Raw genomic sequence first — 57,671 nt, 5'->3', positions numbered from 1 at the left:
TTTTGCTGAAAAGCTCACCTTATAAGGTTCGAATTCTATGTTTTCAAGTATTTTTGAGATTATAAAAAAATGAAATTCTTTTTTAGATTTAAAAGGATCGTTTTTTCGATAGAATTCTTCATCCCTAAACAAGTAGTTGTATTTTGAGCTAATAAACTTATCAACTTCAATTTGGATATGATAAATTAACTTTTTTTCAAGAGTATTTAGGTTAGTGTAGCCATATTTCTGATTTTCTAAAAAGATGAAAAAATCATCTTCTTTAAAAACAGTCTCTTTAAAACTAGAATTGACTAGAATTAATAAGATTTTATTAAACTTGTCTTTATATTTGTGATAATAAGACAACTTTCTTGGGCCCTCTTCAGGAATGAAAAAATCCTTATTTATCGATTTGTTTAAAGGTTTTTTTAAATATTCATAAAATTTAAAATAGAACTCTTCATCTATCTCCCTTTTCATTCTCATTGTTTCAAACTTTATCCCAAGTATTATCCATTTCCTGCCTCTTAAAATCTTCTGCAATTTTTACATAACGCCTAAAACTTTCTTCCTTTTTATGACCGGTAATATTTCTAACTACCATCTCTTTCATTCCTAGTATTAAAGAGTTGGTCACAAATGTTTTACGAGCTGTATGTGATGTAATTAACTCGTATTTCGGTAAGGTTATTTCAATTCTTTTTTGCCCAACATACCTAGTTTTAGTTATAAGCGAATCTATTTCTACTATTTTACAACACTCTTTGATGTACTTATTAAATTTCTGATCAGAAATAATAGGTAAAGGTTCATGGATGGTATCTTTATATCTTTCTAAAATTTCTCTAGAAAACTTGTTTAAGGGTATTTTGGTGTTAATTACTTTCGTTTTTTGAATCGTAACTAATAAATATTCCTTTCTCACATTTGAAGGCTTTAGAGCCTTGTAATCTGATATTCTTAATCCTGTTACAGAATTAAAAACGTACATGTCTCTTACTTGATTTAATCGGTCAGATTCAAAATTATGATTATATAACCTCATTAACTCCTCCATCGTCAAGTAGATAATTTCGGTCTCATCTTCTTTAGCTTTGAATTTTTTATACTTCAAATTACTGTGATATTCTTTATCTAAAGACCAATTCATAAAAGTTTTCAAAACCTTTATAATAAAAGCGAAGTAGCTATTTTTGTTTTTTCTTTCTATAAAAGTATAATCCTGTAATTTTTCAAAAAAAGTGCTATCTATAGAGTCAAATAACAATCTTGTTCCAGAATAGGATTCAAAATCTTTAAGAAAATTTATAGTTGTAACATAAGACTTAATAGTTCTCGGTGTCTTTGTTGATTTACTTGAATCTTTAAATTCTTCAAATGTTGGAAAAAACTCATGAGTAAGATTTACTTTATCTAATCCGTTTTCAAGCTTCTCTAAAATATAGTCTTTAGTAGGATTGATGTTATTTAGTAAAATGTATCTAAACAATTTCTTTATTTCCTCTTCTTTTTCATCAATCAACTTATTGTATTCAATGTGATAATTATAATCCTCACTTTTTAAGAATGGTTTAATTCTCTGTTCTCTAACCTTCCAATGTTTAGGCAGAGACTTTACACCTTTTATGGTTTTCCGTATCCTAACACTATTGAAACTAATAGTCATTAAAACTGGCATTAAACCATTTTTATCAACCTTTTCTTTCCTTAAACTAAATGAAACTTGCATATAATTTCAAATATATAAAAATACGTTTAAAGGGTGTCAAAAAAGGTGGCGAAAAACTAATATATTTTAATATAAATTGACTTTAACAGATAAAATTCCCTGCCATTTAATCAATATAAATAAAGAACAAAGCGTTTAAGAAGGTTTAAAAATATAGGTACTCCCATCTTGAGTACTATAAACCCTTTAAAAACAAAGTTTTTAAAGGGTTTTTTAATAAGATAAAAAAGTTTCTTGTACTCTATCTATTTTGCAAAATAAATATAAATAGCAAGTACAATTACGCACACTAAACCACCAACAAGTTTCAAATATTTCCAAGGGGTTATATCTACAGCCTTGGAATTAAATTGTACGTAAGCTTCTTTTCTTGGATAGAGCTTACCAATAACTAGCATAATTATAGTATTGAGTACAAACAAAATTGCCATGACATGTAAAAAATGAGGATAAGTGTTACCAATAACGGTTGGTACACCATCTATATTTTCAATAATATCAAAAATAGGTTTGATTAAAAACTGACTTATACTATACAGAATAACTCCAGAAAACAACCCAACTTTAGCAGCTATAGCTGGTACATATTTGGTTAAGTACCCCACAACAACAATGGTTAAAATAGGTATAGAATAGGTTCCGTTAATTTCTTGTAAATAAGCAAAAACACTACCTGCATTAGCTATAAAAGGTGCTACAATCATAGATAATATTGCTAAGAAAACCCCAAAAGTTTTACCCGCTTTAACCACTTGTTTTTCTGTAGCTTCTTTTTTAATATATTCTTGATAAATATCTATACCAAATAATGTTACACAACTGTTTAATGCCGAATTAAATGAACTTAAAATAGCACCAAACAATACCGCTGCAAAAAAACCAACCAGTGGTTTTGGCAATACTTCAGCCACCAAAGAGGCGTATGCTAAATCTGGTTTTTCTAAGTTTCCTTCAAAAATATGAAATGCAATAATACCTGGTAAGACTAAGATTAAAGGGCCTAAAATTTTTAAAAAGGCTCCATAAACCAATCCTTTTTGACCTTCTACCAAGTTTTTTGCTCCTAAAGCGCGTTGGATAATAGCTTGATTGGTACCCCAATAAAATAAATTTACCAACAACATTCCTGTAAATAGAGTAGAAAAAGGTACGTATGAATCTTCTGCACCTGTAGCATCAAATTTATCTGGATGATTGGTTATTAAAACATCTATACCTGCTGTTAGGCTTCCATCTCCAATTAATGACAACCCAAAATAAGGTATTAACAATCCTCCAATAATCAAACCTACTGCATTTATAGTATCTGAAACTGCAACCGCTTTTAATCCGCCAAAAACAGCATAAATAGAACCTATGATTCCAATTCCGAAAACGGTTAACCATAGGGCTGTGTTTTCAGAAATTCCGAAAGTTGTAGAAACATCAAACATTGTGTTTATTGCAGAAGCACCCGTATACAATACCACAGGTAAAAATATGGTTACATAACCAGATAAAAACAAGCCAGAAACAATGGCTTTTGTGGTCTTATCATATCTTCTTTCTAAAAATTGAGGAATGGTTGCAATACCACCTTTTAAATATCTTGGAAGTAAAAAAACAGCTATAACTACCATAGTAATTGCTGCTAAAGTTTCCCAAGCCATTACTAAAATACCTTGTTCGTATGCTTGCCCATTTAAACCCACAATTTGCTCTGTAGATAAATTTGTGAGTAACAAAGATCCTGCAATTACTATTCCGGTTAAACTTCTTCCTCCTAAAAAATAACCATCTTTTGAGGTTTCATTAGAAGATTTTGTTGAGATATAAGAAATAATAGCAACTAGTACTGTAAAACCTAAAAATGTAATGAATTGCATGATCTGTGATTTTCTATTTAATTGTTACACCTAAATTCCAACTTATAACATGAGTTTCTTTTGGCTCTAATACCTCCAACCCTATTTTATTATTAAAACTATCTGATACACCAGTCATGGGTTCTATAGCTATTAGCGGAAAACCATTTGGAGTATAGAGTTGCAAGAAATTCTTTAAAGCGTTACTCGTAATTTTTAAATTGTATTTTGGAGTAGAAAAAGCCACTAAGTTATCTGCTAAGAAATAACAATCATCTAACTTTTTGTCTTCAATTTTAAAGTTTTCTTTATCTGGATTCTCTACAATTTTGTCTGTAATTAAAGCCTCGTCAAATTGTACTTTTTTATCACTTTTAAAATTTAAAACGCAATCTGATAACTTATCACTGTAAAAATAAGGGTGCCATCCTAAGGTAAATGGAAAAGGTTTATTGTCCATATTTTTTACAGTAACTCTTAGTTGTAATTTATCTTCAAACAACGTATACGTTAATGATATAAAATATTGATAAGGAAAAGCAGCGTGTCTCTCTTTTTCGTAATAATTAAACGTAGCAGAACAATTATCTTGATGTTCTTCTGGCTCAAAAAGTTCAAATGTTTTATCAAACACCAAACCATGTAATGCATTACTATTATTTTCGTTTTTTTCAAATTGATAATCCTCTCCTAAAAACGTATATTTTCCTTCTTTAATTCTATTGGCAAAAGGAAATAAAACTGATGATGCATAAGAATTTGCATAAGCAAAATCTTCTATTTCTTTGATTATAAATACATTATTTACTTTTAACTCAGAAAGCCTTCCTCCTTCTTCTACCGCAATTTTTGCTGAAGTTGTTTTAGCGGCATTTTCTAAAATAACATATGATTTATGATTTTCAATTGTACTTTGAATACGAAACATTTTATATAGATTTTCTTAAAATTAATTTACTTGTATTGGCTATAGACTCTTTACGGTTGGTTGTAATCATTTCTGCTAACTGTTTACCCATTAATTTAAAATCGGTTGAAATGGTGGTAATGCCATCTGCTACAACCTCTTTTAAAAGGGTGTCATTATAAGAAATGATTCCTATATTTTTTGACAATTCTAAGTTTGTCTCTTTTATTTTTTTGATAATTTTTATCAAATTTTTATCTTCAAAAACAATATATATTTCTCCTTCTTTTGGAACTCTATCTTTTATAGAAGCAATAATTTCGTAATTGATTTTGAAATCTACACAAAATTTTTTAAAACCTTCCAATAATTGAATGGGTTGTTTTTGGGGAGAAAATAATAGTACTATTTTTTTATATTTTTGAATTGATGTAAATCCTGACTGTAATCCTTTTTGAATATCGTTTTTAAAATCTTGATATATTGCAGGGTATTTTTCTAGTTCTTTAGGTACTTGGTCTAGTATATACACTCTATCTTCTGGTAGTTCTTTGATAATGTTTTTAACCCCTGTTAAATTTGCTGGCATAATAACATAGTAGGTATAATTTCCTAAACTATGATTGATTAATTTTTGTAAAACCTCTTGATTAAAGTGATGAAAAAAGATGTCTACTTGAAAGGTTTCATCTAAATTTTCTAGAAAAGAATTGTACAAATCTTCTTTAAAAGAATTGAACTCATCAAACAATAAGAATACTTTTTGTTTTACAACAATATCTTCTGTAGAAACGTAATATCCTTTACCTACTACAGAGTGAATAATGCCTCTATTTTTAAGTTCTTTAAAAGCAGCTAACACTGTATCTCTAGATACTTTGTGCTTGTTTTTAACTACATTTAAAGATGGTAATTGATCTCCTTTTTTTAAAACACCATTTACAATTGCATTTTCTATTGAAGTAACAATTTGCTTGTACTTAGGTTGATCAGATTTTTTTGTAATTGAGACAATTGCCATAAGACAAATGTAAACAATGTTTTTAAATTACCTACCAGTTCAAACCAGTTGTACTTTATTTTAATACTTTATTGTAAAATAGTTAACAAGTCTAAGGGGGTTTGTAAAATATGTACTGCTCCAGAATTTAAAAGTTCTTCTTGGTCTCTAAACCCCCAAGAAACCCCAACAGGAAGCATATTTGCGTTTTTAGCAACTAAAATGTCTACATCAGAATCTCCAACATAAATAGTTTCTTCTGGGGTAACCTCTAAATTTTTACATATTTGTAAAGCAACTGTTGGATTTGGTTTTTTTAATACCTCTTCTTTGAGTCCTAAAACTGGGGTAATGTAGTTTGGCAATAAAGCATTAGCTACTTTTTTAGTTAAAGAATCTTCTTTATTTGAAAGAATACTTACTTTTAGTTGCTTTTTTTTGAGCACATCTAACAACTCTAAAATGCCATTATAAGGGATAGTTTTGTGAGTACAATTTTTGCTGTAAACTTGCATCATAGCGTTTAAACATGCTGTAACCTCTTGTGTATTTGGGTTTTGCTCTGTAAGCGCCTTAAGTACCAAACTTTTTATACCACTACCTACAAAAGTTGTATAAGTAGCATAATCATATGTTGGGTAATTTTTTTGCTCTAAAACTGTATTCATAGCATCTGCAATATCTTTTATAGAGTTTACAAGTGTACCATCTAAATCAAAAATTACTGCTTTGTATTTCATCTTTATTTTTTTGATAAAACTACTAATTAAATATGGTTGTAAAAACTAAATCTTTAGATTGATTTTGCAGTAATAGTGGTGTAAAAAAAAATCCCTCAAAAGAGGGATTTAGATAATGATAAACAATTGATTAACACTAAAAATCAATCATGTTTATCAATATTGACATTAGAGGTTTTTATTTTCCTGTTAAAAATTTAGGCTTAATAACTAACATTGCCCACGCCCAATTTTGAGTGTCTTTTGCAGCTGCCTCAGAAACACCTTTTAATTCGTACAATCCGTCAGAAGCAAACATTTGAGAGTACCCTACTTTTAAAGCATATCCTTTAAACTTCTTTGAAAAAACTACATCTATTTCTGTACCCAAAGATTTCTCTCCACTTGCTAATGCTTGCTCTCCACTAAAATTTAACGCTTTTACCATTAAACTAGAAGTTGCTCCTAATTTAAAGTTAGCGCTTGCATGAATATCTACTAAACCAATTGTGTTTACATGGTTTGCTACGTAGAAATAATCCATAAATCCGTTAAACTTGTGGTTGGTTCCAAAAGTTGGCAAAAATGCCTCTGTTTTATCTGTAGTAGCTGTATCATTACCACTTATAACTTCTATACCTGCCCCTAAGCCAACCTTAGCTGAAGCTTTATAACTAGCATCTAAACTTAAAAGATATGCACCACCTACATCTGTGCTTCCGTTAAAAAATGTACCGGTTTGTAAAAATGCATTACCTGCTAAACCAAATTTACCTTTCTTATAGTTTAAATGCGTACCAGCTGTAAATAAACTATTTACGCCATCAGCAACAGGGGTAGCTCCAGTTGTATCAAAGTTTTGATGACTATAGTTAACTAACAACAAACTTGCATTAAAACCTCCCCATGTTTCCTTTGCATATAAATACTGCATTGCTTTGTATTGAAATGGGTTGCTAGCTGGATAAGCAGTACCCACATTTTGGAAACCAAATAATGGCCCTCCATTATTATCAAAATCTTGATTAAACGCTAAACCAAAATCTAACATAAAACTTCCTGAGCGATACTGATACATTGCTAAATCATGATTTCTACCTTGTTGTGCCCAGTCTAATCCACCAAAGAAACGTTGGTCATCATAAGACAATACTTGACGACCTATTTTAAGTCCAGAATTGTCTGTAAGTTTTAAACTTGCCCAAGCTTCAAAAACAGCAAAAGAATTATTTGCATCTACTGGTATAATCTGAGGGTTTTCTCCCCATACTAACAAATCTTGTATACTTAAATAAACTTTAAACAAATCTGTTTGATAACCAGCATTTAAACGAACTCTGGTATTTATGGCAAAACCTGCATCTGCTCCTTCTGGAATTAAGCTTTGGTATCCGTTTCTATACTCTGTTCTTGGTCTAAACTGACCATCTAACGTAAACTGTGCATTTACAAATTGAAAACACACTAACATTAGTCCTAAAATTGCGTATTGTTTTTTCATTTTTTTTACTTTTAAATTCTGTGGTTTGTTTTGATTAATCTTAATTTTTGGTTGTTAACTCTCTAGAAATATAAAATTGTAGTTATTTATATTTCTTATGTATATATGTAATTTGGTTTGGTTAGTTTTTAATCTTAATGCTCTAAAAAGTCAATTAAGTGTTTTCTATATTTATAATAATCATCGTGCTCTAAAACCGATTTTCTAGTTCTAGGTCTTTTAAAATCAATCTCTAATATATCTCCTATTTTTGCTCTTGGTCCGCTTGTCATCATTACTACTCTGTCTGCTAAAAAGATAGCTTCATCAACATCATGAGTAATCATAACAGCTGTAATTTTTTCTTTATTCCAGATTTCAATTAAAATATCTTGCAACTCTCCTCTTGTTAAAGAATCTAACATTCCAAAAGGTTCATCTAATAATAAAACTTTAGGTTTAATGGCAAATGCCCTTGCAATACCTACTCTTTGCTGCATCCCTTGCGATAATTCTGCTGCTTTTTTATGAAAAGAATCTTCTAAACCTACTTTTTGTAAATAATATTTTGCAATGTCTGTTCTTTGAGATTTTGTTCCATGAGGAAAAACTTGATTTACACCTAGCATTACGTTTTCTAAAGAAGTCATCCAAGGCATTAAACTTGGTGCCTGAAAAATAACTCCTCTATCTGGTCCTGGACCTTTTATATGTTTACCTAATACGGCTATATTTCCTCCAGAAATAGGGTTTAATCCTGCAATCATAGATAACATTGTGGTTTTTCCACATCCAGAATGACCTATTATTGTTACAAACTCTTCTTTACGAATTTGAAGATTTAGATCTTCTAGTACTACATAATCTCCTTTTGGAGTGGGATATACTTTTTTTAGATCTTTTAAGTCTAACATTACTTCATTTGAAGGAAACGTTTTTGCTAAAACCTCTTTAGTAATCGTATTTTCTGTTATTATGCTCATCTTTTCTACTATCTAAATTGATTAACAAAATCTTTTGGTGCTAAATCTGGAAGCACATACGCTTCTCTTGCCTCAGATTTACGTTCATTTCCTATATCCATTAAATACTCGATAATCGCATTTCTGGTTTGTTTAAAATTTTCATTGTCATTCATTTCCGTTTTATCTCTTGGACGATCAATATCAATCTTAAACTCGGGTCCTAAAGTTGCTTTGGGTCCTGGTCGTAAAGGAATAATTCTGTCTGCCATATAAATACCTTCATCTACGTCGTTCGTAATTAATAAAGCAGTACGCTTATCTTGCCCCCAGATATTTAAAATTTCATCTTGTAAATTACCACGCGTTAACGCATCTAAAGCGCCCAAAGGTTCATCCATAATAATCATCTCTGGTTTCATAGCTAAAGCTCTAGCTACGGCAACTCTTTGGCGCATACCACCAGACAATTCTTTTGGTCTTTTGTTAATGGCAGGTGTTAAACTTACCATTTCTACATAAGACGCTACTAAGGCGTTTAATTCTGATTTGCTTTTTTTAGGAAAAGCTTCTTTAACCGCCATAAATACATTTTGACCAACGGTTAACCATGGTAACAAAGAATAGTTTTGAAAGATAACTCCGCGTTCATGACTAGTGCCTAAAACAGGCTGTCCTTTAAACAAAACTTCTCCGCTAGTTGGCTGTATCAAACCATTTATTAAATTTACTAACGTTGTTTTTCCGCTTCCTGTAAAACCAACAATGGCAACAAACTCTCCTTCTTCTATTTTTAGATTGATGTTAGACAATACTTCTGTCTCATTGTCTCCCTGTCCGTAGGTTTTGTAAATATTATTAAGCTCTAAATATGCCATATCTCTATTTTTTTGGGCGTTCCCTAAAAGGGCGGGCTTTAGTTACAATCTTTTTTATTTGTTCTCTATACGTTTTGTTCATTCTTCACAAAATACTCGAACTGACATAAAAAAGGATTTCCACTGCAATCCCTAACGCGAATCCGTTATTGGTTTTTAAATTGCGTCTTGTTTATCAAAAGACACCCAGTTTTGTATGGTTAACATTAATCTATCTAATAAGAACCCAATGATACCAATAACAAACATGGCAACAATTATTTTTGCATTAGAGTCGTTTGCTCCATTTTGGAATTCTTCCCAAACAAACAAGCCTAAACCTGGGCTTTGTGCCAAAAGTTCTATCGCAATTAAAACCATCCAAGCCACTGATAAAGTAATCTTTAACCCTGTAAAAATCAACGGTAAAGAAGAGGGTAACACCACTTTAAATATTTTTTGAAAAGTCCCTAATTTTAAAACTTTAGCAACATTAATATAATCTTTATCTACAGATGAAACGCCCATTGCAGTGTTTACTAATGTTGCCCACATAGAACATAAACCAACACTAATAAATGAAATGGTAAAAGAGCTATCATTTGAAGAGCCAATTAATACTGTTTTTACAATCATAAAAACTAATAAATACCAAACTACAGGAGATACAGGTTTAAATATTTGAATAAACCAGTTAAATGCACTTTTTAAGGTAGGACTTAGTCCTATAAATATTCCTAAAGGAACAGCAATCAAAAATGCTAAAAAGAACCCAGCAAATACGGTTTGCAAACTTCTAAAAATTTGATCTACAAAAGATGGTCTTCCTGTATATACAATAGGGTCTTGACCTGCGGCAATTCTTTTCTCATTTAATGCAGCTGTTTTTTCTGCAAACGCAGCTTTATCTGCACTAATAATATTATGATCTCTCAATAAAGATTGAAAAGACTCCCAAACTTGTGCTGGAGAAGGCAATGTATTAGGCTGGCAACTAGAATCTCCAGAAGCTATACACACTTTTAATGCATCTGCAGCTGCTTGACCTTGGTCTTGCAATGCTTTTGCGATTTTAAATTCTGCTTCTGTGTTGTATAAAGATTTAGCCCCTAAATGCCATAAACCTATAAATAAAATTATGGAAGCAAGTGGCACTACTACTTTGCGCAAGAAGCTTTTTAAATCTTCTTTTTCTAACTTCCCAGTAAAAAGGTCTTTTAAGGTGATAAAAAATCCTAATCCCATAAATTTAGAGACTTTTCCTAATGTCAAACTTGCTTTCATAATTTCTTACTTGATAATAAATAAATATTATTTTTTGTCTTTGTTTCCTATTTTAAAACTATTGATGTATCCTATTGGATCTTTAGCATCGTAAGTTGTACCGTCTATAAAATCTGCTGTTGCTGGTTTGTAACCATCTGTTGTTGGAACATCTGAAGCAGGAATGTTTCCTTCTTCAACTAAAAGTGCTGCTGCTTTTTTCCAAATATCAGGTCTATAAATATCTTTTATTGTAGATGCATACCAATCTGCTGGTTTTGCTTCAGGAATTTGACCCCATCTTCTCATTTGTGTTAAAAACCAGATTCCATCAGAGTAGAAAGGATATGTTGCGTTGTATTTATAGAATACGTTAAAGTCTGGCATTTCACGCTTATCTCCTTTTTCAAACTCAAATGTTCCTGTCATAGAATTTGCTAATACTTCTTCTGGAGCACCAACATATTGAGACATTGATAAGATTTTTACAGCTTCTTTTCTATTTTCTGGTTTATCTAACCATTTACCCGCTCTAATTAAAGCTTTAGTTACTGCAATTGCTGTATTTGGATTTTCTTTTACAAACTTTTCTGTCATTACAAATACTTTTTCTGGGTTGTTTTTCCAGATATCGTAATTTGTTGTTACAGGAACCCCAATTCCTTTAAATACTGCTTGCTGATTCCAAGGTTCACCTACACAGTATCCATAAATAGTACCTGCTTCTAATGTTGCTGGCATTTGTGGCGGAGGCGTTACAGATAATAATACTTCTGCATCAATTTGACCTTGTACGTTTTCTTTTGTATACATACCTGGATGAATTCCTGCTGCTGCTAACCAATATCTAATTTCATAGTTATGCGTAGATACTGGAAACACCATACCCATTTTAAATGCTTTTCCTGAGTTTTTATACTCTGTAATTACTGGTTTTAAAGCATCTGCTTTAATAGGATGAATTGGTTTTCCGCTTCCATCTTTTGGAACATTTGGCTTCATTTTAGACCAAACATCGTTAGAAACTGTAATACCGTTTCCATTTAAATCCATAGAAAAAGGAGTCACTAATTTTGCTTGACGACCAAAACCTGCTCCGGCAGCAATTGGCTGACCTGCTAACATATGAGATCCGTCTAATTGACCATCAATAACTCTATCTAAAACATTTTTCCAGTTCGATTGTGCTTCAACAGAAACAAACAATCCTTCATCTTCAAAGAATCCTTTTTCTTTAGCAATAGCTAAAGGTGCCATATCTGTTAATTTGATAAACCCAAATGTTAATTGAGGTTTTTCAATTGCTAACTGTTTAGTTTTTGAAGTACTTGCTTCTACGGTTGTAGTTGATTTTTTAGTTTCTTTACCTCCACATGCAAACAATAACATTGCTGTCGATAAAACTAAGGTTGATTTTTTAAGTAACGATTTCATTTCTTGATAGTTTTAGTTATCTACGTATTAATACTTATTTTTTGACAAATATATAAGTAGATAGTTTATCAAATAATGATAAGACACATATTAAAACATCTTTTTAAAACATGTTAAAACATGTTTTAAAGCAGTTAATTATCATAAATAACTAAAAATAAGGTGTTTAAAAAAATTATGAATGTATACGTATACTTACAATGTACGTATTTTAAAAAAGTTTTTATATACGTAAAAAGATGAATACGCTTAATATTGATCTTTTTGCTTTGTAAGTAATAATTTAGAGTTATTTATCAAAAGACTTTAACCAGTCCTCTAGTGACAACGCTGTGTACTTCTTAAGTTTTCCGTACGGATCTGAACCTCCATCAAAATAATCTTGGATTATTTTCATTGGTATTGTATCTGCTAACTTTACAGGAACAGCGTATTTATGATTTCCATGAAAATCATGACATTGTATACAGGTAAACCATTGTTCTTTAGCAATTAAATCTTTATGAGAAATATCTATAGGGTCGTTTTCGACTACTAAAGTTTGATGACAATTCATACAATAGTTAATTGACTCAACAGAAACTCTTTCTTCTTGATGTTCTGTATGACAAGTGATACAAGTAGTGGCATCTATATTTTTAATAGCATCTTTAAATCTGGGCTCTGAGAATCGATATACGGGATGTCTATCGTTTGGCCTATCATGGCATTGCAAACAATTATCTACTGTAACATCTTTTGTCCCAAAATCTACTCCGTTCTCTCTTACTCCTATTGTATGAGAAAAATTAGATTGTATTTGCTGCAATAAATTACCCTTTGCATCTGTATGACAAGCAAAACACTTTAAATCATTATGCCCTGTATTCATAGGTCCGATAGAAATATATTCTTCTGTTGCGTCTAAAGTTAATATATATATCAAGGGAATTCCTACAATTAGACCAATAATGGATCCAAAAAATTGTCTTTTACGAAGAGGATTTATCTTAAACATAGATACATAATTAAATTTCTAAAACAACTTTTTCACTTAAAGGATAGCTAATGCAAGTTAAAATATCACCGCTAAGAACTTCATTATCTGACAAGTAGTGACCATCAATCATTTTTACCTCTCCTTCTACACATTTAGCTTTACAAGTAGAACACATACCAGATCTGCAAGAATACGGTAACGCAATATTTTTAGACATCGCTTGTCTTAAAATGGTTTTATCTCCGTTAACTTTTATTTGATATTCTTTTCCGTTATGCTTAATGGTAACATCACTCTCTAAATTTCTACCTGAAACTCTTACTTCTGGTTTTTTAAAAACTTCTACTTTAATTTTTTCTCTTGTAATTCCGTTCTCATTTAAAATCTCTTTAATTTTTTCCATGTATCCAAACGGACCACAAATCATATACTGATGATCTTTAAACAAAATGTTGTGTTTAGAAAAAATACGATCTATTAATTCTTGGGTAGCTAAACCAGAATGATAATTGTCTTTATCTTTTGGAATCTGCGCTACAATATGCTCTACTTTAAGGGTATTATAATATTGCTCTTCTAGTCGCTTTATTTCATCATGAAAGATTATAGAATCTATATTTTGATTAGCGTAAATTAACAATATCTTAGAGTTTTTCTCTTCAGTTAAAACAGATTTTACAATAGAAAACATAGGGGTAACACCACTACCACCAGCAAATAAAATGTACTGTTTTTTGGTTTTACTAGAAGGTTCTACAAAAAAAGAACCTGCAGGATCATCTACCTCAACTTTATCTCCAACTTTTAAATAATCATGTACATAGTTTGAAACCAACCCCTTCTCTACTCGTTTAATAGTAATTTTTAAATCTTTATCAGTAAAAGGATTACTACTAAAAGAATAAGCCCTCTTTTCTATTTTCTTTTCTATAGTGGTATGAATTGTTAAAAATTGCCCTGGCTTATATTTTAGTTTCTTAAACAGATTTCCGTTTTTAAAACGGATACTAATTGCCTCATCTGTTTCTTTAATTATGTCTTTGACTAATAATTTCAAATCTTTCTATTTATAATAAAACACCATTGTTATATGAAATAACATTAAAATGGTTATGATTAACGACAAGGCTACATGTGTAATCATCCACCCTTTAAACAATAATTCTCCATCATTTTTAATTACATCTAGATTTATATACCCTAAAACAGTATTTAAAAGAAAAATATATGTTAACAATAACAAATATCCGTACCCTAAATGCATGCTATGGATGTAAAAAAATACTGGACTTATTGCACCTAACCACTTGTGTATGTTCTGCACAGTTAGGTTATGCTTTCTAAATTTTTTTACAGTTCTAGTTAAAGAAAACATCCATTGAAAAACTATAAATAAAGCTAAAACCAGACCAGACCATCTTTTAAACATTTGCTCTTGTTGTAGTTCTAGCAATAAGTCCCATTCTAATTTAAAAAAAAGTTGAACAAAGAATGCTAAGAGTAAAATAAGCCCAATTATTGTGGATTTATTACCGCTAAAAATCATATTTATGACCGATTATAATTTAAAACAAACCCATTATAAAACATAGTAAAATGATAAAAATGGGATTATTATATATTTTGAGAGTTACTTCTTAGCTACCAAATGCTTCATTGTTTCATATGACGATAATTTTTTAACACTATCTAAAAACACTTCCGCTGTAGGTAAATAATTACCTTCTGCAGGCCATTTGCTTCCAATTTCTGGTTTATCACTTTTCTTAAATTCTTCAATTTCCGCCAAGTATTCTTTGTAAATATCTACTGTACCTTGCGCATAAGAACCTAATAAAGCAATTGTTTCTTTATAAGATAAAGAATCTTTTGGATATTGCCAAGTAGTTGCCCCCATGACATCACCCAATTTCCAATCGGTTTTCGTTGTTTGAGGATGATCATTATGACAAGATACACATGCCCCAGCACCTGCTACATCTGCAAACATTGCGGTGTGTAGTTTTTGATCTGAATCATAAAAAAATTGTGGTTTTTGATTCATCTTTATTTTTTTAAATAATTCTGCTTGCTTTCCTACAAATTTATTTGCTGCATTTACAGGAAAATCAGAACCTAAATACAACCCTAATGGAACAGGACTTTTTCTAATACTAGAGGCTACTCCTCTTAAAAATAGTGCTGGCAATGGTCCTGCCTCTACATCATCTTTACGCCAATCTTCGTCAAATTTCATGCCTTGTGCCTTTCCCTTTCCTACAATAGCTTTTGTATAAAGCGTTCTTGTTACATCATTTTCTTTGGCTACCATTTCTAAAACTTCTTCGACTGAAAAAGCTTTTTCTGAATGAGACGCTGTTGATTTTTCTTCAGGAACACCCCCACAAGCACTTAAAAGTGTTAGCATAAATAAAGACAATAAGGTTATTTTGTAAAAATATTTCATAATAAAGAGTTTAAGTTATTAATAAGATGCATCTATCATTACACCCGCCATTGTCCCATAAACACTAGACCAAGCGTCTTTTACTTCTGGTGTAAAATCATCACCCAAACCAGCTTCCAATGTTGCCAATAAAGCTGCACCTACAGTATCATAATGAGAAGCTTCTACATTATAATTTACGTGCCTTTTTCCAAGGTCTTGTAATACAGGAATTAAAGCATCTATATTGCTCAATCCTGCTACTGCAGCACCAAGCATAGTCATTAATTTATTTCCTTGACTTTTCATTGCTTCACTACCACTAGGAAATAAAGGTTTTAATTTTGGATCTAACTCAAATAACTTACTATAAAAAATCTCTGCTGCTTGTGGAGCAATAGGTTTTACTTTTGCAAATGTTTCTTGAACTAGGGTTACTGTTTGTGCTTCCATTATTATAAATTTTTGGTTGTTTAAATTAAATAATAAGTATTAATACTTACTTTAAACAAAAATATAATGTTGGAGATTAAATTAAAATGAGAAAAACGTGATTATAACATTCTTTTACAACAGGTTTAAACCTGATAAAAAGCAGAAAAAAACATAAGTAGCTGAAATATAACGAAATAAAAAATACGTATTGTATTATAAATCTAAGAAGTAGTTGTGTTCACTAATTTCATTTTTTAGCAGTTGCACATCAGGTATTGCTATTTTTTTTCCTTTAGCTGTAATTAATTCTTCTTTTTTTAAGGCTGAAAAGACTCTAATAACCTGTTCTTCTGTGGTACCTGCATAATCTGCATATTCTTTTCTACTTAATGGCAAGTTCAAAAAACCTCTTAAGTTTCCAAACTTTCTGTGAATATACAGCAAGGTATCTATAACTCTCTCTCTAACGGTCATTTGAGAAATAGATTTTACTTTAGATTCACTTCTATTGAGTTCGTTTGCGTAAAACAGCATCATATCGTAACTAAAAGCAGGATTTTCAAAAAGGATTTTTTGCAAGTATTCTTTAGAAAAATAATACAGTTCTGAATCTTGTAAAGCAATAGCCCCAATAGAATAATATTCTTGAGTTCCAAAACCTCTATGACCAATGATTTCGCAATCTTTGGCAAAACGAACTATTTGTTCGCGACCATTAATTCCGGTTCTAAATACTTTTACAGTACCTTGTTTAATAAAAAATAAACCGTTTACCGGAGCTCCTTCTATAATAAACTGTTGCCCCTTTTTACATTTTATGATTGTATTTTGGGTAGTTTCATCTCCAAGTAGCGTTTGAGAATGATTGTGCACCAAACAATGTTCATTATTACAAACATCGCACACCCCTTTGTTAGAGTTATTTTGTGAAGTATTGTTAAATGAACTATGCGTTACCATTTATATTTTCTTTTCTAAAATTCTTTTTTTAAAGTTACTCTTTGGAGCCTCACAAAGTGAACATTTATAGGTTTCTGGCAAATCTGCAAAAGTAGTGTTTTCTGAAATATTTTGAGTAACATCTCCATACACTTCATTGTAAACTGTTAAACAATCTTGGCATTGGTACACTTCTTCTTTTAAAGATTCTTGTTTGGTTTTTTGGACAACTTCTTCTTCTTTTTCTGAACCCAATTGATCAAAATACAACTGACTCAACTCCATTAACAATCCTGGTAATTCAACCTTATCTACATCTTGTACGTGGGTTATGTATTGCCTAGTATTTGGATCAAAATTTTTGGCATACAGTAAATTGTATGTATCTCTAGTTTGAAAATTACCTATCAGTTCTGGTTGCTTATTTTTCTCAATAACTATTGATGTAAAATAATAGGATGATTTATTATAATCTGTAATACCAAAAGTTAACCCATAGGTACTAATGTCATTTTGATCAAAATTTGCAACTAAGTATTTTTTAAGATTAAGTGCTTCTTTATTAGCTACGGGTAAATGCCAATTTAACTCTAACATAGAATGACGCACGTTAATACCTCTTTTTCCTAAAAACTTCTCCCAAACCAATTTTGATTCTCTTGGAATACCTTTTACAATAAAAGATTTCCATGGTGTAATAGAAATTTTACCAATTTTATTTTCAAAACACAACTCGCACATATCTTTCAAAAAAGAGACGTCGTATTTATTATTTCTCCAATACAATCCTAACCAATATTTATCCATTCCTATTTTGTTCATTCCTTCAAAATAAGGAAAGGGATAAAAAGGAACCTCTAACGGTTTGTCTACTGTTCTGTTATTGGTATCTACAGCATCACTTACCAATTCAAAAATAGTTTCTATAGTTTCTGGTTCTTCTTGAAGAATGTTTTCTATAGTAGTTTCAATTTTATCTAAATCCCAACTATAAATTAACGCAGGATACATTTTAGTCTTTTTCCATTCTGGCAACCTAATGTACAAATACCAGTAATCTTCATGTTCTGAAGCTATAAAATTAATGTGACCTGTAAACAACGGAACCAATCTTTGTTTAGGATCTGTAATATTGATTTTTAAGGTAGATTTTGTTCTAAATTGTTCTAAAATATACAAATACTTATCTCCTGTTAACCAAGATGTAGATGGTAAAATATCTGCACATACGTATGAAGAAACCACGTTTTCTACTCCAACTTCGTCAAACTCTACCACCATCAATTTATCAAACTTAGACAAGTCTTCTGGTTGTACTTTTTTAGGCAACAAAATATCTTGTCTAGAACCAAATGATATGGTTTTACAACCTAAACTTTCTACAGATTCGCAAATGTATTTTAATTCTCCAGGAGACAAAACTCCGCCTTTTACAATAACCCTATTTAACAACTCGTTCATACTCCTACTTTTGCGTTATTTAATATTTCTCTTACCTCTGTTTTACAACTACCACAACCTAAACCTGCCCCTGTTTTATTACATAGTTCCGTAAAATTTGTACATCCTTTTGCAATGGCATCTTCTATGTTTCCAGAACCTACCTGACTACAAGAGCAAACCAACTCACCCAACATTGGTTCTGCATTAGATGTACCTCTTAATAAGGAATCTCGTTTATCTGACATTTCGATTTTGCTTTCTATCATGGTTTTAAATTCTGCAAACTCGTTTTTATCACCCATTAAAACTGCTCCAATAAGCAAATCGTCTTTTACGATACATTTTTTATAATAACGTTTAGAAATATCTGTAAAAATAATTTCCTCGTAACTTGGGTCGTTTTCTGGCACTATAATATCTCCAATACTACAAAGATTTAAATCGTTAAATTTTAAAATATTCATCAAAACAGAACCTTTGTAAGATTCACTAATATCTCCTGCTATAAAATTAGCCAAAATACCTGCTTGTTCTTCTGCAGCAGAAGTTATACCAAACAATCTATTATCATACTCAGCAATTTCACCAATAGCAAAAATATCAGGGTGAGAAGACTGTAAATGCTGATTTACCCTTACTCCTCGACCACAAAGTATTCCGTTATTTTTTGCAATTTCTATATTAGGTCTTGTACCAATTGCATACACAATAGCATTGGCGGTAATGTATTTTCCACTTTTAAGGTTAATAGTTAACTCACCTGTATCCTCATCATCAAAAACAGTACTAACTTCATTATCAAAATAAATTTGAATACCTCTTTCTTGTACATCTAACGCTAATAATTTACTTGAAATAGAGTCTAATTGACGCTCCATTAACCTAGATGCTCTTTGCACAATTGTAATTTTTACATTTTTGTGTTTCATGGCTGCAGCCAACTCTAAACCTAACAAACCACCTCCTACAATTACAACATGCTGTTCTTCTGGAGGTAAACCTGTATCGTCTAAGTATTTTTTAAAGTTATCTGCATCAATTTTATTACGCATGGTAAAACGACCAGGTAAATCTATTTGCACATCTCTTGGTATAAAGGCTCTACTTCCTGTCGCTAAAATTAATTTATCAAATGTGTGAATTTCTCCTTTTGAGTCGGTTACTGTTTTATTCTCTTTATCAATCTTATCTATTAATGTTTCTGGATGCAAATGAATTTTTAGTTCAGATAATTCTGCATTTTTTATTTTTAACAACTGCTCCCAAGTCAACTCTTCTGTAACATATTCTGGTAATAAAACCCTATTATAAAACAGGTTAGACTCCATTGAAAAGACATGAATTTCATCTACATCGTTATAATCTCTATAGTTTTGTAAAAAACGAAATGCAGCGGCACCTGCACCTGCAATTACAATCTTTTCTTTTGGCTTTTTATATTTAGAAACAGATACAGTTGTAAATTTAAAATCTGGCTCTTTAGATATCGGATCTAAATGTGTGTTGGTTAAATTATTAGCTCTATTTAAATTGCTTTGCAACACTTTACCCCAATGCATAGGCAAAAAAACGACCCCTTCTTTAATAGCGTCTGTAACTTTAGCTCGAACTCTAACAACACCATTTGCACTTTTAATTTCGGTTACATCACCGTCTTTTAGGTTATTTAAGTAAGCATCTACAGGATTTATTTCTAAAACTGGCTTTGGATAATGCGTTTTTAAACGCGATACTTTTCCTGTTTTAGTCATGGTATGCCACTGATCTCTAATTCTACCTGTAGTTAAAATTAACGGAAATTCATCAGTAGTTTTTACAGCAGTATTTTCTGTAGATGAAGGAATGTTAAAAATAGCTTTTTGTGATGGCGTATAGAATTTTTTATCTTGAAAAAGACGAGGAGTTCCTTTACTTCTGTACTCATTTACTGGCCACTGAAAAGTACCTTCTGCTTTTAACCTATCATAATTTAAAAAAGAAACATCAATATTGGTTCCTTTTGTCATTGCAGCGTACTCATCATAAATTTCTTCAGCTCCATTATAATTAAATCCTCTAAAACCCATTCTTTGAGCAAAATCACAAAAAATTTCTACATCTGGTCTTGCTTCACCAGGGGCATCAATTTCTTTTGGTAAATAAGAAATTCTACGTTCAGAATTGGTCATTGTACCTTCTTTCTCTAACCACGCTGCGGCAGGTAAAACCAAATCTGCATACTTAACCGTATCAGATTTGTGCGAAATTTCTTGAACCACTACAAATTTAGAGTTTGCCATGGCTTTTTCAATCTGATGTGAATTTGGCAAACTTACCAATGGATTTGTACACGCAATCCAAACTGCTTTTAATTTTCCGCTTTCTAAGGCATCAAACATTTCTGTAGCTGTAAGTCCTGGCTTGGGAGATATTTTATCAACACCCCAAAATTGAGCAACTTCTCTACGATGCTCTTCGTTCATTAAATCTTTATGAACAGCTAATAAATTTGCCATTCCTCCAACTTCACGACCACCCATAGCATTAGGTTGACCTGTTAATGAAAAAGGACCTGACCCGGGTTTACCAACCTGACCTGTAATTAAGGATAAGTTTAATAGAGAAACATTTTTATCTGTACCCACCACACTTTGGTTTAACCCCATAGCCCACATACTTATAAAGCCTTTAGATAGCCCTATCATTTCTGCAGCTCTTATAATATCTTTTTCAGGAACGCCACATAATTTAGAAGCTTCTCTTAATGTTGTTCCAAAAATTATTTTCTTGTAATCTTCAAATCCTTGAGTGTGTTGTTTGATAAAATCTTCATCTATCAATCCACTTTTATACAAACATCTTCCTATGGCATTATACAACACTACATCTGTACCCGGAATTAATTGTAAATGCAAATCTGCAAAGTTTGCAGAGTCTGTTTTACGAGGATCTATTACGATAATTTTTACACTTGGATTTTTCTCTTTATGTTGCTCTATTCTCCTAAACAAAATAGGATGACACCAAGCAGGGTTTGCACCTGTAATTAAAAAACAATCTGCCAACTCTATATCTGCATACGAAATGGGTACGCTATCTTCTCCAAAAGCTTTTTTATAACCAACAACTGCAGAACTCATACACAAGCGTGAATTTGTATCTATGTTATTGGTTCCAAGAAACCCTTTTGTAAGTTTATTGGCAATGTAATATTCTTCTGTTAAACTTTGACCAGATACATAAAATGCTACAGCATCTGGACCATGTTTTTTAATGATAGACTTAAAAACACTAGCAGCCCTATCTAAAGCGGTATCCCAAGAAACACGTTGTAGAGGATGTGAGCGAGACCATCGCATTTCTGGATATAAAATTCTATCTGAAGTATCATTTGCAACATAGTGCAAGTTCATCCCCTTAGAACACAACATACCTCTATTTACCGGATGATTTTTATCGCCCTCTACATAAACCTTATTGTTTGCGTCTTTTTTTACGATAATTCCACATCCTACTCCACAATAAGAACATGTTGTTTTAACTTCATTTTTCATCATTTTAAACTAAGGTTTTTACGAAATACGACATTAAATTTTTACTATCCAACTATTGATTTTATTATTCTGAATACCCTAAAAAACAATACTTTGAATTTTCAAATAAATAAAATACATGGCATTAATTGACTTTTACTTATACACGAACTAGTTCTTGTACATAATCATTATCATCTTGTACTTTTGATTTTTCTTCTTCTGATAAAAATTTGATTATTAGCACAAGTATTGATGTTATATCAAACCTATCAATAGAAACTTCTTTAAAGTTTAGAAAACTTAATTTTGTTGTTTTTTCTTGAGATCGTGTTGACATGATATAATTCTACATTACAAAACTAAGTATAAATACTTAATTTTTATTAAAAAAATACGTACAACACAATTATTAAGGATTTGGTAATTGAATATTTTATTTTTAAGGATATCTCAAAAATGAACCCATAAAATAAATAATTCTAAAATAAGTATGAGACAAACTACACCAAATCGTACTCTTTGGCCTTATTAGTCAACTCCATGAGATTTTTAACCTCTAATTTTTTCATTAAGTTAAAACGATGTACTTCTGCAGTTCTTTTGCTTATTTTAAGTTCATCGGCAATATCTTTATTGTTTTTCAATTCTAAAACTAAACTAAGTATTTGCTTTTCTCTTTTGGTTAATTTAAAAGGTAGTTCTTTAAGTTCTTTTGTTTTTGAAGCAGTAGTTGTATTTCCATTTACAAAGTTACTCATAATAATGGCAGAAACATCTCCTGTAAAATACTTGCCACCAGAAGCTACTTTGGTTAATGCTTTTAAAAACTCATCTTTACTAGCTCCTTTTAACAAATAACCATCTGCTCCAGCTTGTATAGATTTTACAACATATTCTTCAGAATCATGCATGGAAAGCACTAGAGTTTTAACATCTTTATAGTTTTTGTTAACCTGTGCAACCACTTCTATACCATTCATTTCGGGCATTCTAATATCTACAATTAAAACATTAGGTTTGTTTTTAGAAATTACCTCTAGTGCTTCTTTTCCATTCGAAGCTTCATCTATAACTGTTACGCCAGATTCATCCTCTAAAAGTGCCTTTATTCCATTTCTAACTAAAACGTGGTCATCTGCTAAAACTACATTAATCATATTACAATGCTTGGTAAGTTAATACGTATACAAAGGTACTGTTTTTAGCTAAAACTACGTAGTTTAGTTTTTAAGAGCAGTAACTTGAATTTCTATTTTCATTTTTTCATCTGCTAAACCTGCTGCAATCATAGTTGCTGCTGGCTTTATCTCTCCAAAATACTTTCCTAAAACTGGCCAACATTTTTCAAATTCTGACGCTTCTTTAAGTATATACATAACTCTAACAACGTCAGACAAACTTGTTTCTGCTTGCTCTAAAGCATTTTTAATATTTAAGAGACACTGTTCTGTTTGACTAGCAATATCATCACTAATCGTCATGTTTTCATAATTATAACCTGTTGTACCAGATACAAATACCCAATTTCCTTGCACTACTGCTCTAGAGTATCCTATTTTTTCTTCAAACTCAGAACCTGAACTAATTCGCTTTCTTTTCATTAGTATTAATTAAATTATAAAGGTATATTAAATGTTACTCTTGTTCCTTTCTCCAATTCTGAAGTAAGAAACATTCTTCCGTCTATATATTTTATACGTTCTTTCATAAACGTCATTCCCATACCACCATCTCCGTTTTTTACTTTTTTTACTTTAGAAGGTTCAAAACCTTTACCATTGTCATCAATTACAATACTTAGCATATTTTTACTATGAGACAATGACACTAAAATGTGCGAAGATTGTGCGTATTTAATAGCATTGTTAATAGCTTCTTGTGTAATTCTATAGATATTAATTTCTATTAAAGAATCTAAGCGCTTATTAAAATCTGTTTTATTAAAAAATAAAATTTCTTTACCTGTTAACCTCTCCAATTCTTTAGTTAGTTTAGAAATAGCAGGTACAACACCATGATCTGACAATTCTGGGGGTGTAAGGTTAAACGTAGCGGTTCTCACCCCTTTTATAATGCTAGATGTCAACTCTTTAAGATGTTCTATTTTTGAGGTTGTTTTTTCTAAATCGTCTACATTAATACTTTCTAAATTGTATTTTAAACCGGTTAACATTTGCCCAATACCATCATGAACATCTTTAGCAATTCTGTTTTGTTCTTTTTCTTGATTTTCTATAATTTTACTAGAAATAATTTTTTGCTGACTCATTTTTTCTTCAAAACTCTTTTTAGTCAATCTTTCTATTTCTATTTGAGCCTTTTTTCTTTCTGTAATTTCTGATGCTATAATTAACAGTTCTGATTTATCTTCTGTAGGTCTGTATGGTATTACAGACATTTCTAACCATATATCAGAATTGTCTTTTTTGGTTCCTTTCACCTCACCTTGCCAGCCTATTTTCTTATGTTTATTTATCAACTGTTCTATTGCCAACTGCTCGTTTGCATTATTGGAAATGATATTCCAAAACAAAACTTCTTTTTTAAATTTAGATAATTTAAATAAGCGTGAAAATTTATTTCCAATATGAATTAAACTTCCTTCTGGATCAATTCTAGCAAACAACAAGGTCTCATCCATAGCATGACTTAAAGCACGCAATTCTTTGATAGATTTTTCTTTGGCTACACTTAATTCATCTGCATCAAAAGCCATTTTTTTAGCTTTTTTTTCTGCCATTAGTAAATCTGCTAGGGTTGCTTTTACTGATTTTGCAGCAGGCCAAAAAATAAATAAAAATTCGCCTAAGAGAATTAACAACGTTAAAGCCATTAACAAAAACTCTAATTTTCTTAACCAAGCTACTTTTGCATCTGCTTCTTTATCATACTGATTTACAATATCATCCATCATCGTTAAAAAAGTACTCTCATTATTTGTTACTTTTTCAATATCTGATGTTATAGCAGTTACACCTACTAAAGGATTGCTTTCTAATTGCTGAACAATAGATTTTGATGCCGTTTGTATGACATTAAAATAAGGGTTGATATTTGCAAATTTTTCTTGAATGTCTTTGCTATTTTTAGCAGGAAGCCCCAAAGAATCGTTTCCTTTTTGCAATGAATAATGAGAAAGTGCCCATAAAGAAATTGTTTTTTTGATCTTATTTGTTAATAAAACCCTATGAATCTCATCTTTAGAAACTGTAATAGAAACAATTTCTTTTGTCAGTTTCTGACTTAACATTCGTTGTCTACCAGCAATATTAATTACAGTAGAATCACTTTCTTGATTGTTTAAGTGATTTCTTACCAAAATTTGACTTATTATTACCGAAAATGCAATAGTACTAAGTGCTATAATGTATAACCGCCTTAATTTATCAAACGTTCTTTGATCTAAAGAATTGCTGATTGTAGCCACTATAAAAAGTATAAATTTATGAGATTGCTTTTTGCACCAAAGCTAATCCTTTTTCAGAAAAAGGTAATTCTAATGCAGCTTTATGTCCTTTATCAGACATTTTTACCCAAGTTTTTTGCAAAATATCAATTACTTTTTCATCACTGTGTTTTGCAGCAAACTCATCAAAATAATAATCTAAAAACACTAAACAAATGGTATCTTCTAAGGCTTGAGATTCTTCGTTTTTTTTGATAAGTTTCTTCAAAATAATTTTCTGAACCCTCTTCACAAACTCATCATCATAACCAACTTGTTGTAAAATTTCTCCTGCAATTTGTGCATGCATTTTTTTTAAGGTTTCTCTCCATTTTAAATACCCAACTCTATCCATTGGATACTCATTTCTGGCAATTTGCCACCTACACACATGTTGCCCTCTTGCTGCTATTTGCAATGCTTTTGAAGCATTGGGTTCAAATTGCAAAAGTTTTCTTGTCATTCTTTGAGCGTACAATAGCTCTTTAGGATATTCATAACCAGCAACTTGATATGTTGTTGGGTCTTCTGCATTTTTTTTATCTAGTAAGGCAATAGCTGTTTCAAATTTTGTTGGCTTCATTTTATAGCTTTATTCTAAAAAGCCAATATACACATTTTCTCCTTCAATCTTTACAGGATACGTAGCAATAGCCTCTAAATCTCCGTTTAAATTTTCTCCATTTTCTAAAGAAAATGTCTTTTTATGAAGCGGACAAGCAACCTTTGGCATACCTTTATCATCACCTATCATTCCTCTACTTAATACCATTTCCATTTTATGCGGACAAACATTTTGGCACGCATACCATTTATTTAATCTAGCAAAGTTAAAAACCGCAATTTGCTTCTCTTTGTACTTTACACAAGCCCCTCCATCTTTTGGAAAATCTTTTACAGATGCTGCCTTAAACCAAACTTGCACATCTTCTAATTTGGTGGTTGTATAATGTTCTAAAATTTCTTCCATTTTTTGTTTTTTTATTTGCGTTACCTTAAAAGGTCGGGCTTTACGTTATATCTTTTTTATTTGTTTTCGTTTTTTTTTGTTCATTCTTCACAAAAAACGCAAACTACACAAAAAAGGATGCCACTTCAATCCCTAACGCAACTGTTTGCCAACTTTTAGCGTAATCTATTCTATAATTTTAATTTTATAAGCTTTAAAGCATTCAATTTTTATACTATTACACCCAAGGCTCTGGCATTTTTTGCTCTCTTAACGGCACAAAAACGATGTTATCATCCTCCTCTTCGCTATTTACAAAATGATTGAAACGCTTCATAACCTCGGGGTCATTAACAGCCTGCGTCCATTCACATTCAAATTTATTGACTAGTGTTTGCATTTCTGCTTCTAAATCTTCTGCAATACCTAATTTATCTTCTATAATTACTTCTTTTAAGTACTCTAAACCTCCTTCTAAACGCTCTTGCCACGCAGCAGTACGTTGTAAAGGTTTTGCAGTACGCATATAAAACATTAAATATCTATCTAGGTATTTAATAACCGTTTTATTGTCTATTTGCTCTGCAAATAATTCTGCATGACGCGGATTTGCACCTCCATTACCACCTACATACAAATTCCAACCACCTTCTACAGCAATCAAACCAAAATCTTTACCTCTTGCTTCTGCACATTCTCTAATACAACCAGAAACGCCGCCTTTAATTTTATGTGGTGCACGAATCCCGCGATAGCGGTTCTCTAGCTCTATACCAAAACTAACACTCTCATCCATTCCGTATCTACACCAAGTAGATCCTACACAAGTTTTTACAGTCCGTAAAGATTTACCGTAAGCGTGCCCACTTTCAAAACCATGTGCAATTAATTCTTTCCAAATTAATGGCAATTGATTTAAGGTTGCCCCAAACAAATCGATACGAACACCTCCTGTTATTTTAGTGTATAAGTCATATTTTTTAGCAATTTCCCCAAGCGCTATCAATTTGTCTGGAGTAATTTCTCCCCCAGGAACACGCGGCACCACAGAATACGTTCCGTTTCTTTGAATATTTGCCAAGAAACGATCATTAGAATCTTGAATAGCGTATTCTTTATTTGCAGTATCTGCATGAATTGTTGCCATTAATGAGGCTACCAAAGGTTTACACAGTTCACATCCATGACCTCCGTTTCCATGATTATCTAACACCTCATTAAAAGTAGTGTAGCCTTTTACTTCTATGATTTTGTACAAATCTTGTCTGTTAAAGTCAAAATGTTCGCAGACAGTATCTTTAACCTCTATACCTAAAGATTTTAAGGTAGCCGTGGTTAAATCTGCAACCATTGGTTTACATCCTCCACAACCTGTACCTGCTTTTGTGCAAGAAACCACATCTGCCAAATCTTTTGCTTCTCCGCTTTCTATAACTCCACAAATCTGACCTTTGGTAACACTTTCGCAAGAACATACCTGTGCTTCGCCTGGTAAATCCATAACATCTCCTAAAGATGCAGCGCCATCTGTAGCTGGTAAAATTAATTGTGCAGGATCTTCTGGAATTTTCATTCCGTTTAAAAAGATTTGATGCAACATGCTATAATCAGACGCATCTCCTACCATAATTCCTCCTAGTAAAGATTTTCCTTCTTTATCTACAATAATGCTTTTATAGATACCTTCGTAACCATTTTCGTATACGATTTCAACACCACCATTTTCGTTTAAAGCATCACCAAAACTAGCCACATCTATACCACTTAATTTTAGTTTTGTAGACATGTCTATTTCGGTAGGCATACTTGCCTCTGAATTTCCTAAAATTTGTGCAACAGCAACTTCTGCCATGTCATAACCAGGAGCAACCAAACCGTAAATCATACTATTTAAAAGTGCACACTCTCCAATGGCAAATATGTTTGGGTCAGAAGTTCTCATATCATTAGATACTAAAATTCCGCCTCTTGTACCTATTTCTAAATTACAGGTTTTAGCCAACTCATCTCTTGGTCTTATTCCCGCAGACACTAAAAGCATGTCAAAAGGCACGGTTTCCTCTTCAGAAAATTGCATTCCTGTTATTGCGTCGTTTCCTGTTAATTGTTGGGTAGCTTTACTTAGCAAAATTTCAATACCTAATGCTTCTAATTTTGTTTGGAGCGATTTACTAGCATCTCCATTTAATTGCCTTGGCATTAATCTTGGTGCAAACTCAACAACGGCAGTTTCTAAGCCCATATCTATTAAAGCTTTGGCTGCTTCTAACCCAAGAAGACCTCCTCCTAAAATTGCAGCTCTTTTTTGAGTACCTTCAGATTTAAGCTTCGCAACATAATTCATTGTTGCATCTAAATCTTCTATAGTTCTATACACAAAAACACCTTCTTTTTCAATTCCTTTTATTGGAGGTACAAAAGCAGAAGACCCTGTAGCTAAAACAATATAATCATAGGCATACTTATCATCATTAGCTGTAGTTATAGTTTTGGTATTTCTACTAATATCTGTTACTCTAGCCTCTGTAATTAATTTAATACCATTTTCTTCATACCAAGAACTTGGTGCCATTTCTAAAGCTTTGGCATCTTTATTTTCAAAATATTCACTTAGATGAACTCTATCATATGCAGGTCTTGGCTCTTCACCAAAAACGATAATTTTAAAATCTTTGCTCGCATCATTAGCTACAAATTTTTCGCAAAACTTGTACCCCACCATTCCATTACCAACAACAATTATTGTTTTCATAATTACGTATTTTAAAACAAAACTAAGTATTTATACTTATTTTTATATCTAAGAATGTTGATTTTTTTACGTAAACAATTAATTTTTATGATTTTGAGAAAAAGAAATATCTATAAATGAAGAATTTGTAAAATAGCTTTGTTATAAATAGGAATGCTACATACCTATATTACTTCTCTGTTTTTTAATATCTTTGAAAACCTTGTAAAAACATATTGTAAATGGACGAATTTATCCTGTATTTTAAAATAGGACTTAATCATGTGTTGGATTTTACAGCTTACGATCATATTTTATTTTTGATTGTTTTAGCTGTTGTTTTCAATTTTAATCAATGGAAAAAAGTATTTTGGTTGGTTACTTTATTTACTATTGGCCACTCTTTAACACTTGCATTGTCTGCATACGGAATTTTAAAAGCAAACATGAACTTAGTTGAATTTTCTATTCCTGCTACAATTTTTATTACAGGAGTTGCTAATGTTTTTACAGCAAAAAAATCATCCACAGACAAACAAAGCCTCAATCTTGTTTTTGCAGTTATATTTGGACTTATACACGGTTTAGGATTTTCTAATTATTTTAGAATAATGGTAGGTAAAGAAGAAGATAAATTATTTCCTCTCTTAGAATTTGCCTTAGGAATTGAAGCAGCTCAAATTATTATTGTTTTAGGAATTTTGATTCTTGGAACGATATTGCAAAACTTTTTTAGAGTAACTAGAAGAGATTGGATTTTAGTTACCTCAGCTATCGTTATTGGTTTTGCTATTCAGATGATGATAGACAGGGTTTTTTGGTAAAAAATTTTTGTACAAACAACCAGATTTTTAATGATTTTAAACAAATCTACCTCTTTTATAAATTTGTAGTATTCTTTATCAATTTTGTCTAATTATTAACTTCTAAATTCATCAAATCTTTTTACTTTCGTTATAAATGACAGAAAAAAAGCAACTAAAATACGATAGAGCTTACCTAAAAATGGCTCGTGAATGGGGAAAACTATCTCATTGCAAACGCAAACAAGTTGGCGCTTTGATAGTAAAAGGAAGAATGATTATTTCCGATGGGTTTAATGGAACCCCAACGGGTTTTGATAATTGTTGCGAAGATGAAGATGGAGTTACAAAATGGGAAGTTTTACATGCAGAGGCTAATGCTATTTTAAAAGTTGCAAGCTCAACACAATCTGCAAACGGTGCTACATTATACATTACATTATCTCCTTGCACACAGTGCAGCAAACTTATTCATCAAGCAGGTATTAAACGTGTTGTTTATGCAAGTGCATATAAAGATCTTTCTGGTATTTATTTTTTAGAAAAAGCAGGTGTAGCAGTAAATCATTTACCTTATGAAGAGTAAAAATAATTTTCCTATCTATTTATCTTTAGCAGTTGTTTTAGGTATTGCTATTGGTATTTCTTTAAACGGAAACTCTTCTGATGTTTTATCTTTATCAACAAACGCATCACAAGAAAAAAAGATTAAAAAACTTATCAATTTTATTGAAAGAGATTATGTAGACGATGTAGATACAGAGCGTCTTTTAGACGGTGCCATTACTCAAATGCTCGGAAAACTTGATCCACATTCTGTGTATATTCCTAAAGAAAATCAGCAAGAGAATATAGAAAATATGCAGGGTAATTTTGTAGGAATTGGAGTTCAGTTTAGAATGATAAATGACTCAATTACCGTAATTCAACCTATAAAAGGTGGCCCAAGTATCAAGGCAGGCATTAAAGCTGGTGATCGAATTCTAATGGCTAATAAAGACACCTTGTACGGTAAAGACATGTTTAGTAACAAAGTACCCAAGTATTTAAAAGGAAAACCAGGTACAGAGGTTAATTTAAAAATCTATAGAAAAAGTAATGATTCTCTTTTTAACCTTACCCTAAAACGAGACAAGGTTAATATTAAAAGTGTAGATTTAGCCTACATGCTTAATGACAGTATAGGGTATATAAAGTTAGATCGTTTTGCTAGAAACACGTATCGCGAATTTAAATCCTCTCTAACTGCCTTGATTGATGATGGAATGACAGATTTGGTTTTAGATTTAAGAGGTAATGGTGGTGGTTATATAGACATTGCTAATAAGATTATTGATGAGTTTTTAGAAGACGATAAACTCATTGTTTTTACAAAAAACAACAAAGGTGAAATAGACGAATCTTATGCTACTTCTATAGGTAGTTTTGAAGACGGAGGCTTGTACATTTTAATAGACGAAAACTCTGCATCAGCCTCAGAAATTGTAGCAGGAGCATTGCAAGATAATGATAAAGGAACCATTATAGGACGCCGTTCTTTTGGTAAAGGTTTGGTACAAATAGAAATGGATTTAGGAGATGGATCTGCTGTACGCTTAACTACAGCAAGATATTACACACCAACAGGACGTTCTATTCAAAAACCATACACTAAAAACGGCAACAGCAACTACTATAAAGATTATCAAAAAAGAATTGCAAGTGGAGAACTGTTAAATAAAGACAGTATTAAAGTAATTGATTCATTAAAATTTGAAACACCTAAAGGAAAAGTAGTTTATGGTGGCGGTGGTATTATTCCAGATGTTTTTGTTGCCATAGACACTACCTCTTACATGTCTAACTTTTATTTTAATTCTATCAATAACTTTGCTTTTGATTATGTAGACAATAATAGAAAACGCCTAGAAAAATGGACTATAGATACTTTTGTAAAAGATTTTGATAAAGATCATACCGTTATTAAACACTATTTATCTTTTATAAAAGACAATGCAAAACCTTCTTTTAAAACAAAAAAAAGCCTGCAAAAATACCTAAACGCATCTATTGCTAATGTTCTTTTTGGCGATGTTGGTTTCTATAGAATTATTCATCAAGATGACAAAATGTTACAAAAAGTATTGATCTTAGAAGAACAAGAATAACTAATTATAATATTGTAATTTGTAAAAGAAATGAAAAATGGAATTCTTGCTTTATTTCTTTTTTTTCTTTTGGCAACCTGTACCCCAAAAGAAGAAGAAATTTACACACCTATTCCTTACAACATAAATATACCCTCACTTTTTCAAGAAAAACTAATCAATCCTATAATTCCCACCACAAATCCTTTAACTCAAGAAGGTGTTGCTTTGGGTAAAAAACTTTTTTTTGATCCTATTCTTTCTGGTGATGGCTCTCAATCTTGTGCAACTTGTCACAATCCTAAAAATGCATTTTCAGACAAACGCCAATTTAGTTCAGGAATAGAAGGTAACTTTGGCACCAGAAATGCAATGCCCTTATTTAATTTAGCTTGGAATTTTGATGAAAAATTTGCCTGGGATGGTAAAGATTTTAGTTTAGAAAGACAAGCTTTTGAGCCTGTTACCAATCCTATAGAAATGCATGCTAATTGGCAAAATGTAACCGAAAGATTACAACGCCACCCAGAATATCCCTTACTTTTTGAACAAGCCTTTCAAACCTTAAAAATAGATTCAACTTTAGTTACAAAAGCTTTGGCACAATTTGAAAGAACATTAATTTCTGGAGATTCTAAATTTGATAAATTTTTAAGAGGAGAAACTACTTTAACTACAGAAGAGCAAAATGGTTTTGACGTTTTTATGGATGAAGCCAAAGGAGATTGTTTTCATTGTCATGGAAGCAATAACAACCCACTTTGGACAGACAATAAGTTTCATAACAATGGGCTAGATTCCTCTTTTTCAGATTTAGGTCTTGGGGCAGTAACCGGTGACCCTGCAGATAACGGAAAATTCAAATCGCCCTCTCTAAGAAATCTAGCTTTTACAGCACCCTATATGCACGATGGCAGATTTGCAACATTAGAAGAAGTCATTAATCACTATTCAGAAGGGTTACAGTTTTCATCTACCATAGACCCTTTAATGAAAAAAGTAAATCAAGGTGGCGTAGGCTTATCTGCTAAAGATAAAGCCAATTTAAAAGCTTTTCTCTTAACACTTTCAGATACCAATTTTATCCAGAATACTAGCTTTCAAGAGTAATCAATAAAACAAATGGTTTTATTATGTTTGATAATGAAAGGTTGCTGTTTTTGTTCGACTTATGTCGTATATTTGCAAACAGTTTAGATTTAATCTATTTAAATTATGATAAAAGTTTCAGACACAGCTAAAAAGAAAGTTATCGAATTGATGACAGATGACGGTTTTGACGCAACAAAAGATTATGTTAGAGTAGGCGTAAAAAGTGGCGGTTGTTCAGGGCTGTCATATGATTTAACATTTGATAACAAACAAGAAGAAAACGATAAAGTTTTTGAAGAAAACGATGTAAGAATTATTGTAGACAAAAAAAGCTTTTTATACCTGGTTGGTACCACTCTAGAATATTCTGGAGGGTTAAATGGTAAAGGTTTTGTGTTTAACAATCCTAACGCTAACAGAACTTGTGGTTGCGGGGAATCGTTCTCACTATAAAAAAATATTTATGAGTAAGTATACAGAAGACGATTTAAGAGAAGAGTTAAAAACCAAAGAATATGAGTATGGTTTTTATACAGATATAGAAAGTGAAACCTTTGCAAAAGGGCTTAACGAAGATGTGGTACGTGCCATTTCTAAAAAGAAAAATGAACCAGAATGGATGACTGAATGGCGCTTAGAGGCGTTTCGTGTTTGGTCTAAAATGGAAGAACCAGAATGGGCTAATGTAACTTATAAAAAACCTAATTTTCAGGAAATTGCATACTATTCTGCACCAAAACAAAAACCAAAACTAGACTCTTTAGACGAGGTAGATCCAGACTTACTAGAAACTTTTAAAAAGTTAGGAATTTCTATTGATGAACAAAAGAAATTGGCAAATGTTGCTGTAGATATTGTTATGGACTCTGTTTCTGTAGCTACTACATTTAAAAAAACACTAGCAGAAAAAGGTATTATTTTTATGCCTATCTCTGAAGCTATTCAAGAACATCCAGAATTGGTTAAAAAATATATTGGTTCTGTAGTACCTATTACAGACAATTTTTATGCAGCATTAAACTCTGCAGTTTTTTCTGATGGCTCTTTTTGTTACATACCAAAAGGAGTAAGATGCCCAATGGAATTGTCTACCTACTTTAGAATTAATGAAGGTGGTACAGGGCAGTTTGAAAGAACTTTAGTAGTTGCAGATAAAGGAAGTTACGTTTCGTATTTAGAAGGATGTACTGCACCTCAAAGAGATGAAAATCAATTGCATGCCGCGGTTGTTGAATTGATTGCTTTAGACGATGCAGAAATTAAATACTCTACCGTTCAAAACTGGTTTCCTGGTGATGAAGCTGGAAAAGGAGGTGTTTACAATTTTGTAACCAAAAGAGGTTTGTGCGAAAACAACGCAAAAATTTCTTGGACTCAAGTAGAAACAGGTTCTGCTATTACTTGGAAATATCCTTCTTGTATTTTAAAAGGAAATAATTCTGTTGGTGAGTTCTACTCTATTGCGGTTACTAACAACTACCAACAAGCAGATACAGGTACTAAAATGATTCATTTGGGTAAAAACACTAAGTCTACCATTATTTCTAAAGGAATTTCTGCTGGTAAGTCTCAAAATAGTTATAGAGGTTTGGTACAAATTAATGCTAGAGCAGAAAATGCGCGTAATTTCTCTCAGTGTGATTCTTTATTAATGGGTAATGAATGTGGTGCACATACGTTTCCGTACATAGAAGCCAAAAACAAATCTGCTCAAATAGAACACGAAGCAACCACCAGTAAAATTGGTGAAGACCAATTATTTTACTGTAACCAACGTGGTATAGATACAGAAAAAGCAATTGCTTTAATTGTAAACGGATTTAGCAAAGAAGTTTTAAACAAATTACCTATGGAATTTGCGGTTGAAGCGCAAAAATTACTAGAAATTTCTTTAGAGGGTTCTGTTGGATAAAATAAACATCAAATGAAAAAAATATTCTTCTTATTTCTAGCAATTAGTATTGTAAGTTGTAAAAAATCAGAAAAAAAATCAGATGTTAAACTCTATCAACTGGTTGGTGGCTCTATTTTTGTAAAAAAACTAGAGGTTTTTTCTCAAGACACCACATACACAGGGCAGTCTAAACAATTTACAGATGCTTACTATGTAATTTCTCATCCTAAAGGAAATTTAATGTGGGATGCTGGTTTGCCAGAGCAACTAGTTATGCCAACACCTTATGATGAACCAAGTGGTGTATTTAGAATTCAAAGACCAGATTCTTTGGTTAATCAATTAAAATCTATTGGTTTTTCAACTAAAGATTTTAAATATTTTGCCATGTCTCATTCACATTTTGATCATACAGGACATGCAAATTACATGAAAGATGCTACGCTTTTAATTCAAGAAAATGAATTTAATGCAAATTTATCTGATACCTTAACTCAAAAAAATCCTGCTTTAACAGCACTTCAAAACCTTAAAAAACTAAATGGTGATTATGATGTTTTTGGTGATGGTACAGTAGTTATTAAATACATGCCTGGTCATACCATTGGACACCAAGTGTTATACGTTGAGGTAGCTGGTTTAAAAAAACCAGTTTTGTTAACAGGAGATTTATATCACTTTGAAGAAAATAGAACTAACAAAGGAGTTCCTTCATTTAATTATAATGTAGAGCAAACTCTAGAGAGTATGGATAAATTTGAAGCTTTTGCAAAAGAAAAAAATGCAGAAGTAATTATACAACACTCTCCAAAAGATTACAATAAATTAAAAACAATATTAAATAGCTTAGAGCCTAAAGCTTAAAGCAAATAGCTTAAAATACGATGTTAAAAATAGAAAACTTAAACGCAGAAATAGACGGTAAAGCTATCTTAAAAGGATTAAACCTAGAAGTAAATCCTGGTGAAGTTCATGCAATTATGGGACCCAATGGTGCAGGTAAAAGTACTATGGCAAACGTTATTGCAGGTAAAGAAGAATATGAAGTTACTGCCGGAACTATAGAATTAAATGGAGAAGATATTAGTGAATTGGCTCCAGAAGAAAGAGCTCATAATGGGGTGTTTTTATCGTTTCAATACCCAGTAGAAATTCCTGGTGTTTCTGTTACAAACTTTATTAAAACTGCTATTAACGAATCTAGAAAAGCACAAGGTTTAGAAGAAATGCCTGCTAAAGATATGCTAAAAAAGATTCGTGAAAAATCAGAATTGTTAGAAATAGATCGTAAGTTTTTAGGTCGTTCTTTAAACGAAGGATTTTCTGGAGGAGAAAAGAAACGTAATGAAATCTTTCAAATGGCAATGTTAGAACCAAAATTAGCCATTTTAGATGAAACAGATTCTGGTTTAGATATTGATGCATTGCGTATTGTTGCCAATGGTGTAAATAAGTTAAAATCTAAAGATAACGCTGTTATTGTAATTACACACTACCAACGTTTGTTAGATTATATTGTACCAGATTTTGTACATGTTTTACATGATGGAAAAATTGTAAAAACTGGTGATGCTTCTTTAGCTCTAGAGTTAGAAGCTAAAGGTTATGACTGGATTAAACAAGAATTGGTTTAAAAGTAAAAAGGTTATAAAATCTATAAAATTGTGTACTCAGTTTTTAAAGATTTTTCAACTTTCAAACGAAACAAAATGGAATTAAAAGATAAATTATTATCATCATACGTAGCTTTTGAAAATCGTGTAGACACCAACTCTGATGTGCATGAAATTAGATCTCAAGCATTAGAGAATTTTGAAGAATTGGGTTTTCCTACCAGAAAACTTGAAGCATGGAAATACACATCATTAAACACTGTATTAAAACAAGATTATAGTCTGTTTCCTAACACTGAAAGAGCGATTGAATTAGTAGACGTAAAACAATACTTTATTCACGAAATAGATTCATATAAAGTTGTTTTTATAGACGGTAAATACAGTTCATTTTTATCGCAAACTACTCATGAACATTATGATGTTTGTTTAATGTCTTCTGCTTTAAGTAATGCAAAATATAAGCCAGTAATAGATAAATACTTTAATAAAATAGCAAAACAAGACAATTTAACTTCGTTAAATACTGCATTTGCTGTAGAAGGTGCTTATATACACATTCCTAAAAATACCGAGGTAAAAAAACCAATTCAAATCATCAATTTTACAACAGGCTCTGAAGCCGCAACAATGGTGCAACCTAGAAATTTAGTTGTTGTAGGAGAGAATGCTCATGTTCAAATTATAGAACGCCATCAAAGTTTAACTAGCAATGCTGTGTTAACAAATGTAGTTACAGAAATATTTGCTGATAAGGCTGCTAACATTGACTATTATAAAATTCAAGATGATGAAATTACAGCTTCATTGGTTGATAATTCGTACATAGAACAACAGTCTAATAGTGTGGTTTCTGTGCATACATTTTCTTTTGGTGGAAACATTACAAGAAACAATTTAAATTTCTATCAAAAAGGAGAACATATAGATTCTATTTTAAAAGGAATTACCATTATTGAAGGAAAACAACACGTAGATCATCATACTTTAGTGCATCATATAGAACCAAACTGCGAATCTCATCAAGATTACAAAGGTATTTATGATGAGCGTTCTACAGGTGTTTTTAACGGAAAGGTAATTGTTGAAAAAGAAGCTCAAAAAACAAACGCATACCAACAAAATAATAATGTTTTGGTAAGTGATAAAGCCACAATTAATGCAAAACCTCAGCTAGAAATATTTGCTGATGATGTAAAATGCTCTCATGGTTGTACAATTGGGCAATTGGATGAAGACGCTCTTTTTTACATGCAACAACGTGGAATTCCTCAAAAAGAAGGTAGAGCTTTATTAATGTTTGCTTTTGCCAACACCGTTTTAGAAAGTGTTAGAATACCAGAGGTAAAACAGAGAATTACAAAATTGATTGCCAATAAATTAAATGTTAACATTGGGTTTGATTTGTAATTGATTCCGTTCATTTTTCGTGTAAACCAGTTAAAATCTGCGATATAAATGTTTTAGTTTTGAAATAAGTTATTTATTGTAACAATTTTAAAAATTAAAAATCATGAATAAAAGTATTAAACTCGTTTTAGTAATAGTAGGAATTATTTTAGTAACCTATGGCATTTATACTATGATAATTCCAGAAACACAGGTGTCAATTGGCGATTTAGATTTAATTGAATCTCAAAACAATACCAGTTCTTATGTTACTATAGGTTTAGGAATATTGGCAATAGCGATAGCTCTTATTAAAGCAAAAAAATAAAAGAAGCCTCCTAATCGGGAGGTTTTTTTGCATAAAGTCTTTTTTTATCTAATTGAAAAACAGTAAACTTTCTACCATTTTTTAGAATAAATTCTTCAAATTTTTAAAATTGGTAGGTATATTTTTTTCTGTAATATTGTAACGTAATAAATTGCAAATCTTTACACAATACTGACATTAGTAAACCATTATCCTTGAAAAACAATACAATAGGATTAGATTGCTCGTCATTTTGTATAGCAGACTTGTACAGTATAAAACAGAAAAATTAATACCAAACCAATCAAATGAAAATCATCAAAATCACACTATTATTTATTGTAATTTCTACTTTAACAAGTTGTGCATCTGGCTACAGAATGATTGAGCCAAAATCTATCAATTATGTTTCAACTAAAGAAACTAACAACGTAAAACTTGAATACAAATACGATTTACTAGACAAAAAATATGCTAAAAAAGAACTAAAAAAAGGAATAAAACTTGTTGCCATTAAAATAACTAATAACTCTGAAAAAGACTTGACATTTGGAAGAGATGTTAAATTGACTTATGAAAATGGAACTGAAATATTTGTTATGGATAATACAAAAGCATTTACATCATTAAAACAAAGTCCTGCGTCTTATTTATGGTATTTATTGTTAACGCCATTAAATCTACAAACTATTGAGAATGGTGTGCCAACAAGTTCAACTCCAATAGGTCTTGCAATTGGTCCTGGTTTAGCTGGAGTAAATATGATTGCCGCAGGTTCTGCAAACAAAAAATTTAAAACGGAAATGTTGGAGTATAATATTAACGGCACCTTACTTAAAAAGGGAGAAACTAAATATGGATTAATTGGAATTAGAGCAGATTCTTTTGATTCATTGAAACTGAAAATTGAATAATCACCTTTTTACATAAATCAACGTGAGTTCGGTGTAAAAAATAGTGTTTGTCAGGGAATTACTATTTTTATTGTTTAAAGAATATCATTTCGACTGAAATGAAGAAATCTAACTATAGATATGAGATTTCTCAACTACACTTTTACTTCGTAAGCTACTTTCAATTTAAATTTCAGCAATGTTCGAAATGACAATCATCTAATTTTCAATTAAATAATACTTATATAATAGAAAAGTTATATAGAAATCACGTTAAATTACTTTTTTGTGTTTCATCAAAGCTATTACTAAAATAGAAATTTATAAGTATAAAGTTGCTTCTAAAAAATCATTCAACAGCAGATATTATTTCCTTTAGGAATTCATTCTCATCAAACCAAGATAAACCAAAACGCACAACTACCAATTCTTGATCTGGCAATACATACACTCTTTGTCCTTGATAACCATCAGCAAAAAACATATTTGCAGGCACGTCTTTAAATTGCTTTTTAGCATTTAACCAAAATTGAGCCCCATACGTTCCGTTAGATGTTGGTGTTGGGGTTGTAATATATTCTACCCATTCTTTTGCAAACAACTGTTCTCCCTTCCAATTTCCTTTTTTAAGGTATAACAAGCCAAATTTTGCCCAATCTCTTGGTGTTGCCCATGAGTACGAAGAACCTACGTAATTTCCGCTCAAATCTGCTTCTAATATCATAGAATTCATTCCTATTTTGTCTATAAAATTTGTGTACCAAAAATCTAAATACTCCTGATGAGTGTTAAATTGCTTTCTTAAAATACCCGACAATAAATTGCTTGTTCCCGAAGAATAATTCCATGTTTCATTAGGTTTACCAACTAAAAATTTCTCCTCTTGCATTGTAGTCATGTCTCGTTCTAAAAAAAGCATTTTAGTAGCGTCAGAAATTTCGTTATAATTTTCATCCCATTCTAAACCAGAATTCATCTGTAACAAGTTATGGAGTGTAATATTTTTACGCTCATCATTTTGCCAAGAATCTATTGGTGCTTTGTCATAAACATTAAGTTTTCCTTGATATTGTAATACTCCAAAAACTGTGCTCAAAATACTTTTGGTCATAGACCATCCTAAAATCTTAGAATCTTTAGTAAAACCGTCTGCATATTTTTCTGCAATAATTTGGTCTTTATACAAAACAACAACTGCTCTTGTTTGATTTCTTTTTTTAAATACAGAACCAATAGCTAATTGTAATTTATCATAATTAACATCTGTAAAGATTGTATCTTTTTGAGGTGCATTTCCGTATGGATAAGGTGTAACGTTATCTGGTTGTAATCGTTTAGGCGATAAATACGATGCTGTTTCATCTTCTTTAATAAGAGTTAAAACAGTACCCAATCCTTTTCTGTGAACTGCTTTTCTTGTTAATAATCCAAAAGCAGATGATATAGTAATACCCTTTTTATAGTCAACCTCATCTGCAGCTAAATTAACAGGAGTAAAATTGTTGTCTGTTGCATCTGTATATTCTAAAGATCGGTTAGCAACAAAAACTGACGAGGCTATGTTTTTTGCAGAATACCCTGCTAGTATATTTAATTTTGGATAATTATAGGCAACAATAGCTATTAATAATACAAGAAGTAAGAGCAGAAATCGTTTAAAATTTTTCATATTAAGGTTTAAATATTAAAGATAGAAAAATTTGAAGCACTCTTAAGATTTTCTGTTGATAAATAAAAAAAGAGGCATATTGCTATGCCCCTCTAAAAAAGAATATAAAAACTAAAACTATTTTAATACTTTTTTACTAAACAATACTCCCCCTTTATCGTCAACTATTCTAACTAAATATATTCCTTGATTTAGTCTTGAAATATCTATACTGGTATTTGAACTTACTACTTTTTCAGAAAGCACTCTTTTCCCTAAAACATTGTATACATTTAAGCTAATATTACCAACACTATTTAAATTTGAAAAACTAACATTAAGGTTATTTACTAATGGGTTAGGATATAAGCTTACTGACAAATCATTTGTAAATTCTGCTGTACTTAACACGTTACAATCTCCTCCTGATAAACGATTTACATTTATCCAATTGTTTGTAATATCAGAACAATTTACAGCCTCTAATTCTGCTAGTGGCTTTCCTAAAAAACCTGCTCCATTTTCTGGTGTTCCTCTATAAGACCATCCCCATATTCTGCATGTTCCTTCTCCTGCTCCTGTTAAATCTATCTCATTAGTATTGGTTATCCCTAATATTGTATTAGAAGCGTCTGAATCTGTAATTACATATCTGTATGATAAGTTAGTTTCAAAATCTGATTTGGTTACATGAACTGGTACAGGTCCGTTGTCTATACATATTGATACTGTATTACCATCTATTGTAATATTTGAATTTGATGATTCAGTAGCAGGTACATCTAAACTAATTGTTCCTGCATTTGCTTCTGCTCTTACTACTGTTACCCAATTGTCTGTAATATCAGAACAGTTTACAGCCTCTAATTCTGCTAATGGCTTTCCTACAAAACCTGCTCCATTTTCTGGTGTTCCTCTATAAGACCATCCCCATATTCTACACGTTCCTGCTCCTGCTCCTGTTAAATCTATTTCATTAGTATTAGTTATACCTAATATTGTATTAGAAGCATCTGAATCTGTAATTACATATCTGTATGATAAGTTAGTTTCAAAATCTGATTTGGTTACATGAACTGGTGCTGCAACTAGTGGATCATCTAAACAAATAATAGCCCTGTTGCCTTCTACCGCTGTTGTTACATTTGCTGATTTTGTTGCATCTGCATCTAAACTAATTGTTCCTGCATTTGCTTCTGCTCTTACTACTGTTACCCAATTATCTGTAATATCAGAACAATTTACAGCCTCTAATTCTGCTAATGGCTTTCCTACAAAACCTGCTCCATTTTCTGGTGTTCCTCTATAAGACCATCCCCATATTCTACACGTTCCTGCTCCTGCTCCTGTTAAATCTATTTCATTAGTATTAGTTATACCTAATATTGTATTAGAAGCATCTGAATCTGTAATTACATATCTGTATGATAAGTTAGTTTCAAAATCTGATTTGGTTACATGAACTGGTGCTGCAACTAGTGGATCATCTAAACAAATAATAGCCCTGTTGCCTTCTACCGCTGTTGTTACATTTGCTGATTTTGTTGCATCTGCATCTAAACTAATTGTTCCTGCATTTGCTTCTGCTCTTACTACTGTTACCCAATTATCTGTAATATCAGAACAATTTACAGCCTCTAATTCTGCTAATGGCTTTCCTACAAAACCTGCTCCATTTTCTGGTGTTCCTCTATAAGACCATCCCCATATTCTACACGTTCCTGCTCCTGCTCCTGTTAAATCTATTTCATTAGTATTGGTTATACCTAATATTGTATTAGAAGCATCTGAATCTGTAATTACATATCTGTATGATAAGTTAGTTTCAAAATCTGATTTGGTTACATGAACTGGCGCTGCAACTAGCGGATCATCTAAACAAATAATAGCCCTATTGCCTTCTACCGCTGTTGTTACATTTGCTGATTTTGTTGCATCCGCATCTAAACTAATTGTTCCTGCATTAGGGATTGCTCTTGTTATTGTAATTGGGTTTGACAAATCAAAACATCCATTTAAATCAGATAGTAAATTTCCAACTACGTTTCCTGTAAAAGGAGTATCATACCTAACATACCAAATATCACACACACCAGCACCAGCTCCACTCAAATCAAATGGTCCTGCAGCAGGCAAACCTAAAATTCTATTTGTTGCACGATCTGTAATTATAAATCCTCTATTTGCACCAACACTTCCAGAAGCAACATCAACACTAATTAAATCTGTTACCTGATCTATACATATAGTTGCACTTTTTAAGTCATCTGAAACACTAGTAGTTGCACTTAAATTTGCTGTATTAATAGTAATATCTCCTGCAACAGCAGTACAATTTTCTGCATTTAAAGTTGATGCTGCTTCAAAATAATCTGCAGCAGTATTACCAACACCATCATATTGTATAGAATTAGATTCATCAAAAGCTGGTATAAAGTTTTCGCTAGTCCATGTTCCTGCTTCAATAGCAACAGAAGCCCTTCTATGACCAGTAGCACCCCACTCAATATAATCTACAATACTAGCAGTACTCCCAAAACTATTATTACTATAAAGTCCTAACTCACCATCATCTCCACTAATAAAGTTAAAACCACTTATTTCTACTATTGCATTTGGAGCAAGTGATAAGCTACCATTTACAACGTTAATAGATGAAGAAGATAATTGACTATATGCTGGAAAATCACATAACCAATAAGAAGAAACATCTACTGTTTCTTTACCTATGTTTTTTAATTCGACACTTCCTGGTGCCTTAATTTCAGAAATAACTATCTGAGCATTTAAAGATAATAGTCCGCTAAAAAATGTAAAGAATAGAATACATTTTAGAATTGCTTTTTTAAACCGTAATTTTGTTTTCATTTTTTTTATTTAAAACTGTTACAAATGTTGCTTATACAACACAAAGGCAAAATTATTTCGTAAACCAGAGAAACCAGCTATTAAAGTAGTTGAGAAGGAATAACTACAACTAAAAAGGAAAAAATAAACCCTGAAATAGCTATTATATACACGTTTTATTCATATAAAATTTAAATATTATTTGTTTTAAACCAATACAAAACTATTCTTTAAAAATGTATCTCTATCTTTGCATATAAAATGTTTTTGTATGATAAATGTTGATAAAATTCGAGAAGACTTTCCTATTCTAAAAAGAACAGTTCATGAAAAACCTCTAGTGTATTTTGATAATGCTGCTACCTCTCAAACACCGCAAATAGTTATAGATACTATTGTAGATTACTATAGTAATTATAACGCAAATATTCACAGAGGTGTGCATACCTTAAGTCAAGAGGCTACAGATAAGTATGAAGAAGCACGTATTAAAATTCAACAGCATTTTAATGCAAAAAAGGCTTATGAAATTATCTTAACATCTGGTACAACACATAGTATAAATATGGTTGCATCTGGTTTTGCCTCTCTTTTACAAAAAGATGATGAAATTATCGTTTCTGCTCTTGAGCATCATTCAAATATCGTTCCTTGGCAAATGTTATGTGAAAAAACGGGTGCTATTTTAAAAGTAATTCCGATGAATGATGAAGGTGGATTACAAATGGATATTTTTCATCAACTTATTTCTAAAAAGACAAAATTGGTTTTTTGTAATCATGTTTCTAATGCTTTAGGAACTGTAAATCTTATTGAAGAAATTATTGATACAGCACATAAGTTTGGAGCTGCTGTTCTAATCGATGGTGCTCAAGCGACACCACACATAAAACCAGATGTTCAAGCATTAGATGTAGATTTTTATGTAGCTTCTGCTCATAAATTGTGTGGCCCAACAGGTGTTGGAATGTTGTACGGAAAAGAGGAATGGTTGCAAAAATTACCTCCTTATCAAGGTGGAGGAGAAATGATTGAAACAGTAACTTTTAAAAAAACAACTTATGCTGGTTTACCCCATAAGTTTGAAGCAGGTACACCTAATATTTGTGGAGGTATTGCATTTGGCGCTGCTATAGATTATATGAATTCTATTGGTTTTAATGAGATTGCTGCTTACGAACATGAGCTTTTAGAATATGCAACTTCTGAATTACTAAAAATTGAAGGCTTAAAAATTTACGGTACATCTGCTAAAAAAACTGCAGTAGTCTCTTTTAATGTAGCCAATATTCATCCTTACGATATTGGATCTATTTTAGATAAACTTGGTATTGCTGTTAGAACAGGACACCATTGTGCACAACCTATTATGGACTATTATCAAATACCAGGAACGGTTAGAGCTTCTTTTTCATTTTACAATACAAAAGCAGAAATTGATGTACTTGTTAAAGGTGTTCGAAGAGCTGTAATGATGTTAGGCTAACCATTTAAATTTACAAAATGATATATTTTACCTTTAGAGAACTTCTAAAGGTTTTTTTTGGTAAAGCGCAACAAACTAAAAAAAACGTATATTCGTATTGTTAAAATTTTAAATATAATGTTATTTTTTTGTTGCATTTTAAACGAAAAACTTATAAAATCCTTAATTTTTTAACTTCTTTTAACATATTTTTTAACCCTAAAATTCAATTTAACATGATGAAAAAAGGATTAGTAGCGTTGCTTTTAACTGCAACGACTTTTATTGGTTGTCAAAATAACGGAACGGACATACCAAATGATGAACAGTCTAAGGTAGACATGAGTGATTTTTTTCTGTACACAGATCAATACGAATCTAAAGGAAACAACTCTCAATGTCACACTATGAATGTTTTAAATCAAAAACTCAAGACCAACAAAGGTCTTTACCAAAAAATGTATGAAATAGAATATGCTACTAGACAATTTATTGCTGCTAAAAAAGGAGGTGGAGGCGGAAGACCTGGTAGCGGTAACGGCGGTGGAGACACTGGTGATAGTGGAGATAACTTAGGTGTCATCAACATTCCTGTTTATGTACACGTTGTATATAGTAACTCTAATGAAAATATTTCTGATGCTCAAGTTGCTTCTCAAATTAAAGTTTTAAATGACGACTTTAGAAGAGCTAATAGCGATGCAAACAATACACCAAATGAATTTGCTAGTGTTGCTGCTGATTCAGAAATTACATTTACTTTAGCAAATACTTTTAGACACCCTAACTCAAGAACTTCTTGGGGCACAAATGATGCTGTAAAAGGGTCTTACCCACCTATTACACCAAGTACTCATTTAAATATTTGGGTAGCAAATATTGGCGGAGGTATTTTAGGTTATGCACAATTTCCAGGTGGTAGTCCTTCTACAGACGGTATTGTTGTTTCTCCTCAATACTTTGGTACAACTGGTTTTGTAGCTGCCCCTTTTGATGGTGGTAGAACAACTACTCACGAAGTTGGTCATTACTTAAACTTACGTCATATATGGGGTGATGGAAGATGTAATAGAGATGATTTTGTTTCTGATACACCATCTTCTGATAGACCAAATTACGGTTGTCCAACTTCTGCAAATCACTGTCGTTCTAACGATCAGTTTATGAATTATATGGATTACACAGATGATTCTTGTATGAACATGTTTTCTGAAGGACAAAAAAGTAGAATGAGATCTATTTTAGTTGCTGGAGGTGCAAGAGCTTCTTTAGCTGGTAATTAATTTATAAGTAGCTTATAAAATATAAAGACGTCATTTATGGCGTCTTTTTTTATACCTTTAAACAAAAAAATGAACTTTATAAAAATTATACTCACCTTGTTTTTAATTCCGCTTTTAGCATGTAGTGCTCAACAAGAAGAAACAAACAAGTTTATTGAAATAACTTATAGCGCCCGTACTAGAGGATATCAAATGACAATAATTTACAAAGAAGATAAACTAACTGTTTCCTCTAATATAAGTAATAAAACAATCTCTTTAACTAACAAACAACAAGTAAAAATACAAAAAGAAGTTTCTAAAATAGTGCTTTCAGAAATAAACAATCTAAAGGCTCCATCAGATAAACGCTTTATAGATGGAACCTTATCTGCTTCTTTAAAAATTAAAAATAACTCAGGTACTTACATTTCGTCAGATTTTGATCACGAAAATCCTCCTAAAGAATTAAGATTTTTATATCTTCTTTTAGAATCTATCATAAAAAAAGGTTGAGAAAATTCTCAACCCTTTTTGCATATTAAAACTAAATCTATCTCTACTACCTCAACAATGGAGAATAGTTTGTTTGAAAGTCTGCTGCTTTAGCCAAACCACCTGTAGCTGTAGTAAAGTTAGAGCCAAATTTAAAGTCTATAGATTCTAAAATTTTATTTGCCATTAAAGCATAACCTCTAGCTGTTAAATGAATACCATCTAAACTAATTAAACCTCCTGTGACTAAGTTTGTATTTAGGGTAAAATTATCAAATACAATGCCCGAAGAAGCTTCTATTAAGATTTGATTTAAGTCTACTAGCGCTAAATTAGCATTTGTGTTAGCAACAGTATTAATTTTCTCATTAAAAGCATCTGTTGCTACTTTAATACTTGCTTGTTCTTCTGGAGTAAGTACCCATTGATCTGCCAATGGAAGAGTAACTCCTTCAGCAGAAAATTGTCCTGCCAATTGAGGAGGAAAATTCTGACTTACTAAAAACTCAAAATTACTTGTATTTACTGTTCCAATTACTGCACTACTAGGCAATACTAAAAGATCATTTTCTGTTGCTGCTCTGGCTTGTCCGTAAAAATTACCAAAAAGGCTAGCCACTAAAGGTACTGCTTCTGCTGGCAAACCAAACCCTTGTACAAATGTTGCAAAATCTGGACTAGCCCCAAGAGCACCAGATATTGTTGCAGATAAATCTACCAGACTTTCATCTTTAATAACCACTGGGTTTGCAATTTCTCGACTAAACGTTATAACTCTATCTGTTTGTCCTACAGCTACAAAAACTTGATTTACAGCACCGTAAACCTGATTTAACAATGCAATTTGACTACGAAAACTTGCGTTTGATGGGTCTAAAGGATTATGTGGCACTGTTGTAAAAAATGGCAATAATTGTATATCTGGTACTGTTGCTATAACGCCTCTAGTATTACCATTAGCAGTTAAAGCACCTACCATAGCGTCTACAGAAGCATCAAAAACAATAGGGCTAGTGATGTCATTACTTCCATACGTTCTAGGATCTGGATTGTCTCTCTGATCAACTCCTATACCTCCTGAGGTTGCAAACGATAACACATCATTTCCTCCGATTTCTGAAAGTGAAAAAAATGTTGGGTTTTGAGCTAATGCATCTTCTAAAATTGTTGCATTGGGGCTAGATGCTATTCTTGCAAAATAAGGATTTGCAGCGCCTGTTGCTACGCCCTGTATGTTACCGTAACCAGGAGCAACAATATGAAAACTCTTTAAACCTGGAACTCCTAAATTGTTAAAAGTATTCCCCTCTGCTCTTGCTAACAAATTAGTTGTTGGTAAAGCATTTAATCTTGCTGGTCCAGCACCATTAAAAAATAATCTTGGTGGTTGTGCAGCAGCTCCATTAAGTACAAACCCTCCAATATTATCAGCCATTAAAGGTTGCGTAAAATCTCCACCATTAGCTAATCTAAATTTTGATGCCAAAATGTTAGGAAAAGAATTTTCTTGGGATGCTACAAATAAGGCTCCGTCTGTAAAACCTGCTGTAAAAGAAGCTCCTAAAGAAACATAACTAGAAAAGTTTAAATCTCTAACATCTAATTCTACAACTGGTGCTGTATTTTGTATTGCTTCTAAGTCATTGTTTACATCACAAGATGAAAAACCAAATGCTAAGCAACACAATGCTATATATGTGTAATTCTTCATAAATTTTTATATTATTAGTTATTAATTGTCCAAGATAAATAGTACTGAGAACCTATGGCTCCAACTCCTGGGGCACTAAAAAACTCTTGACCTGTTAAGTTTGCTCCTCCTAATTTAAATACTGATTTAATTGAAGGAATTGCGTAGTTAATCTGAGCATCTAACACAAACCTATCATCTACAAGACCATCTACAAATGTAGATTCCCAGAAAAACTCATCTTGCCATCTTGCATTAATATTAAATCCAAAATTATCAAATAGTTTAGTGTGTCCAAATTGTAATTTAACCTTGTGTTCTGGTGTGTTAAAACCAGCTTCAAAATCTGGGTCAGAGGCTTGGTCAAAATCAAACTTGGCATAGGTATAATTAAAACCTAAATCAAAACCTCCAAACACTTTTGTGTTAACCCCTACAGAAGCTCCGTAAGAACTAATATCTGCAGAAGAGTTTGTGTAGGTTGTAAAATTTCTAAAATCTCCAGGCGTTACCAAAGCTCTTTGTAAATCTGCGCCTGTTAATGATGGGTCTAAAACTACTCTTACATTTCTAGCAGAAATAAAGTCTTGATAAAAATTGTAATATGCACTAACATCTAAAGTTACTCTGTTCTCACCAGCGTTAACTAGTCCTCTATAGCCTATTTCAAAAGCAGAAACTCTTTCTGGTTGAACCAAATCTACATTAGCAAGTTCTGGGCTTCCGGCCAACAAAGATGCAATCGAAAAAGAACGTTGATAAGCGTCTCTACCTGTTAATCTAAAAGTGTTGCCGTTGCTATCTCTATAGTTGTTAGAAAAACGTTCTAAATTATCTGGCGCAGAACCTACTAAAATTGCAGAACCTACGTCTAAACCAATGTATTGATCTTGTGTTGTAGGGTTTCTAAACCCTGTTTGAAAAGATGCTCTAAAGTTATCATTCTTATCTTCTCCTGCTGCATATGCTAAAGATATTCTAGGAGAGAAATTTCCATCAAAATTTTGAGCTTTATCGTAACGAACAGAAGCCGTTAACTTTAATCTATCTTCTTCTAAAAAGTTTTTTTGCATTTGCGTATAAATACCGAATTCATCATAATCTATAGGTCCATCTGCATCTGTAAAAATATTACCAAAAGAATTTAAAACATATTTTCTATAAGAACCTCCTACTTGAAATTCTGCAAAGTCTATAACGTCTCTTAAATTGTAATTTACGTCTGAATGATACAGTTTTGTTTGATCTCTAAATTTAGCACCCGTTTGTAAATCTGGGTCTGCAATAATTCTTTCAAAAGCATCTTGAAACCCTTCTGTACCCGGAATCAATCTTCCTCTATCTGCATCTAATCTTCCTCGTAAGTGTGCTTGTTGTCCATTTGCTCCTTGTAAAGTAGCACCTAAATATCCTCCAACATATTCACCAAACCAAGTTTGATCATCTTTCCATGCTCTATTAATGTTAATACCTGCAAATAACAGGTTGTAAGAATCTCCTGCGTCTTCATTAGTGGTATATCCTCTTACAAAAAAGTTTTTTCCTCTAACTTCTAATTTGTGTTGCGCCAAAAAGAAATTTTTGATACTATAACGCTGACCTCCTTGAAAAATTGTATTACCTGTACCAAATTTAGAGTTCCAAATAACTTCTAAACGATCGTCTCCAAAAGGACGAAAATGAAACGCCGAATTAAATTTTACACTTCTAGCTTCATTATTTATTAAATCTGTTTCATTATATCCAGTTCTACTTACATTTTCATCAGGTACCAAGGCAGATGCTCCTGCAGGAATTAGACCTCTTCTTTCTAAAATTTGAGCAACATTTTTAATATTTGCAGATGCAAAATCACCATAAATATTAACCCCATCAAAATTTGGAGCATCTCCTAATTGTGGGTTTTCAGCATTTCTTGTTCCTGGTGCAAACTTTTGGTTTTCTGTATTTCTATCATCTGTTGCATGCCATTCTTCACCATCTAAATAAGAAAATGACACTTTAGCAGCAAATTTTTCTGAAAAAGCACGTGCCATTCTTACATTAATATCTGTAAACTCATTGGTTCCTGCAGCTTCTTGTGTAGTAACACCACCTTTTACAGACACACTAATTCCTTGATCTTCAAAAGGACTTTTACTAGTCATAAACATAATACCGTTAAAAGCATTTGCACCGTATAAAGCTGATGATGCTCCTGGTAGTAGCTCTACTGTTTTAACATCTAATTCAGACATTCCTAACAAGTTACCTATAGCAAAATTTAACGCTGGCGAAGAGTTATCCATACCATCTACTAGCTGCATAAAACGTGTGTTTGCAAATGTTGCAAAACCACGTGTGTTTACAGATTTAAACGTTAAACTATTTGTATTAATGTCTACACCTTTTAAGTTTTCTAAACCGTCATAAAAAGAGGGTGCAGAGGTATTTTTAATAGCTCTAATATCCATCCTCTCTACAGTTACTGGAGACTCCATGATACGCTCTGGTGTTCTAGAAGCAGAAACAACAATTTCATCTAAAGAGGTTTCATTTTCTTCTAAAACAACATCTATTCTTTGTTTCTTTTTAGTGATTTCTACTTTTTCGGTTTTAAACCCTAACACAGAAATTTCTAACGTAAAAGGAGGATTATCTGATACTTTAAGCTCAAAATTACCATCAAAATCTGTAGTTGTACCTACAGCTTTTCTAGAAACCTTAATGTTTGCACCAGGTAACACTTCTCCTGTCTTTGCATCTTTTACAGTTCCAGTAATAGTAGTTTGACCCACCATTGCTAAACTACTGAAAGCAATAAAAGCGATTAGTAAAATTTTTTTTGTCATAATTTGAATTAATTTGTTAACTGATATGCAAATTACAATTTTTTTTGAATTTCTTATTATTTCTATTCATAATTTATCATTTTACTAAAAAAAACTACTTTTTTTAACATATTTACACTTACTCAATCAGATAAATAAATCCTGTTTTTAAACATTTTCTTATTGTACCTTTGTGTTTTAAATTCTTTTTGTTGAAAACAATTCAAGATATCTCTAATTTTTCATCCAAAGAAAAAACCTTTGTAACCATTGGTACTTTTGATGGTGTGCATTTTGGCCACCAAAAAATTATAGAAAAATTAGTTACAGACGCTAAAAAAGCAAATAAGAAATCTGTTGTATTAACGTTTTTTCCGCATCCTAGAATGGTCTTACAAAAAGATAGTGCTCTAGAGTTAATTAACACAATTGAAGAAAAAAAAACATTGCTAGCTAAAACGGGTTTAGATTACTTAATTATACATCCTTTTAGTAAAGATTTTTCTAGAACTACAGCTCTTGAATTTGTTAGAGATCTATTAGTAAATCAACTTAATATTTCAAAATTAATTATCGGATACGATCATCATTTCGGTAAAAATAGAGAAGGCAATATTGTACAATTGACAGAATATAGCCATTTGTATGATTTTACCGTTGAAGAAATTCCTGCTCAAGATATAGATGATGTTTCTGTAAGTTCTACCAAAATTAGACGCGCTTTGCATGCGGGAAATTTAAAGACTGCTAACAATTATTTAGGTTATTACTTTACTTTAAATGGTAATGTTGTAAATGGTAAACAATTGGGAGGAAAAATTGGCTATCCAACAGCTAATATTGATGTTAAAGAAGACTATAAACTGATTCCAAAAACAGGAGTTTACGTTGTAAAATCTAAGATTGATAACAACACCGTTTTTGGAATGATGAATATTGGCAACAGACCAACTGTTGATGGGAATTACCAAACCATAGAAGTTCATTTTTTTGATTTTAATCAAGATTTGTATACGAAAAACCTAACTATAGAATTGTTATACTTTTTACGTGGTGAACAAAAGTTTGATGACATAGACTCCTTGATCAATCAAATTAATAAAGACGAGGTAACTGCCAGAGATTATATTAAAAATAATATAACTCTTTGAATTTAGAAAAAATCTAAAACTACGTATCGTAAAGCTTCATTTTTTAGATATTTATAGTGTTGTTTTATTCGTGTAATCGTGGCAATTAAATATATTTGCACTTCAAAATTCCTACAACATGTTACAGGTACAATTTATTAGAGACAATACACAAACTGTTTTAGAAGGGTTAGCAAAACGTAATTTTGCAAATGCTAAGACAATTATAGAACAGGTATTAACGGCAGATGAAAATAGAAGAAAGACTCAGGTTGAGTTAGATAACGTGTTGGCAGAATCTAATAAAATTTCTAAAGAAATTGGGGGGTTGTTTAAGTCTGGAGAAATTCAAAAAGCAAATTTACTAAAAGAAAAAACAGGAAAATTAAAAACCAAATCTAAAGAATTAGCTGAAAATTTAACTGGTTTTGCAGAAGAGTTACAAGAGTTGTTATATCAAATACCAAACATTCCACACGGTTCTGTTAAAGCAGGATCTTCTGAAGAAGATAATGAAGAAGTTTTTAAAGAAGGAGTAATACCAAATTTAGGCGAAAACGCACTACCGCATTGGGAGTTGGCAAAAAAATATGATATTATTGATTTTGAGTTAGGAAACAAAATTACAGGTGCTGGTTTTCCTGTTTATAAAGGCAAAGGAGCAAGATTACAACGTGCCCTAATTAATTACTTTATAGATAAAAATGTAGCAGCAGGTTATACAGAATATCAAGTTCCGCATTTGGTAAATACAGCATCTGCAACTGCAACTGGGCAATTACCAGACAAAGATGGTCAAATGTATCATGCAACGCAAGACGATTTATTTTTAATTCCTACAGCAGAAATACCAATTACCAACATATTTCGTGGTAATTTACTGCAAGAAACAGATTTTCCTATCACAGCAACGGGTTACACACCTTGTTTTAGACGTGAAGCTGGAAGCTATGGAGCGCATGTACGTGGTTTAAATAGATTGCATCAGTTTGATAAGGTAGAAATTGTACGAATAGAACACCCAGAAAACTCTTACAATGCCTTAAATGATATGGTAGAACACATAAAAGGTATTTTAAGAGAATTAAAATTACCGTATAGAATTTTACGTTTGTGTGGCGGAGATACAGGATTTACTGCTGCCTTAACTTTTGATTTTGAAGTATTTTCTACTGCGCAAAATAGATGGTTAGAAATTAGTTCTGCATCAAATTTTGAAACATTTCAGGCCAATAGATTAAAACTTCGTTTTAAAAATAAAGTAGGAAAAAGCGAATTAGCGCATACGCTTAACGGAAGTTCACTCGCGTTACCGCGTGTTTTAGCAGGAATTTTAGAGAATTACCAGACAGAAGACGGAATTCAAGTTCCGGAAGTCTTGATTCCTTATACTGGCTTTGATTTTATTGGCGCTTAGTAAATTGTTGGTTTTATAATCAAACGTTAATTTGCTACAACAGCTACCATTAATCTCTTATATCTATTCATTTCTAAAAGAGCATTAAAATAGGCACTAATTTGTCCATTTTTCATAAACTCAATTGAATTTTGTTTTGCGATTTCGTATTGTTTGGTTAAATCTTTCATTGTACTACGTTTTGATTGGTTATTTATTCTATAGACAACTTTCGTGCCAAAACGTTACAAAGAAACACTTCAAAAACTCCTGCTTTAATAAAAATTTAACATTTATGTTGATTATCTTTGAATATCATGAAGCAAATTTTAATTCTTTTTTTCCTTGCTATTAGTAGCTTTAGCTATGCTCAGAATGAATATTTACTTGCAGAAAACTATTTTAGAGAAGGTGCATATCTAAAAGCTTCTCAAATTTATAAAAAGCTCTATGAAAAAAGTCCGTTTAATACCACTTATTTAAACAGATTGATTTCTTGCTACCAAGAAACAGAAAATTTTACAGAGGTAGAAAATCTTTTAACATCAAAAATTAAGCAAAGTCCAAATCAAGGATATCTCTACGTCTATTTAGGGTATAATTATGAGCGACAAAAGCAACCAGAATTAGCTCAAAAAAATTATACTATTGCCTTAAATTCTATTGATAAAAATAGCGCATTTGGCGGAATTATAGGTCGTATTTTTAAAGAATACAACCTCTTAGACAACGCCATTTTAGCCTACAAAAAAACCATGGCAAAAGACGAAAACACCAATTACAGTTTTCAAATTGCTCAAATTTATGGGGAAAAAGGAGATTTAAAAGAAATGTTTCAGTCATACATAGATTTGGTAAACAAAAATGAAAATTACTACAATTTAGTACAACGCTATGCAAGTAAATACATTACAGATGATTCTGAAAACGAAGCCAATATATTATTTCGAAAAACACTACTAAAAAAAGCAGCTAGTAACCCAAAAGATGTATGGAATGTGTTGTTGAGTTGGTTATTCTCGCAACAAAAAGATTATGAAAAAGCGTTTATTCAACAAAAAGCATTGTACCGAAGAAACCCTGTTTCTCTTTCTGGTATTTTTGAACTTGGAGAAATTGCATACAACAATAATGCATTTACAGCCTCAAAAACTGCATTTAATTTTATCATTCAAAACACCACTATTGTAGAAGAAAAAATTGATGCGCATTGGTATCTGGCTAAAATAGCCGTGGCTATACAAGATTCTAATACAAATCTTTTGTTTCAATCTTTGTTCTCAGAATTTGGTAAAAATCCACTTACTATAAAATTACAAGTAGCTTATGCAGATTTCTTAACTTTTTATCAAAATAAACCACAACAAGCAAAGTTGGTTTTAGAAGAAGCATTAACCTTTTCTAGGTCTAAATATGACAAAGCCAGAATAAAATTAAAATTAGGTGATATCTTAGTATTTACAGAGCAATACAATAAAGCGCTAATTTATTTTTCTCAAATTCAAACACAATTAAAGGGTGATGAATTGGCACAACAAGCTCGTTTTAAAGTAGCTCAAACATCTTATTTTAAAGGAGATTTTACTTGGGCAAAAGCACAACTAAAAATCTTAAAAAGTTCTACAACGCAACTTATAGCCAATGATGCTCTAGCTCTGTTTTTAACTATTACAGATAATGAGCCTGTAGATTCTATACCTTCTGGATTAATACAATATGCTAAAGCAGAACTGTATGCTTTTCAAAACAAAACACAACAAGCCTTAGACACCTTAAATACCATTAAAAGAAATTTTAAAGGACAACCTATTGAAGACGAAGTTTTATTTAAACAAGCAAAACTGTACATCAAACAGCAAGAATTTGAAAAAGCCGTTGCCAATTTTAAGCAAGTTATAAGCCTTAACCCTCAAGGTATTTTAATTGATGATGCACATTACCAATTGGCAGAATTGTATAAAAATCATTTAAATAATTTAGAAAAAGCTTCAGAATACTATCAAAAGATTATTTTTGACTATCCTTCTAGTATTTATTTGGTAGATGCCAGAAAAAAATACAGAAAAATTAGAGGAGACAATTTATAGTTGATGGTTTGTAGTTTTTAGTTAATGGTTTAAAAAAACCTATAAATTTAGAATTAAAAACCAAAAATCACTACCTAAAACCAAAATAAATGTACATATACAACGTTACGATAAATATTGATGATAACTTGCATAAAGAATGGCTTACTTGGATAGAAACTCATGTTTCAGACGTACTCAATACAGGTAAATTTACATCTGCAAAATTAACTGAAGTTTTAGTTGATGAAGATATGGGAGGCAAAACGTATTCTGTACAATATACCGCAAATACTAGAGAAGACTTAGATGCATATTACAAAGAAGATGCAGACAGATTGCGTGTTGAGGGACTTAAAAAATTTGGCGATAAAATGTTAGCTTTTAGAACAGAACTACTTTTGATTAAAGAATTTTACCCAACTAATATTAGCAATTAATATATGTCTGTAAAAGCAAAAAAACATCTAGGTCAGCACTTCTTAAAAGACGAAAACATTGCAAAAAAAATTGCAGATACACTTACCGAAAATGGCTATGATAATGTATTAGAAATTGGTCCTGGTATGGGGGTTTTAACAAAATACCTTTTGCAAAAAAGACCAAAAGTAATCGTTTTAGAGCTAGACTCAGAATCTGTAGCTTACTTAAATGACAACTTTAAAAAAGAGCAAATAAATATCAATACCTCATCCGAAAAATTTGAAATTATTGAAGGCGATTTTTTAAAGAAAAACCTACAAGAATTATGTAACAAACAACAAGTAGCCATTATAGGCAACTTTCCTTATAACATTTCTTCTCAAATTGTATTTAAAGCCATAGAAAATAGAGAATTTGTACCCGAGTTCTCTGGCATGTTTCAAAAAGAAGTAGCCCAAAGAATTGCAGAAAAAGAAGGCAGTAAAGTATACGGTATTTTATCTGTGTTAACACAAGCTTTTTATGATGTAGAGTATGCCTTTACAGTGCCACCAACAGTATTTAATCCGCCACCAAAAGTAGATTCTGGCGTAATCAAATGCATTAGAAAAGAAAACTACACGCTTCCAGTAAATGAAAAACTATTTTTTAGAGTCGTAAAAACTGCGTTTAATCAACGTAGAAAAATGTTGCGCTCTAGTTTAAAATCTTTCAATCTTTCGGATTCTTTAAAAGAAGACCCTATATTTGCGAAAAGGCCAGAGCAATTATCTGTTGCCGCCTTTATATCACTCACGCAAAAACTCGAAAATAATGGCATTTGAAATCACTAATACTTTTTTCGACAACTTAACATCTCTTATTCATAATCAAGACGATAAAGCAATTTCTAAACTATTTGCAGACGTCCATTATGCAGATATTGCAGAAGTTTTAGACGAAGTAAATTTTGACGAAGCCATTTATATAATTAAACTTTTAGATAGCGAAAAAACGTCTGAAATTTTAATGGAATTAGACGAAGATATTCGTGAAAAAATCCTAAATAATTTATCTGCTAAAGAAATTGCTGAAGAAGTAGAAGAAATGGATTCTGATGATGCCGCAGACATTATTGGAGAACTTTCTGAAGACCGTCAAGAACGCGTTATCAATGCCTTAGATGATGATGAACTAGCTGCAGATATTAAAGAACTCTTGTCTTATGATGATGAAACTGCAGGTTCTTTAATGGCAAAAGAATTGGTAAAAGTCTATGAAACTTGGACAGTTGCTGGTTGTATG

Annotated in this window: 51 protein-coding genes (2 of these 51 only partly in view); 20 read left to right on the top strand and 31 right to left on the bottom strand. The window is 31.7% G+C overall.

Features of this window, described 5'->3' with window-relative positions; genetic code table 11:
- From DUT90_RS10260 to nirB, 26 genes are all read right to left on the bottom strand, one after another.
- Positions 1–525: the 5' end (the start) of a hypothetical protein gene (locus tag DUT90_RS10260; protein ID WP_147266209.1), read on the bottom strand. Its footprint begins 675 nt before the window's first position; only the first 525 of its 1,200 coding nucleotides appear in the window; its start codon is at positions 523–525; its stop codon lies off the left edge, out of view.
- A complete protein-coding gene (locus DUT90_RS10255) occupies positions 473–1,711 on the bottom strand; it encodes a site-specific integrase (protein WP_114427097.1) in 1,239 nt (412 codons plus the stop codon). The genes DUT90_RS10260 and DUT90_RS10255 overlap by 53 nt, the downstream gene beginning before the upstream one ends.
- 245 nt (positions 1,712–1,956) lie before the next feature.
- Positions 1,957–3,576: a solute:sodium symporter family transporter gene (locus DUT90_RS10250; protein ID WP_114427096.1), complete on the bottom strand. Its 1,620-nt coding sequence runs from the start codon at positions 3,574–3,576 to the stop codon at positions 1,957–1,959.
- Positions 3,577–3,589: 13 nt separating this feature from the next.
- Entirely contained in the window at positions 3,590–4,483 is an 894-nt protein-coding gene (locus DUT90_RS10245; RefSeq protein ID WP_114427095.1) for an aldose 1-epimerase, read from the bottom strand.
- Position 4,484: 1 nt separating this feature from the next.
- The gene (locus DUT90_RS10240; RefSeq protein WP_114427094.1) at positions 4,485–5,483 is read right to left on the bottom strand and encodes a GntR family transcriptional regulator; all 999 of its coding nucleotides are present in this window, start codon (positions 5,481–5,483) and stop codon (positions 4,485–4,487) included.
- Between the two features lie 68 nt (positions 5,484–5,551).
- A complete protein-coding gene (locus DUT90_RS10235; RefSeq protein ID WP_114427093.1) occupies positions 5,552–6,202 on the bottom strand; it encodes an HAD family hydrolase in 651 nt (216 codons plus the stop codon).
- Positions 6,203–6,380: 178 nt separating this feature from the next.
- The gene (locus DUT90_RS10230; protein WP_114427092.1) at positions 6,381–7,682 is read right to left on the bottom strand and encodes an alginate export family protein; all 1,302 of its coding nucleotides are present in this window, start codon (positions 7,680–7,682) and stop codon (positions 6,381–6,383) included.
- A 134-nt stretch (positions 7,683–7,816) separates the two neighbouring features.
- Positions 7,817–8,644 carry an ABC transporter ATP-binding protein gene (locus DUT90_RS10225; RefSeq protein ID WP_114427091.1) on the bottom strand — a complete coding sequence of 276 codons (828 nt, stop codon included), beginning with the start codon at positions 8,642–8,644 and terminating at the stop codon, positions 7,817–7,819.
- An 8-nt stretch (positions 8,645–8,652) separates the two neighbouring features.
- Positions 8,653–9,501, bottom strand: a complete 849-nt coding sequence (locus DUT90_RS10220) for an ABC transporter ATP-binding protein (RefSeq protein WP_114427090.1) — start codon at positions 9,499–9,501, stop codon at positions 8,653–8,655.
- 156 nt (positions 9,502–9,657) lie between these two features.
- Positions 9,658–10,764, bottom strand: coding sequence for an ABC transporter permease (locus DUT90_RS10215; protein WP_114427089.1), 1,107 nt, complete (start codon positions 10,762–10,764; stop codon positions 9,658–9,660).
- Between the two features lie 27 nt (positions 10,765–10,791).
- Entirely contained in the window at positions 10,792–12,177 is a 1,386-nt protein-coding gene (locus DUT90_RS10210) for a CmpA/NrtA family ABC transporter substrate-binding protein (RefSeq protein ID WP_114427088.1), read from the bottom strand.
- Positions 12,178–12,466: 289 nt separating this feature from the next.
- Positions 12,467–13,174: a cytochrome c3 family protein gene (locus DUT90_RS10205; RefSeq protein WP_114427087.1), complete on the bottom strand. Its 708-nt coding sequence runs from the start codon at positions 13,172–13,174 to the stop codon at positions 12,467–12,469.
- 10 nt (positions 13,175–13,184) lie between these two features.
- Entirely contained in the window at positions 13,185–14,213 is a 1,029-nt protein-coding gene (locus tag DUT90_RS10200) for a ferredoxin--NADP reductase (protein ID WP_114427086.1), read from the bottom strand.
- A gap of 6 nt (positions 14,214–14,219) precedes the next feature.
- Positions 14,220–14,702 carry a hypothetical protein gene (locus DUT90_RS10195; RefSeq protein WP_114427085.1) on the bottom strand — a complete coding sequence of 161 codons (483 nt, stop codon included), beginning with the start codon at positions 14,700–14,702 and terminating at the stop codon, positions 14,220–14,222.
- A gap of 84 nt (positions 14,703–14,786) precedes the next feature.
- On the bottom strand, positions 14,787–15,602 hold the full coding sequence (locus tag DUT90_RS10190; protein WP_114427084.1) for a DUF3365 domain-containing protein: 816 nt from the start codon (positions 15,600–15,602) through the stop codon (positions 14,787–14,789).
- 18 nt (positions 15,603–15,620) lie between these two features.
- On the bottom strand, positions 15,621–16,034 hold the full coding sequence (locus tag DUT90_RS10185) for a globin family protein (RefSeq protein ID WP_114427083.1): 414 nt from the start codon (positions 16,032–16,034) through the stop codon (positions 15,621–15,623).
- 195 nt (positions 16,035–16,229) lie between these two features.
- Positions 16,230–16,976 (bottom strand): Crp/Fnr family transcriptional regulator, encoded by a 747-nt coding sequence (locus DUT90_RS10180; protein ID WP_114427082.1) that lies wholly within the window; start codon positions 16,974–16,976, stop codon positions 16,230–16,232.
- Entirely contained in the window at positions 16,977–18,416 is a 1,440-nt protein-coding gene (locus DUT90_RS10175; protein ID WP_114427081.1) for a rubredoxin domain-containing protein, read from the bottom strand.
- The gene (locus DUT90_RS10170; RefSeq protein ID WP_114427080.1) at positions 18,413–21,934 is read right to left on the bottom strand and encodes a nitrate reductase; all 3,522 of its coding nucleotides are present in this window, start codon (positions 21,932–21,934) and stop codon (positions 18,413–18,415) included. The genes DUT90_RS10175 and DUT90_RS10170 overlap by 4 nt, the downstream gene beginning before the upstream one ends.
- A gap of 136 nt (positions 21,935–22,070) precedes the next feature.
- Positions 22,071–22,250 carry a hypothetical protein gene (locus tag DUT90_RS10165; RefSeq protein ID WP_114427079.1) on the bottom strand — a complete coding sequence of 60 codons (180 nt, stop codon included), beginning with the start codon at positions 22,248–22,250 and terminating at the stop codon, positions 22,071–22,073.
- Positions 22,251–22,413: 163 nt separating this feature from the next.
- Complete coding sequence (locus DUT90_RS10160; protein ID WP_114427078.1) at positions 22,414–23,070, bottom strand: response regulator transcription factor; 657 nt, start codon at positions 23,068–23,070, stop codon at positions 22,414–22,416.
- A 63-nt stretch (positions 23,071–23,133) separates the two neighbouring features.
- On the bottom strand, positions 23,134–23,514 hold the full coding sequence (locus DUT90_RS10155) for a RidA family protein (protein ID WP_114427077.1): 381 nt from the start codon (positions 23,512–23,514) through the stop codon (positions 23,134–23,136).
- A gap of 14 nt (positions 23,515–23,528) precedes the next feature.
- Positions 23,529–25,340, bottom strand: coding sequence for an ATP-binding protein (locus tag DUT90_RS10150; protein WP_114427076.1), 1,812 nt, complete (start codon positions 25,338–25,340; stop codon positions 23,529–23,531).
- 16 nt (positions 25,341–25,356) lie between these two features.
- Entirely contained in the window at positions 25,357–25,941 is a 585-nt protein-coding gene (locus DUT90_RS10145) for a DUF4202 domain-containing protein (RefSeq protein WP_114427075.1), read from the bottom strand.
- A gap of 9 nt (positions 25,942–25,950) precedes the next feature.
- Positions 25,951–26,328, bottom strand: coding sequence for a nitrite reductase small subunit NirD (gene nirD / locus DUT90_RS10140; protein ID WP_114427074.1), 378 nt, complete (start codon positions 26,326–26,328; stop codon positions 25,951–25,953).
- Between the two features lie 217 nt (positions 26,329–26,545).
- Entirely contained in the window at positions 26,546–29,059 is a 2,514-nt protein-coding gene (gene nirB, locus DUT90_RS10135; RefSeq protein ID WP_114427073.1) for a nitrite reductase large subunit NirB, read from the bottom strand.
- Between the two features lie 221 nt (positions 29,060–29,280).
- On the opposite strand from nirB, the gene DUT90_RS10130 reads away from it, so the two are divergent.
- The 11 genes from DUT90_RS10130 to DUT90_RS10080 all read left to right on the top strand — a co-directional run bounded on the left by DUT90_RS10130 (position 29,281) and on the right by DUT90_RS10080 (position 39,176).
- Positions 29,281–29,862 carry a HupE/UreJ family protein gene (locus DUT90_RS10130; protein ID WP_114427072.1) on the top strand — a complete coding sequence of 194 codons (582 nt, stop codon included), beginning with the start codon at positions 29,281–29,283 and terminating at the stop codon, positions 29,860–29,862.
- A 136-nt stretch (positions 29,863–29,998) separates the two neighbouring features.
- Positions 29,999–30,427 carry a dCMP deaminase family protein gene (locus DUT90_RS10125; protein WP_114427071.1) on the top strand — a complete coding sequence of 143 codons (429 nt, stop codon included), beginning with the start codon at positions 29,999–30,001 and terminating at the stop codon, positions 30,425–30,427.
- Positions 30,417–31,988, top strand: coding sequence for a S41 family peptidase (locus DUT90_RS10120; protein WP_114427070.1), 1,572 nt, complete (start codon positions 30,417–30,419; stop codon positions 31,986–31,988). Before DUT90_RS10125 ends, DUT90_RS10120 begins: the two co-directional genes overlap by 11 nt.
- A 30-nt stretch (positions 31,989–32,018) precedes the next feature.
- Positions 32,019–33,077, top strand: coding sequence for a cytochrome-c peroxidase (locus tag DUT90_RS10115; RefSeq protein ID WP_114427069.1), 1,059 nt, complete (start codon positions 32,019–32,021; stop codon positions 33,075–33,077).
- A gap of 105 nt (positions 33,078–33,182) precedes the next feature.
- The gene (locus DUT90_RS10110) at positions 33,183–33,512 is read left to right on the top strand and encodes an iron-sulfur cluster assembly accessory protein (protein WP_114427068.1); all 330 of its coding nucleotides are present in this window, start codon (positions 33,183–33,185) and stop codon (positions 33,510–33,512) included.
- Between the two features lie 10 nt (positions 33,513–33,522).
- Positions 33,523–34,971, top strand: a complete 1,449-nt coding sequence (sufB, locus tag DUT90_RS10105; RefSeq protein ID WP_114427067.1) for a Fe-S cluster assembly protein SufB — start codon at positions 33,523–33,525, stop codon at positions 34,969–34,971.
- Positions 34,972–34,983: 12 nt separating this feature from the next.
- Positions 34,984–35,817 carry an N-acyl homoserine lactonase family protein gene (locus tag DUT90_RS10100; RefSeq protein WP_114427066.1) on the top strand — a complete coding sequence of 278 codons (834 nt, stop codon included), beginning with the start codon at positions 34,984–34,986 and terminating at the stop codon, positions 35,815–35,817.
- A 20-nt stretch (positions 35,818–35,837) separates the two neighbouring features.
- Entirely contained in the window at positions 35,838–36,587 is a 750-nt protein-coding gene (gene sufC, locus DUT90_RS10095) for a Fe-S cluster assembly ATPase SufC (RefSeq protein WP_114427065.1), read from the top strand.
- Between the two features lie 75 nt (positions 36,588–36,662).
- Positions 36,663–37,976, top strand: coding sequence for a Fe-S cluster assembly protein SufD (gene sufD / locus DUT90_RS10090; protein ID WP_114427064.1), 1,314 nt, complete (start codon positions 36,663–36,665; stop codon positions 37,974–37,976).
- A 103-nt stretch (positions 37,977–38,079) separates the two neighbouring features.
- Entirely contained in the window at positions 38,080–38,283 is a 204-nt protein-coding gene (locus DUT90_RS10085; RefSeq protein ID WP_114427063.1) for a hypothetical protein, read from the top strand.
- Positions 38,284–38,570: 287 nt separating this feature from the next.
- A complete protein-coding gene (locus DUT90_RS10080) occupies positions 38,571–39,176 on the top strand; it encodes a hypothetical protein (RefSeq protein WP_114427062.1) in 606 nt (201 codons plus the stop codon).
- Positions 39,177–39,504: 328 nt separating this feature from the next.
- On the opposite strand, the gene DUT90_RS10075 is transcribed toward DUT90_RS10080, so the two are convergent.
- Together DUT90_RS10075 and DUT90_RS10070 are read right to left on the bottom strand one after the other, a co-directional pair.
- Positions 39,505–40,824 (bottom strand): serine hydrolase, encoded by a 1,320-nt coding sequence (locus tag DUT90_RS10075; protein ID WP_114427061.1) that lies wholly within the window; start codon positions 40,822–40,824, stop codon positions 39,505–39,507.
- Between the two features lie 117 nt (positions 40,825–40,941).
- The gene (locus DUT90_RS10070; RefSeq protein ID WP_114427060.1) at positions 40,942–43,671 is read right to left on the bottom strand and encodes a T9SS type A sorting domain-containing protein; all 2,730 of its coding nucleotides are present in this window, start codon (positions 43,669–43,671) and stop codon (positions 40,942–40,944) included.
- A 250-nt stretch (positions 43,672–43,921) separates the two neighbouring features.
- Here DUT90_RS10070 and DUT90_RS10065 point away from each other — a divergent pair, with 250 nt between their 5' ends.
- The 3 genes from DUT90_RS10065 to DUT90_RS10055 all read left to right on the top strand — a co-directional run bounded on the left by DUT90_RS10065 (position 43,922) and on the right by DUT90_RS10055 (position 46,893).
- Positions 43,922–45,136 (top strand): aminotransferase class V-fold PLP-dependent enzyme, encoded by a 1,215-nt coding sequence (locus DUT90_RS10065; RefSeq protein ID WP_114427059.1) that lies wholly within the window; start codon positions 43,922–43,924, stop codon positions 45,134–45,136.
- Between the two features lie 215 nt (positions 45,137–45,351).
- Positions 45,352–46,398, top strand: coding sequence for a zinc metalloprotease (locus DUT90_RS10060; protein ID WP_309477135.1), 1,047 nt, complete (start codon positions 45,352–45,354; stop codon positions 46,396–46,398).
- Positions 46,399–46,467: 69 nt separating this feature from the next.
- Positions 46,468–46,893, top strand: coding sequence for a hypothetical protein (locus DUT90_RS10055; RefSeq protein ID WP_147266208.1), 426 nt, complete (start codon positions 46,468–46,470; stop codon positions 46,891–46,893).
- 46 nt (positions 46,894–46,939) lie between these two features.
- On the opposite strand, the gene DUT90_RS10050 is transcribed toward DUT90_RS10055, so the two are convergent.
- Together DUT90_RS10050 and DUT90_RS10045 are read right to left on the bottom strand one after the other, a co-directional pair.
- Positions 46,940–48,583 (bottom strand): G-D-S-L family lipolytic protein, encoded by a 1,644-nt coding sequence (locus DUT90_RS10050; protein ID WP_114427056.1) that lies wholly within the window; start codon positions 48,581–48,583, stop codon positions 46,940–46,942.
- Positions 48,584–48,597: 14 nt separating this feature from the next.
- A complete protein-coding gene (locus tag DUT90_RS10045; protein WP_114427055.1) occupies positions 48,598–51,393 on the bottom strand; it encodes a TonB-dependent receptor domain-containing protein in 2,796 nt (931 codons plus the stop codon).
- A 191-nt stretch (positions 51,394–51,584) separates the two neighbouring features.
- Between DUT90_RS10045 and DUT90_RS10040 the strand changes: the two genes are divergently transcribed.
- Together DUT90_RS10040 and serS are read left to right on the top strand one after the other, a co-directional pair.
- Positions 51,585–52,523: a bifunctional riboflavin kinase/FAD synthetase gene (locus tag DUT90_RS10040; protein WP_181858185.1), complete on the top strand. Its 939-nt coding sequence runs from the start codon at positions 51,585–51,587 to the stop codon at positions 52,521–52,523.
- Positions 52,524–52,641: 118 nt separating this feature from the next.
- A complete protein-coding gene (gene serS / locus DUT90_RS10035) occupies positions 52,642–53,919 on the top strand; it encodes a serine--tRNA ligase (RefSeq protein WP_114427053.1) in 1,278 nt (425 codons plus the stop codon).
- 26 nt (positions 53,920–53,945) lie between these two features.
- Here the strand turns inward: serS and DUT90_RS13385 are convergent, their stop codons facing one another.
- Entirely contained in the window at positions 53,946–54,089 is a 144-nt protein-coding gene (locus DUT90_RS13385; protein WP_181858184.1) for a hypothetical protein, read from the bottom strand.
- Positions 54,090–54,215: 126 nt separating this feature from the next.
- On the opposite strand from DUT90_RS13385, the gene DUT90_RS10030 reads away from it, so the two are divergent.
- The 4 genes from DUT90_RS10030 to mgtE all read left to right on the top strand — a co-directional run.
- Complete coding sequence (locus DUT90_RS10030; protein ID WP_114427052.1) at positions 54,216–55,985, top strand: tetratricopeptide repeat protein; 1,770 nt, start codon at positions 54,216–54,218, stop codon at positions 55,983–55,985.
- A gap of 89 nt (positions 55,986–56,074) precedes the next feature.
- Positions 56,075–56,404 carry a DUF4286 family protein gene (locus tag DUT90_RS10025; RefSeq protein WP_114427051.1) on the top strand — a complete coding sequence of 110 codons (330 nt, stop codon included), beginning with the start codon at positions 56,075–56,077 and terminating at the stop codon, positions 56,402–56,404.
- A gap of 3 nt (positions 56,405–56,407) precedes the next feature.
- A complete protein-coding gene (rsmA, locus tag DUT90_RS10020) occupies positions 56,408–57,211 on the top strand; it encodes a 16S rRNA (adenine(1518)-N(6)/adenine(1519)-N(6))-dimethyltransferase RsmA (protein ID WP_114427050.1) in 804 nt (267 codons plus the stop codon).
- Positions 57,201–57,671, top strand: the beginning of a protein-coding gene (gene mgtE / locus DUT90_RS10015; protein ID WP_114427049.1) for a magnesium transporter. The gene runs 882 nt beyond the window's last position; the window shows 471 of its 1,353 coding nt (coding positions 1–471); its start codon is at positions 57,201–57,203; its stop codon lies off the right edge, out of view. The genes rsmA and mgtE overlap by 11 nt, the downstream gene beginning before the upstream one ends.

It is taken from the genome of Polaribacter sp. WD7 (assembly GCF_003335085.1).
Taxonomy (GTDB): domain Bacteria; phylum Bacteroidota; class Bacteroidia; order Flavobacteriales; family Flavobacteriaceae; genus Polaribacter.
This window is presented reverse-complemented; position numbering and strand designations above follow the sequence as displayed.

Bases quoted from the DNA above. Each gene is read 5' to 3' on its own strand.
- DUT90_RS10255 (WP_114427097.1), bottom strand. From the start codon at position 1,711: ATGCAAGTTTCATTTAGTTTAAGGAAAGAAAAGGTTGATAAAAATGGT.
- DUT90_RS10250 (WP_114427096.1), bottom strand. From the start codon at position 3,576: ATGCAATTCATTACATTTTTAGGTTTTACAGTACTAGTTGCTATTATT.
- DUT90_RS10245 (WP_114427095.1), bottom strand. From the start codon at position 4,483: ATGTTTCGTATTCAAAGTACAATTGAAAATCATAAATCATATGTTATT.
- DUT90_RS10240 (WP_114427094.1), bottom strand. From the start codon at position 5,483: ATGGCAATTGTCTCAATTACAAAAAAATCTGATCAACCTAAGTACAAG.
- DUT90_RS10235 (WP_114427093.1), bottom strand. From the start codon at position 6,202: ATGAAATACAAAGCAGTAATTTTTGATTTAGATGGTACACTTGTAAAC.
- DUT90_RS10230 (WP_114427092.1), bottom strand. From the start codon at position 7,682: ATGAAAAAACAATACGCAATTTTAGGACTAATGTTAGTGTGTTTTCAA.
- DUT90_RS10225 (WP_114427091.1), bottom strand. From the start codon at position 8,644: ATGAGCATAATAACAGAAAATACGATTACTAAAGAGGTTTTAGCAAAA.
- DUT90_RS10220 (WP_114427090.1), bottom strand. From the start codon at position 9,501: ATGGCATATTTAGAGCTTAATAATATTTACAAAACCTACGGACAGGGA.
- DUT90_RS10215 (WP_114427089.1), bottom strand. From the start codon at position 10,764: ATGAAAGCAAGTTTGACATTAGGAAAAGTCTCTAAATTTATGGGATTA.
- DUT90_RS10210 (WP_114427088.1), bottom strand. From the start codon at position 12,177: ATGAAATCGTTACTTAAAAAATCAACCTTAGTTTTATCGACAGCAATG.
- DUT90_RS10205 (WP_114427087.1), bottom strand. From the start codon at position 13,174: ATGTTTAAGATAAATCCTCTTCGTAAAAGACAATTTTTTGGATCCATT.
- DUT90_RS10195 (WP_114427085.1), bottom strand. From the start codon at position 14,702: ATGATTTTTAGCGGTAATAAATCCACAATAATTGGGCTTATTTTACTC.
- DUT90_RS10190 (WP_114427084.1), bottom strand. From the start codon at position 15,602: ATGAAATATTTTTACAAAATAACCTTATTGTCTTTATTTATGCTAACA.
- DUT90_RS10185 (WP_114427083.1), bottom strand. From the start codon at position 16,034: ATGGAAGCACAAACAGTAACCCTAGTTCAAGAAACATTTGCAAAAGTA.
- DUT90_RS10180 (WP_114427082.1), bottom strand. From the start codon at position 16,976: ATGGTAACGCATAGTTCATTTAACAATACTTCACAAAATAACTCTAAC.
- DUT90_RS10175 (WP_114427081.1), bottom strand. From the start codon at position 18,416: ATGAACGAGTTGTTAAATAGGGTTATTGTAAAAGGCGGAGTTTTGTCT.
- DUT90_RS10170 (WP_114427080.1), bottom strand. From the start codon at position 21,934: ATGATGAAAAATGAAGTTAAAACAACATGTTCTTATTGTGGAGTAGGA.
- DUT90_RS10165 (WP_114427079.1), bottom strand. From the start codon at position 22,250: ATGTCAACACGATCTCAAGAAAAAACAACAAAATTAAGTTTTCTAAAC.
- DUT90_RS10160 (WP_114427078.1), bottom strand. From the start codon at position 23,070: ATGATTAATGTAGTTTTAGCAGATGACCACGTTTTAGTTAGAAATGGA.
- DUT90_RS10155 (WP_114427077.1), bottom strand. From the start codon at position 23,514: ATGAAAAGAAAGCGAATTAGTTCAGGTTCTGAGTTTGAAGAAAAAATA.
- DUT90_RS10145 (WP_114427075.1), bottom strand. From the start codon at position 25,941: ATGAAGCCAACAAAATTTGAAACAGCTATTGCCTTACTAGATAAAAAA.
- nirD (WP_114427074.1), bottom strand. From the start codon at position 26,328: ATGGAAGAAATTTTAGAACATTATACAACCACCAAATTAGAAGATGTG.
- nirB (WP_114427073.1), bottom strand. From the start codon at position 29,059: ATGAAAACAATAATTGTTGTTGGTAATGGAATGGTGGGGTACAAGTTT.
- DUT90_RS10130 (WP_114427072.1), top strand. From the start codon at position 29,281: ATGGACGAATTTATCCTGTATTTTAAAATAGGACTTAATCATGTGTTG.
- DUT90_RS10125 (WP_114427071.1), top strand. From the start codon at position 29,999: ATGACAGAAAAAAAGCAACTAAAATACGATAGAGCTTACCTAAAAATG.
- DUT90_RS10120 (WP_114427070.1), top strand. From the start codon at position 30,417: ATGAAGAGTAAAAATAATTTTCCTATCTATTTATCTTTAGCAGTTGTT.
- DUT90_RS10115 (WP_114427069.1), top strand. From the start codon at position 32,019: ATGAAAAATGGAATTCTTGCTTTATTTCTTTTTTTTCTTTTGGCAACC.
- DUT90_RS10110 (WP_114427068.1), top strand. From the start codon at position 33,183: ATGATAAAAGTTTCAGACACAGCTAAAAAGAAAGTTATCGAATTGATG.
- sufB (WP_114427067.1), top strand. From the start codon at position 33,523: ATGAGTAAGTATACAGAAGACGATTTAAGAGAAGAGTTAAAAACCAAA.
- DUT90_RS10100 (WP_114427066.1), top strand. From the start codon at position 34,984: ATGAAAAAAATATTCTTCTTATTTCTAGCAATTAGTATTGTAAGTTGT.
- sufC (WP_114427065.1), top strand. From the start codon at position 35,838: ATGTTAAAAATAGAAAACTTAAACGCAGAAATAGACGGTAAAGCTATC.
- sufD (WP_114427064.1), top strand. From the start codon at position 36,663: ATGGAATTAAAAGATAAATTATTATCATCATACGTAGCTTTTGAAAAT.
- DUT90_RS10085 (WP_114427063.1), top strand. From the start codon at position 38,080: ATGAATAAAAGTATTAAACTCGTTTTAGTAATAGTAGGAATTATTTTA.
- DUT90_RS10080 (WP_114427062.1), top strand. From the start codon at position 38,571: ATGAAAATCATCAAAATCACACTATTATTTATTGTAATTTCTACTTTA.
- DUT90_RS10075 (WP_114427061.1), bottom strand. From the start codon at position 40,824: ATGAAAAATTTTAAACGATTTCTGCTCTTACTTCTTGTATTATTAATA.
- DUT90_RS10070 (WP_114427060.1), bottom strand. From the start codon at position 43,671: ATGAAAACAAAATTACGGTTTAAAAAAGCAATTCTAAAATGTATTCTA.
- DUT90_RS10065 (WP_114427059.1), top strand. From the start codon at position 43,922: ATGATAAATGTTGATAAAATTCGAGAAGACTTTCCTATTCTAAAAAGA.
- DUT90_RS10060 (WP_309477135.1), top strand. From the start codon at position 45,352: ATGATGAAAAAAGGATTAGTAGCGTTGCTTTTAACTGCAACGACTTTT.
- DUT90_RS10055 (WP_147266208.1), top strand. From the start codon at position 46,468: ATGAACTTTATAAAAATTATACTCACCTTGTTTTTAATTCCGCTTTTA.
- DUT90_RS10050 (WP_114427056.1), bottom strand. From the start codon at position 48,583: ATGAAGAATTACACATATATAGCATTGTGTTGCTTAGCATTTGGTTTT.
- DUT90_RS10045 (WP_114427055.1), bottom strand. From the start codon at position 51,393: ATGACAAAAAAAATTTTACTAATCGCTTTTATTGCTTTCAGTAGTTTA.
- serS (WP_114427053.1), top strand. From the start codon at position 52,642: ATGTTACAGGTACAATTTATTAGAGACAATACACAAACTGTTTTAGAA.
- DUT90_RS13385 (WP_181858184.1), bottom strand. From the start codon at position 54,089: ATGAAAGATTTAACCAAACAATACGAAATCGCAAAACAAAATTCAATT.
- DUT90_RS10030 (WP_114427052.1), top strand. From the start codon at position 54,216: ATGAAGCAAATTTTAATTCTTTTTTTCCTTGCTATTAGTAGCTTTAGC.
- DUT90_RS10025 (WP_114427051.1), top strand. From the start codon at position 56,075: ATGTACATATACAACGTTACGATAAATATTGATGATAACTTGCATAAA.
- rsmA (WP_114427050.1), top strand. From the start codon at position 56,408: ATGTCTGTAAAAGCAAAAAAACATCTAGGTCAGCACTTCTTAAAAGAC.